The following is a 41,811-nucleotide window of genomic DNA, read 5'->3' as shown; positions in this document are numbered from 1 at the left end:
CCCCGCATGTCAGCGTCACCAGCCTAAGCCAAGGCTTGACTACCATTTTGCTCTCCTTTACTCCGTAATAATTGTTGTGCTTCGGTATCTGTGACCATAGCCCATGATTGCATCAGCCCATCCAGCGCGCCTGCCACGCCACAGCAGGCGCAGATGCGTTTGGGCCCCTCATGATTTACCGTTGCAGACAAAAGTACCCCTCGTAATTTTTTTAAAAATTTATTATGACCATAACTGTATCGCTGGTTTAGATATACGGGTAGCGCCAGTACCATGACTCTTTCTGGTACCACTGATACCACTTCAGCAGGAGCGATAAATCAATCCGGTAGGCGTGGGGGAATTTGAACATGGGAGGCACGCCCTGCTCAGGACGTTGGTTCCTGATTGAGCGGCTGGGTTTCAGGGAAAAACATCAAGTAGCGTAGACAGGGGTAAATATTGCCTACCTATTTCAAGACCGATAATCTCATACCGGACTATCGATATCGATGTAGCGGTGCGCGATACCGAATTTTTGGGATATATGCTCCCCCAGTGCCTGTACCCCATATCGCTCAGTGGCATGGTGTCCCGCCGAAATAAAAGCTACGCCGGATTCGCGCGCGGCGTGAACATTCCGCTCGGAAATTTCACCAGTGATGAACACATCCACGCCCAGGCTAACAGCTTCATCGAAATAATCCTGGGCGGCGCCGGTACACCATGCTACACGCCTTACCGTCTTCGCATCTTCGCCGATTACCAGAGGTGTGCGACACAGGACTCGTTCGATACCTGTGCGAAGGTCCTTCAGATTCGTCATATGTGAAGGAAGCGTTCCCTGCATAGCGATGTTTTGATCGCCAAAAGGGCTGGTTTCAGCAAAACCCATTTTCCGGGCCAATTGAACGTTATTGCCCAGTTCCGGGTGGGCGTCAAGCGGCAAATGATAGGAAAGCAGCCCGACCTTGTGTGCCATCAGCAATGCAATACGGCGATGTTTCATGCCGACAATGCATTGGTCCTCGCCTCGCCAGAAATAACCGTGATGTACGAGAACTGCATCAGCCCCTGCCGCTACCGCAGCTTGAAGGAAATCGAATGAGGCAGTGACGCCACTGATCAGCTGACGCACCGCACTTCGGCCTTCCACTTGCAGCCCATTTGGGCAATAATCGCGAAAGCGGGTGACGTCCAGAAGCTTGTTCAGATAGATTTCGAGCTCATTCAGTGGCATAAAAGTTCATCCCGTCTATACTCAGGTCATTGTAACCTCAAAAACCGTATCCAAAAAATGCACAAACTCTGGTTGATCTTCGCACAAACAACAACAATGGTTCTTGCAGCCTTGTTTGTGGTTTCCACCTTGCGGCCTGAACTGTTACCGTGGCGAACTCAGGGCGGCGTCATCGCAACCATAAAGGAAGCTGCTACCGATGGAGCAGCTCGCGCAGAGCCAAGGCCGGGCAGCTTTAGCGAGGCCGCGCAGAAGGCCATGCCATCGGTGGTAAATGTCTTTACCAGCAAAGAGGTAAAGATCTCTTCTCATCCACTGCTGCGGGATCCCATGTTCCGGCACTTCTTCGGCGATCGCTTCGAGTCACCGGAAAGCCGGCGTGCCTCAAGCCTTGGTTCCGGCGTAATCGTCAGTGCTGAAGGTTATATTCTTACCAATCACCATGTCATCGAAGCGGCCGATGAGATAGAAATTGCTCTGGCTGATGGCAGAAAGGCCAAAGCACGCGTCATTGGCTCCGATCCCGAGACCGATCTTGCGGTCGTAAGAGTGGATATGGAACAGCTACCGATAATGACCTTCGGGCATTCCGATAATGCCCGGGTCGGTGATATGGTACTTGCCATCGGAAATCCCTTCGGTGTGGGACAGACGGTGACCATGGGCATTATCAGCGCGCTGGGAAGAACACATCTGGGCATCAATACGTTTGAAAATTTCATCCAGACAGACGCTGCGATTAACCCTGGAAATTCCGGGGGTGCATTGGTAGACAGCTCCGGCAATCTGATTGGCATCAATACCGCCATTGTCTCGCGTACCGGCGGATCACTTGGCATCGGCTTTGCCATCACAGCCAGTGTAGCAAAGCAGGTCATGGAGCAGATTATTCAGACAGGGGACGTAACTCGCGGCTGGATCGGGGTGGAAGTGCAGGACTTGACACCGGAGCTGGCGGAATCGTTCAAGCGCCCGAATACCAACGGCGCCTTGATCGCTGGCGTACTCAAAGGTGGACCCGCCGATCGGGCCGGGGTAAAGCCGGGGGATATAATTGTGGAGGTAGAGGGAAGCCCCGTCATTGATTCATCCGGCATGCTTAACCTGATCGCGGCATTAGCACCGGGAGAAGCAGCGAATATCAAGGTAGTGCGCAATCAGACAGAAAAACCCATCAAGATCAATGTCGGTAAGCGTCCCAGGCCCACCATGCCCACCATGCCTCAGGACCAGTATGAAGATCCGGATGCACTGGAATAAATCAAGGAATCTCTGGACATCCCCTCATAGATCGCGCTGTGACAAATCGGGATGATCACATGACGCACGACGACGTCATTGTTTGCGAATCCAAATTGTATGCAACTGGTGCCGCAGTACCGGAGTAATTTCAGCCGTTCTTCTCTCCGGTTTCTGCCTTTTCCGGTTCATGCCCCGTATCTTTCCCATTCGCCGGCTGATAAACCGGCGCTGCCGCGGGTTCGCCGCCGAGCCCAGCCACCATTATTCCCAGTTCATAGAGCAAATAAAGCGGCACCGCCAGCATGAATTGGGAAACCACATCGGGAGGTGTGAATATGGCCCCTACGACGAACGCGCCAACGAGAACGTAGCTACGCACCGCCTTTAGTTTCTCGATTGAGACAATACCGGCTCGAACCAGTATTACAACAAATATGGGCACCTCAAACGTTATGCCAAAGGCGATGAACATGGTCAGGACAAAGTCGAGATACCGGCCAATATCGGTCATGACCGCCACGCCCTCTGGCGCGAAATGGGTGATAAACTCGAATACGAGCGGCAGTGCGGCAAAGTAAGCGAATGACATACCGCAGATGAATAGAAAGCTGCTGGCGAACACCAGGGGAAGTACCAGACGTTTTTCGTGGGAGTACAATCCTGGCGCGACAAATGCCCATACCTGATAGAGCGTGTGAGGCAAGGTAATGATAAACGCCGCCATCATGGCAACTTTCATGGGCACAAAAAAAGGCGTAATCACCTCAGTGGCGATCATCTGTCCCCCTTGCGGAAGTTTTTCGAGCAGAGGTTGTGCCAGCAAGGAGTAGAGTTCCCGCGCGTAAAAGGCACAGGGAAGAAAACCGAGCACCAGCACCCCGCATGCACGCATCAACCTGGCACGAAGCTCCACAAGATGGGAAATAAATGTTTCGTCGGTCGTCATATCGTGAAAGGGGGCCGGAAATCGAAAGACGTGGTTATACGTTCACTGGTTTGCATCAGCGAAGTATATGTTATCCGCACTGAATTAATCGCGGGGTACTTCTGCTCCGGTTGCGTTGGGACCGGCTTTTGATTTGACCGACGGCGTGATTGGCTGGATCGGTGGGACGAAAGAATCTGATGGCGAATCCAGGGGCGGAGCAGCTTCCCCCGCTGCCTCGGAAGAGGGCGCAGGAGGCACCGCTGTGGAAGATTTTGTTTCTCTGTTCAGTTCTTCCTGGAACTGGTTCATCTCTGTTCGTACCGTATTTTCGATGGAACGGCCAGTCCCCTCCACGGAAGTTTTCCAGTTCTTGAGTTCTTCCAGTTCCATTTCCCGCTGAATATCGTTCTTTACATCATTGACGTAACGCTGCGCTCGCCCGAACAGATGCCCTAGCGTGCGTGCCACCTTGGGCAGCCGCTCAGGCCCTATGACGACTAGCGCCACGGCTGCGATGACGAGAATTTCAGTGAAACTGATATCGAACATTTTTTGCGAGAATCATTAAGGAAGCGTAGTAAAGGTGAATGAGAGGCCATTCTTCATTTGGACGGGCTCCCCGCTATCAGCCCGAACTTTTCACTCTTTACTCGCCGGCCTCAAGATTTTGAATAGGTCTTGTCCTTGGCATCGGCTTCGATAATCCGGGCATCGGTTTGATGAGGCGCAGAAGATATCTCCTCTTCATCAGCACTTTTTACACCTTCCCGGAAGCCCTTCACCGCACCGCCCAGATCGCTGCCGATATTGCGCAGTTTCTTGGTGCCGAATACCAGAACAACAATCAACAGAACGACCAGCCAGTGCCAAATACTGAATGATCCCATTATTCTCTCCTTTATTTCGGATGAGGAATCATAGCCGGCAAGCGATCCCTTCCGCCTATGACATGAATATGCAAATGATAAACCTCTTGTCCCCCCACGCGACCGGTGTTGATAACGGTGCGAAAGCCGTCCATGCAGCCCTGCTCCCTCGCCAGCTTGGGTACGAGCACCATCATCTCACCCAATAAACTGCGGTGCTTGTCTTCGACCTCCGCCAGCGAGCCGATATGCAGCTTGGGTATCAACATGAAATGTACCTGCGCTGCGGGGTGAATATCGTGAAACGCGAAAACTTCAGTATCCTCGTATATTCTTTCACTGGGAATTTCTCCCCGTACGATTTTGCAAAAAACACAATTATCCATTTTTATCCTGCATTTCGTGCCGCCTTTTCATCGATTCCTGAGATTCCCTCGCGGCGCCGCAATTCATTCAGCACATCCTGCGGTCCCAGATCATGGTGAGCCAGTAATACCATGCAGTGAAACCATAAATCCGCGGTTTCGCGCACAACGTGCGATTTATCGCCGTCTTTCGCCGCCAGCAGCACCTCCGCCGACTCTTCCGCAATTTTTTTCAGTATCTTGTCCTGCCCTTCGTGCAGCAGTTTAGCCACGTAGGAAGTGGCGGGATCCGCATCTTTTCGGGCCTCGATAGTCTGAGCCACACGGTCAAGAATAGCCGGATCGATCATTTCCTGTAGATCTCTTCAGGGCTTTTGATTACCGGTGCAGCGACGGTCCATTGGCCGTCTTCCAGTTTGTTGAAAAAACAATTATGTCTGCCGGTATGACAAGCGATGCCGCCAACTTGTTCCACAGCCAACAACAGGACGTCGGCATCACAATCCAGCCGGATTTCCTTTACTTTCTGTACGTGCCCCGATTCCTCGCCTTTATGCCAGAGTTTCTTGCGGGAACGCGACCAGTAATGAGCCTCGCTGGTTTGTACGGTAAGCTTCAGTGCCGTGCGATTCATCCAGGCAACCATCAATACCTTATTGCTGGCGGCTTCTTGTGTCACGACCTGCACCAATCCATCTTCGGACCAGTTTATCTTGTTCAACCAAATATCGGACATAGATATATATGCTTGAGAATCGGATTATGAAATTTTATTAATTCTAGTACACTACAACCGTACTTCAATGCCGTGTTGCGCCATATACTCTTTGGCCTGGCGTACAGTGTATTCACCGAAGTGGAAAATACTTGCTGCCAACACGGCATCAGCATGGCCCTCTATGATTCCTTCCACCAGGTGGTGCAAATTGCCTACGCCGCCACTCGCGATCACCGGCACATCCACCGCATCCGATACCGCGCGAGTCAGCGCCAGGTCGAAACCGTTATGGGTACCATCTTTATCCATACTGGTAAGCAATATTTCGCCTGCACCCAGGGACTGCATTTTCTTCGCCCACTCGACCGCATTCAGGCCGGTAGTCTTGCGTCCTCCATGAGTAAATACTTCCCAGTCGTTACCCACCCGCTTGGCGTCTATCGCCACCACTATGCACTGGGAACCGTAACGGTCCGCGGCGTCAGCCACCAGTTTGGGATTCTCGACCGCTGACGTGTTGATGCTTACTTTATCCGCCCCCGCATTCAATAGTCGGCGCACGTCCTCTACCTTGCGAACGCCGCCACCGACAGTTAATGGAATGAACACCTGGGCAGCGACTTCTTCGATGATGTGCAGAATCAGGTCCCTGTTATCAGAACTGGCGGTGATGTCGAGAAAGGTCAGTTCATCCGCTCCCTGATCATCGTAGCGGCGCGATATTTCGACGGGATCACCTGCATCCCTAAGTCCGACAAAATTGACGCCCTTGACAACGCGTCCATTTGTGACGTCAAGACAGGGGATGATACGCTTGGCCAGACCCATGAGATGCCTTTATAAAACTTGCGAGTATCGGTTTTGCGGATTGCTTGCGTCGCTTTGCAACTCAAGCTGGCAACTCGATGGCAATGTATTCCCTTGGAACTTCGAATTTAATTTATATTGAGGTATCAACAAGAGTAGAGACGCTCTGCCGTAAAAGGAACACAGCTATAGAAAGGATGCCGCGAACCGGAAAACAGAGCTTGCCGTGATTTTACCTTTGAACGGAACGGATAATGGGTTCTCTTCATCAGGAGAGGGTGGTATCCCGGATGCCCATTTTCATACTCAGTTCATCCGCCAGCGCTTGTGCCAACCTGAAGTCCAGGGTGCCTTCGTAAATTGCGCGCCCCGTGATTGCGCCCGCAATACCTTCCGGCTCGATTTCGCACAGAGCTTTGACGTCGTCGAGATTGGTCACCCCGCCGCTTGCAATGACAGGGATAGTCAGCGCCCGTGCCAGTTCCATCGTCGCCTGGACATTGACGCCGCTTAACATACCGTCGCGCCCGATATCGGTATAGATAATTGCTTCGACCCCGTAATCCTCAAATTTTTTCGCGAGATCCACGACGTCGTGACCGGTAACTTTAGACCAGCCATTGACTGCCACCTTGCCGTCCTTCGCATCCAGTCCCACCATGATATGACCGGGGAAAGCGTTGCAGGCATCATGCAGGAATCCCGGGGTCTTTACCGCCGCGGTACCGATGATAATATAAGTAATGCCATCGTCGAGATAACGTTCGATGGTTTCGAGATCGCGTATGCCGCCGCCGAGTTGAGTCGGAATTTCATCACCGATGGCTTCAACAATGTCGCGAATGGCCGGCTCGTTCTTCGGCCTGCCGGCAAACGCGCCGTTGAGGTCCACCAAATGCAGCCGGCGCGCGCCCTGATCCAGCCAATGCCTGGCCATGGCGCCGGGTTCTTCCGAAAATACAGTAGCGTTTTCCATGACGCCTTGTTTCAGGCGTACGCAGTGACCGTCTTTCAAGTCTATCGCAGGAATGATCAGCATTTGAGTCGGGATTGAATTTGAATGAGAGGGGTTATAAGCTCGCCTGGAATTGCTTATCTGTTCTTGATGCAGGTTTCCATCGTACAAAGTTGCTCAGCAGCGTCAGCCCCGCCTCGTGGCTTTTTTCCGGATGAAACTGGACAGCAAAAATATTATCCTTTGCCACTGCGCAAGTAAACGGAGCAGGGTAAAGACTGAATGCTGCCACCTGTACCGGATTGGTGGTTTCCACATAATAGCTGTGCACGAAATAGAAGCGCGCATCGGCGGGAATGCCTTTCCACAGGGGATGATCGACGGTTTGATGAACTTCGTTCCAACCCATGTGGGGCACCTTGAGCCTCTGCCCATGAGTATTCGGAGTTCCACCGGTCTCACTGGCCTTATTGGTGTCCGCCATCGCCACGGGAGGAAAACGACGTACCTTGCCGGGCACAATGCCCAAGCCTTTTACATTGCCTTCCTCGCTACTGTCGAACAACATTTGCAGGCCGATGCAGATGCCGAGAAACGGCTTGTTCATTGCAGCATCCAGCACCGCTTCGCGCAATCCGCGCATATCCAGTTCGCGCAGGCAGTCCGGCATTGCCCCCTGGCCGGGAACCACAACGCGGTCAGCCTTCCGCACCACTTCGGGGTCGTCGGTGACAGCGATGGTGGCCGTGGGAGCGACATGCTCCAGCGCTTTAGACACGGAGCGCAAATTACCCATGCCGTAGTCAACAATTGCAATATCAGTCATACAGGGCAAATGAGGAGTGATAAAGCTTACAAGGAACCTTTGGTGGACGGAATTGTGCCATCTGCGCGGGGGTCGGTTTCCATTGCCATGCGCAGTGCGCGGCCAAACGCCTTGAATACCGTTTCCGCCTGGTGGTGGGCGTTGCGGCCGGAGAGGTTATCAATATGCAATGTCACCATGGCATGGTTGACAAACCCCTGGAAAAACTCGGGGATCAAATCAACATCAAACTCGCCAATCCGGGCACGTACAAACTCGACATTGAATTCCATGCCGGGACGGCCCGAAAGGTCTACCACCACTCGCGACAATGCTTCGTCCAACGGTACATAAGCGTGACCGTAGCGGCGCAAACCTTTTTTATCTCCGACTGCTTGCGTGAATGCCTGTCCAAATGTGATGCCGATATCCTCCACGGTATGATGGGCGTCGATATGCAGATCTCCCTTGGCCGCAATCTCCAGGTCAATCATGCCGTGACGCGCTACCTGGTCCAGCATGTGATCGAGAAATGGAACACCGGTGTCCAGTATTGCTTTTCCGGTTCCATCCAGATTGGCTTTGAGGCTGATCTGGGTTTCCAGAGTATTGCGGTTGACTTGAGCCTGACGCATGAGTGAAATAATTTAATCGTTCGGTTTCTTGAGCGAGGCTTGCAGCGCCTCTAAGAATTGCGCGTTTTCATCGGGAGTTCCCACCGTTACACGCAGGCAATTTGTCAGTAGCGGGTGTGAGCCGTCGAGATTCTTGATCAATACAGCGCGATTCTTGAGTTCCTGAAACACTGATCCAGCGTTATTTCCCTGGTTCACGCGGAATAAAATAAAGTTTGCATCCGTCGGAAAAACCTCAATCCCATCCAGCGTTGCCAGGTTTTCACTCATCGCCGCCCGTTCAATCTTGATCGCCGCAGCCTGTTGCAGCAGGACATCTCCATGCTGCAACACCTTTTCCGTGACAAGTTGAGTAATTATTCCTACATTATACGGCAAACGCAGTTTTTCCAGCTGTATCAGCCACTCTGGCCGTCCGGCCAGAAGCCCAAGCCTTAAACCGGCCAGCCCCGACTTGGAGAGGGTGCGCATCAATAACAGATTGGGGTGTTGCGCCAACTCGCCCATGAAGCTCGCACCGGCGAAGGCATGGTAAGCCTCATCCACAACTACAATACCGGGAGCAGCGTCAATAATACGTGAGATTCCGGCGGCGTCAAACAGGTTGCCAGTAGGGTTATTGGGGTAGGCAATGAAAATTACCGCTGGCTGGTGCCGCGCGATGGCATCGAGCGTTCCTGCCACATCAAGCGAGAAATCAGGGTTTAACGGCACACCCGCATAAGTCATCCCGGTGAAAGTCGCGATCATGCGAAACATGACAAACGCAGGCTCGACACTCATCAACACGGCGCCCGGTCTTGCGCAGGCCAACGCGATGATCTGTATGATCTCGTCCGAACCGTTGCCCAGCATGATATCCATGCCATCGGGGACCGCCAGCGCTTCGCGCAACGCGGCCTTGAGCGAAACAGCACTAGGATCAGGATATCGGTTAATCGGCGCATCCCCCGCCAGCCGCGCGATTTCATCTCGCACTCCGGCTGGCAGGGAATAAGGGTTCTCCATCGCATCCAGCTTCACCATACCCGTTGCAGGTGGCACGTGATAGGCGGAGAGTGCAAGAATCTCCGGGCGGATGATTTGGTCGGGCGGTCTGCGCATCTTGGCGTTTTATACGGTTTTATTTATGATTCGTTCGGCATCGGTAGCCAACATGGTATCTTTACTCATCGAAAAGATACGATTCTCTTACGTCGCCAATTTTTTCTTGTATCGATATTCCGCCGACATCGCATGGGCCTGTAAACCTTCTCCATAAGCCAGGATGGAAGCAATTGCACCCAGTTTTGCCGAACCCTGCTCCGACACTTGAATAATACTGCTGCGTTTCTGGAAATCGTACACGCCCAACGGTGATGAAAAGCGTGCGGTACGGGACGTGGGCAGGACGTGGTTCGGGCCGGCACAGTAATCGCCAAGTGCTTCGCAAGTATGTCGTCCCAGAAAGATGGCGCCGGCATGCCTGATTTTCTCCATCCATTTTTCCGGCTGCTCAACCGATAATTCAAGATGTTCCGGGGCGATACGATTAGCGATGGCGCAGGCTTCATCCAGGTCGCATACCTGGATCAGGGCGCCGCGGCTTTCGAGCGAAGCCTGTATTACAGTCTTGCGCGGCATGGTTTCCAGCTGGCGGTCAATACTTGCCGCCACCGCGCCAATGAAATGGGGGTCGGGAGAAAGCAGAATTGCCTGCGCCATCTCATCGTGCTCGGCTTGCGAAAATAAATCCATCGCGATCCAGTCGGGATTTGTCTTGCCATCGCAAATCACCAGAATCTCCGAAGGTCCTGCCAGCATATCGATACCCACGATTCCGAATACACTGCGCTTGGCGGCTGTCACATATGCGTTGCCGGGGCCGACAATCTTGTCCACCTGCGGCACAGCCTCGGTACCGTAGGCCAGCGCTGCAACCGCCTGGGCGCCGCCGATGGTAAAGACTCGGTCAACCTCGCAAATCGCTGCGGCAGCGAGCACCAGATCGTTTGTCTCACCGCCGGAAGCCGGTGTGACCATGATGAGTTCACTCACGCCCGCCACCTTGGCAGGAATGGCATTCATCAGCACCGATGAAGGATAGGATGCCTTGCCGCCGGGAACATATAAGCCGACACGATCCAGCGGCGTTATTTTCTGGCCGAGCAGCGTGCCGTCGGGCTCCGTATAGCTCCAGGATTGCACTTGTTGTTTTTCATGGTAGACGCGCACCCGTTGAGCCGCCTGCTCCAGGGCGTCGCGCTGATCCGCGGGCAGCTTCCGCAGAGCTTGCTGCAAGCGATCCTGGGGTAATTCAAGCTCCGCCGCGGAGGCTGCATTCAGATGATCGAAACGGCGCGTATATTCCAGCAGGGCTTCATCACCCCGCTTCTTTATATTGGCAAGAATGTCCGCGACAGTTGCGTCCAGTTTCGCATCCTGGGCGTTTTCAAAGGCCAGCAGTTTCGATAGCGCTTCATCGAAGCTGGCATCGGTTGAAGACAGCCGTTTAATTTGTATCATGAGAAGAAGTTCGGTTTTCGTTGGCTTGCAGTTTGCGACATTATTCCTGATTCATTATTTATTTCGCGATGGAGGCAGAGAAAGCTTCCAGCATCGGCTGAATTGTATGCCGCTTCAACTTCAGTGCTGCCTGGTTGATGACCAACCGTGCCGAAATGGGCATGATCTCTTCGACCGCCTTGAGATTATTGGCCTTCAGCGTATTGCCGCTGGATACCAGGTCCACAATTGCATCCGCCAATCCGACCAGTGGCGCCAATTCCATGGAACCGTAGAGCTTGATGAGATCCACATGCATGCCTTTGCCTGCAAAGTGTTCACGCGCCGTCTGTAAATATTTGGTCGCGACGCGTACCCTTGCTCCCTGGCGAACAGCGGATTCGTAATCGAAATCATCGCGTACCGCCACCATCATGCGGCAGCGAGCGATATTCAGGTCCAGCGGCTGATAAAGCCCCGCACCGCCATGTTCCAGCAATACGTCTTTTCCGGCGATACCCATATCCGCGGCGCCGTATTGCACATAGGTCGGCACATCCGATGCCCGGACGATGATAAGCCGCACGTTATCGCAATTGGTGGCAAGGATCAGTTTGCGCGATGTTTCCGGATCATCCAGCGCGACAATACCTGCCGCTTTCAACAACGGTGCGGTATCGTCAAAAATGCGGCCCTTGGAAAGGGCGATGGTGATGCTCATCATGGAGAATTCTTGAAAACTGCATTTTACTCCAAACAAGCTGTGGAGATTTGCTGGACAACACTGAAAAGACGAATGATGATGCTGTCGTTCCAATGTAAAAAATGGATCGCACGAGTTCCTGTTCCGCAGGACCGTTTTATGCGGAGAAAAAGTAGGGGAGGAAAAAGTCGGCAGCTACAAACCGCTTGGGTGGCAAGTTGCGGATAAAATTTTTCGGCTGTTCTGGTTGTGCCCGGGTATTACAAGAAATAAGAGAAAGAGCAGTCCTCCGTAGATCGCAAGGTGTAGCCGAAGCGCAAGAATTCGTGCAATTCAATACGCGAATACATGGTCTGTTTTTATAACGATACCAAGCTTCGCTCGAATTTGGAATATCTGTCAGTCGCCGTCTACGAACCGAAAATGCAGACAATGCCACCTATCTCGGTATCTGAAATTATTTGACCACTACCGTATTGTTCTTTAAGACTTTTTCAGTGGCAATAACCTCTTGCAAATTTATTTTGGTGAAAAACACCTTGACTCAAAATTGGCTAAGTGTGGCAACGAACAGTAGCAGTTCTTTCTATAAGGTATTTTCCAAAAGCGTTACGGACACTGTACGCACATTAACGAAAGGAGTAAATACATGACTACCATCGAGACGGAGCCTGCTGCCCGGCCAGAATTCTGTTATCAATATGCGGCGAAATTTATTTGTACTGCCAATATTCCGGGGACATCACAAACTACAAGCTCATTTTTGCCGGGCAGTTATCAAACTGCGATCAATATTCATAACCCTCACGAAAAAGAAGTCAAGCTGCGGTTGAAAATTGCACTTGCCGGGGGTTTCAACAGCAAATGGATTACTGAAACTTTGAAAGGCGATCAGGTGATCAAAATCGACTGTGCTGATGCGAGACCAAAATTTGATCTGCAAGTCATTCACGGCTTTGAAGGCTTTCTAGTGATCGAGAGCGCGCTCAGCATTGACGTAACTGCCGTTTATACCGCAGGAAAGGATGAAGTTGCCAGCATCGACGTCGAGCAGATCAACGAGCGCAAACTGGGCTGACGTATATCGCGCGGCACGACAACTGAAGCTCCTATAGGCCGTTCGAGCACCAGTTAGTGCGCCACATTAAAGATCGGACTAATTCTCCGGCCGCGTCGCGCCATGATCGTAGATCCTCGTGGTCGCGATATTGGCGTACCCAGTTACTTCCTGCACCTTGGCAATAGCCGACTCGTTATCCAGCACAGCGCACTGGTTGCGGTTGTCGCTGCATCAGGTGCGGCTCCCTGTCTCGCCTGGGATGTCGAACTCGTTGAGGACTTCAGTATATCTTGGTATAGGCTGAGCTTGGCGTAATGCGGTCTGGGCGTGCCGTGCACATTGTTCTTGAACTGCCGGAACAATGGTGCCTCAGCATCCTGTCCATATCCCGCGGTTGTCGAGAATTAAACTCTTACAGTAATTATTGCTCCAGGTAAAAGTAGGAAGCGAAAGTAAGGGAGCAGGGACGGCACAAATTCAGGCCTGACAACCTTATATATGAATCGCGCGTTTATCCACCCCCAGCGCCGCCTCATGCAATACTTCCGAAAGCGAGGGATGGGCGTGAACGATGCGGGCGATGTCTTCACTGCTGGACGCAAACTCCATCGCCACTACCGCTTCGGCGATCATTTCGGAAACGTAGGGGCCAATCATGTGGATACCCAGAATTCGGTCGGTTTCCGCGTCCGCCAGTACTTTGACGAAGCCACCCGTCTCTCCGAGCGCGCGTGCGCGGCCGTTAGCCATGAAAGGAAACTGTCCCGCTTTATATTGAACCCCTGCCGCTTTCAACTCCCGCTCGTTTTTGCCCACCCAGGCAATTTCCGGCGAGGTGTAGATTACCCATGGGATTGTGTCCAGATTTACGTGTCCCTTATGCCCAGCAATGGTTTCGGCAACCGCGACGCCTTCCTCGGAAGCCTTATGCGCAAGCATAGGTCCGCGCACTACGTCTCCTACAGCATATACATCAGGCAGATTAGTGCGGCAATTGCTGTCCACTTCAATGTAACCGCGATCATCCAATTTCAGCCCGACATTTTCTACTCCCAGTCCAGCCGTATTCGGAACACGGCCAACCGCGATAATCAGTTTATCCACTTCCAGTTTTTGCGCACTCTCCCCGGTATTCCCGGTACCCTCGGCGTCGGTATACTCAACCGTGATACTTTTTTTGTTGGTTTTGATCCCGCTTATTTTGATACCGGTTTGTATGATCAGACCAGATTCTCTGGTGAAGATTTTTCGCGCTTCTTTTGCCACTTGCTCATCGGCCGCCAAAAGAAAGCCGGGCAGTGCTTCAAGAATGGTGACTTCTGAACCGAGTCTCCGCCACAGACTGCCCATTTCCAGGCCGATCACGCCTGCGCCAATCACACCCAGCCGCTTTGGCGCTTCTGTCATCGCCAGTGCGCCGGTATTGTCCAGTATTCGCTCATTGTCCACAGGGGCAAACGGCAGCGTGCGCGGTGTTGAGCCCGTGGCGATGATGATGTGTTTTGCCTCGACGGTGTCGGTCTCGTCCCCGTTCTTCACCTCGATTTGCCAGACATCATGGCTGCCGCTCTCGTCTTTGCTGGCCTTGAGCAAAGTTCCACATCCATGCATCGACGCGACTTTATTTTTTTTGAGCAGCATGGCGACGCCACCGGTGAAGCCCGCGACGATTTTGTCCTTGCGCGACATCATTACCGGGATGTCCACTGACAGACCTTCCACTTTGATTCCATGAGCAGAGAATTTATGCGCGGCACGTTCGTAATTCTCGGACGATTCAAGGAGCGCCTTTGAGGGAATGCAGCCGACATTCAGGCAGGTTCCGCCGAGGCTGGGTTTGCCCTGTGGATTTTTCCATTCATCTATACAAACGGTAGTGAGCCCTAATTGGGCGCAACGGATTGCCGCCACGTAGCCGCCGGGGCCCGCGCCGATTACCGCGACATCAAAAGATTTCGACATATTTTTCACTCATGCAAAAACAGGGAAACAGACATAAGCAAATCTGTTTCCCGAGACCGCGATTTACGCTTATTGGCTTCAGGCTTCCAGCAACGGACTCATCGGATATTCCAGTGCCTCTTTCATTGCCACTAAAGAAAGCACCGCTTCCCGCCCGTCCACAATCCGGTGATCGTAAGAAAGCGCGAGGTAACACATGGGTCGGATCACCACTTGCCCATTTTCGGCCACTGGGCGCTCTTTCGTGGCATGAATGCCGAGAATCGCGCTTTGCGGCGGATTGATAATGGGGGTTGAAAGCATCGAACCGAACACACCGCCATTGGTGATCGAGAAGGTGCCCCCGGTCAACTCTTCAATGGTTAGTTTGCCGTCCAGAGCGCGTTTGCCGAAATCAGCAATCTGCCTTTCAATTTCCGCCTGAGACAGAGAGTCTGCGTCCCGAATAATCGGAACCACCAATCCGCGCGGGCTGCTTACGGCGATGCCTATGTCGTAATAACCATGGTAGACGATATCGTTTCCATCAACCGATGCGTTGACAATGGGGAATTTTTTCAGCGCTGCGACTGCCGCCTTGACAAAAAAAGACATAATGCCGAGCTTGACGCCATGCTCTTTCTCGAATTTTTCCTTGTAGCGGGCACGCAGATCCATGACCGCCTGCATGTTGACTTCGTTGAAAGTGGTGAGTATCGCGGCGGTGGATTGCGATTGTACGAGCCGCTCGGCGATGCGCGCCCGCAACCGCGACATGGGCACCCGCTGTTCGGTGCGATTGCCCGCATGCGCAGGCGCGGCTGCTGTGGAAACGGGCCGGGCTGCCGGAGAGACCGGGGGGGATGGCTGGACAGAAGAAGCCCGTTTCTTTTCCACCTGGGCCGCTACATCCTCCTTGGTAATGCGACCGTCCCGTCCACTGCCTTTGATGGAACTGATTTCCTCTGCCGTGAGATTTGCCTGTGCCGCCATATTCTGTGCCGCGGGCATCATCGGGGCTTCCGTGGTGGCTGAGGGTGGCGCCGAGACGGATTCTGCACCCGATGGGGCGGCGGTCGGCGCTGCGACCGCTTTGGTATCAGCTGGAGCTGCTTTGCCCCCCGCTGGCACGGCTTCGGCCTCAGCCGAAGCGACTTCAGCCTCCGCTGGGGCAGCTTCGGTGTCTATGGTGGCGATGGTTTCGCCGCCTGCCACTGTCGCCCCATCCCCCTTGATGATTTTTGTCAGCACTCCTGTAGCGGGCGCCGGCAATTCGAGCACGACTTTATCGGTTTCAACATCGATCAGATTTTGATCACGATCAACCTGTTCGCCCTCTTTTTTATGCCAGGAAAGTAGAGTGGCTTCCGCTACCGATTCGGATAGCACGGGAACTTTGACATCGACGAGCATAATCCTTCCCCTTTGTCTTAAATTTCTTCGCGAAACGCCGCTACTATCAGCTCGTTCTGCTGAAAGTTGTGTTTTGCCAGATACCCTACCGCCGGAGACGCCGACGAGGGGCGGAATGCGCAGCCTAAAACCTGATCGGGACGCTTGTGCCGCATCAGATAGTGCTGGATGCGATGCCATGCCCCCTGATTGCCGGGCTCTTCCTGACACCAGAGTATATCTTTGGCTTGGGGATAGCGCTCGACTTCAATCTGGAAATCATCATGGGGAAAGGGATACAATTGCTCGACACGGATAATCGCCACGTCCTTGATTTCATGCTTCCGACGATAGGCCAGCAGGTCATAATATACCCTCCCGCTGCACGCAATCATGCGCCGTACATTTGCGGAATCAAGCTTTTCCACTTCGGGAATGACGTTCTGAAAACCGCCATTAGCGAGATCTTCGAGGCTCGACACCGATTCCTTGTGCCGCAGCAGACTTTTCGGGCTCATGATGATCAAAGGCTTGCGCAGCGGCCGGATCATTTGGCGCCGAAGCAGATGAAACATCTGTGCGGGCGTGGATGGAACACAAACCTGGATATTGTATTCCGCACATAACTGCAGATAGCGTTCCGGACGTGCCGAGGAGTGTTCAGGCCCCTGGCCTTCATAGCCATGCGGAAGCATCATCACCAGACCGCACAGCCGGCCCCATTTGGCTTCCCCCGACGCGATAAACTGGTCTATCACCACCTGGGCACCATTGGCGAAATCGCCAAACTGCGCCTCCCAAACAACCAGTTCATTCGGTTCCGCGGTAGCATAGCCGTATTCGAAGCCGAGTACGGCTTCTTCCGACAATACTGAATCGATTATCACGAAATCAGCCTGTGCCGGTGCGATGTGCCGCAGCGGAACATATGTGCCTTCGTTCCATCGCTCCCGGTTCTGATCATGCAGTACAGCATGGCGATGAAAAAAAGTCCCTCGTCCCGAATCCTGTCCCGAGACGCGCACCGCATAGCCGTCCTTCAGAAGCGCCGCATACGCAAGATTTTCAGCCATTCCCCAATCAAGCGGTAGTTTTCCCTCGCCCATCGAGCGGCGGTCGGCGATGATCTTTTCCACCCGGGCGTGCAGTTTGAATTTTTCCGGAATATCCGTCAGTCGCTGGGCCAGTTTCTTCAATTCTGTTATCGGCAGCCCGGTCTGCACCTTTGCATCCCACTTGTTATCCTCCAGAAAGGGAGTCCAGTCCACGGCATTCGGTGATTTATAACCATAAATTATGGTTTTATTGGGGTTGCGGCCCGCGTCCATGTCGTCACGATAGGCCTTCATCATCTGCTCAGCCTGGCCGGCACTGATAACACCTTCGCTTTCCAGTTTATCGGCATAGCGTTTGCGCGTACCGGGATGGCGGGCAATAATCTTGTACATCAATGGCTGAGTCACCATTGGTTCGTCCTGTTCATTATGGCCAAGGGTGCGGAAGCAAACCATATCCACGACGACATCCTTATGAAACTTCATCCGGAAGTCCAGCGCGATTTCAGTCACCATGACGACTGCTTCGGGATCGTCACCATTGACGTGGAAAATAGGCGCCTCAATCATTTTCGACACGTCGGTGCAATAAAGTGTGGAACGTGCATCGCGTGGATCAGACGTTGTGAACCCGATCTGGTTATTGATGATGATATGCACCGTACCGCCGGTTCCATATCCACGCGTCTGCGACAGATTCAGGGTCTCCATTACCACGCCCTGGGCGGAGTATGCGGCGTCGCCATGCAGCAGCACAGGTAATACCAGGTCGCCTTCCCTGTCCTTAAGGCGGTGCTGACGGGCGCGTACGGAACCTTGAACCACCGGATCTACAATTTCCAGATGCGACGGATTGAACGCCAGCGAGAGTCCCATTATCCCGCCAGTTGTGGAGACAGCGGAGGAAAAGCCCTGATGGTATTTGACATCGCCTTCAGTCAGTTCGTGCACATGCTTGCCTTCAAATTCCTGGAACAGGTCGGCCGGTACCTTGCCCAAGGTGTTGACCAGCACGTTAAGCCGTCCGCGATGCGCCATGCCGATAACCATCTGCTGCACGCCCATCCGGCCGGCGCGCTGCAGCAGATTGTCCAATAACGGGATCAGGCTTTCGCCGCCTTCGCCGGAGAAGCGTTTCTGCCCCACATAGCGTGTATGCAGATATTTTTCCAGACCCTCCGCCGCGTTGAGGCGCTCCAGAATATGACGTTTATATTCGGCGGGATAATTTGGCTGCGCGCGCGATCCTTCGATACGGCCTTGTATCCAGCGTTTTTGCTCGGTATCGGTAATGTACATGTACTCGACCCCGATACTGCCGCAATACGTTTGCCGCAGTGTCTGTAAAATATCCCCGAGCGATGCACGAGGCGGGCCGATCAAGGAACCGGTTCCGAAAACCGTGTTCATGTCCGCCTCGGTCAAGCCGTAAAATGCGGGATCGAGTTCGGAAACGTGCGGTTTCTCCTGGTGTTTCAGAGGGTCGAGATCAGCATGGCGCACGCCGAGAAAACGGTATGCATTTATCATCTGCAGCACAGATACCTGCTTGCGTTCTGTCGTCAGAATGCGCTCGCCCTGAACTGCTTCCTGAGCTGCTACCTGGCCAGCGCGGCGCGGGTGTTCCTTCGCCAGCCGGATGAACGACTCGATCACCGGCCCATGCGGAACATCACGAGCAGCCCGTCCAGCCGGTCCCGTCCCCTGGTTTGCCCGTTGCAGTTTATCGAAATAGTTGTGCCATTCCGATGGAACGGATTCCGGATTCTGGAGGTATTGTTCGTAAAGCCCTTCAACGAAGGGCGCATTCGCGCCGAACAGTAGAGAATTCTCGAACAATTGCTTCATCATGGCCAAAGACCTCGACGTTTGGCAAAGCGGATTATTTTCGCGATGCAATCGGAACCACATCCCGGGTAACGGCGCCCGTATAAAGCTGGCGCGGCCGTCCGATCTTGTAGTCGGGGTCGGCGATCATTTCACTCCATTGCGCAATCCAGCCTACAGTGCGGGCGGTGGTGAATATGGCAGTGAACATGGAGACCGGGATGCCCAGTGCGCGCTGCACGATGCCGGAATAAAAATCGACATTGGGATAAAGTTTCCGGGAAATGAAATATTCATCTTCCAGTGCGATTTTCTCCAGCTTAAGCGCAAGCTTGAACAAGGGATCATCGTGCAGCCCCAGTTCATCCAGCACTTCGTGGCAGGTTTCGCGCATCAATGTTGCGCGGGGGTCGAAATTTTTGTATACGCGGTGGCCGAATCCCACCAACCTGAAAGGATCGTCCTTGTCTTTTGCGCGGGCGATATACTCGCCGATGCGCGAATCGTCGCCGATTTCCTCCAGCATATTGAGACAGGCTTCATTCGCTCCGCCATGCGCCGGGCCCCATAGGCAGGCAATACCCGCGGAAATGCAGGCAAACGGGTTTGCGCCGCTGGATCCGGCGAGCCGCACAGTGGAAGTGGAGGCATTCTGCTCGTGATCGGCATGCAGAATCAGGATGCGGTCCAGGGCCCGCGCCAATACCCGGTTCGATTGATATTCCTCGGCGGGCGTGGCGAACATCATATGCATGAAGTTTTCTGTGTAGTTAAGGTTGTTGCGCGGATAAATGAAAGGCTGGCCGATGTTGTATTTATAGGTCATGGCGGTAATCGTCGGTAATTTCGCTATCAGCCGGAAGGCGGACAGCTCACGGTGCCCGGCGTCGGAAATATCCATCGCATCGTGATAAAACGCCGACAACGCGCCGACCACACCGACCATTACCGCCATGGGATGGGCATCGCGGCGAAAGCCGGTATAAAAACGGGCGAGTTGCTCGTGCACCATCGTATGTTCCTTGATGGTATTGTCGAACGACTGTTTTTGAGCACTATTAGGCAGTTCTCCATTCATCAGCAAATAACAGACTTCCATGAAATCGCAATGCTTTGCCAATTGTTCAATCGGATAACCTCGATAAAGCAGAACGCCCTCGTCGCCGTCGATAAAAGTTATCGCGGAACTGCTGCTGGCAGTGGAGAGGAAGCCGGGATCATAGGTAAACACACCGCCTCTGGCGTGCAACTTGCGAAAATCCACCACATCCGGCCCCATGCTGCCGGACAGGATCGGAAATTCCAGCGGTTCGCTGCCATTACCCAGATCGAGAGTCGCGCTACGTTTGTGTTCCATGTTGTTCCCCATTGTTTTCATTTCCGGTAAAAGCTGCGATACGTTTAAACTTTTTGTAGCAGACGCAGTACAGGTTGCAGGTTTCCGTTCCCTGTTTCTTTCAGGTTAATCATATCCCATAAGTCATTATCGGGAAGGTCCAGCAGGGTTTCGAATTGCTCGAGCTCCGCTTCGTCGAGTTTAGCGTAATACTCGTCCATAAACCTTTGCAGCACAATATCCAGTTCCAGCAGACCACGCCGGCAGCGCCAGCGGGCACGCTCCAGTTTTTTCATACGGTTCTTTTCACCATCATGTCCTTGATCCGGCCGATGGCCCTGGTTGGATTCAAATCCTTGGGGCACACATCCACGCAGTTCATGATGGAATGGCAGCGGAACAGGCGATACGGATCTTCCAGATAATCCAGCCGTTCGGCAGTTGCCTGGTCGCGGCTATCCGCGAGAAAGCGGTATGCCTGCAACAGTCCGGCAGGACCCACGAATTTATCGGGATTCCACCAGAATGAAGGACACGCTGTAGAGCAGCATGCGCAGAGTATGCATTCATACAGTCCATCCAGCTGCGCCCTTTCCTCAGGCGATTGCAGTCGCTCGGTTTCGGGCGGGGGGTCGTTGTTGATGAGGTAAGGCTTGATTGAGTGATATTGCTTGAAAAATTGCGTCATATCCACGATCAGGTCGCGTATCACCGGCAGTCCCGGCAAAGGGCGCAGTTCCACCGGCTCTTTCAATCCGGCAACCGGGGTGATGCAAGCCAGTCCGTTGCGTCCGTTGATGTTCATTCCGTCCGATCCGCAAACCCCTTCGCGGCAGGATCGCCGCAGACTCAAGCTGTCATCCACTGTCTTGATTCGTACCAGCGCATCCAGCAGCATTCTGTCTGCCGGCTCCAGTACAACGTCGTAATCCTGCATGTAAGGCTTCTCATCCTTGTCCGGATCGAAGCGGTAGATCGAGAATCTCATGGCCGATTCCTTGATTTATGAATTAGCGGATTAGTAATTGGTTACGAAGAACACTAGATTCCATCAGCATAATAAGTCCGACATAATCGAAACATCATTTCTCCGGAATTCTTGAAAATCTGCAACTTAATTCGAGCCCTCGATGGATTCATGAATTCGTGGATATCAGCGATTCACCACTTTCATCAATCGTCGCTTCAGGTACTACCGGCTCCGCATTCCATATCTGGGAGGCATACTGCTTGATGGTACGATCACTGGAAAATTTGCCCATATTGGCAACGTTCAGGATCGCCTTGCGTACCCATTGCTCCTGATCCTGGTATGCGAGTTCAACTTTTTTCTGACAGGCGACATAGGATGCATAATCCGCCAGCAGCAGATATTCGTCGCCATATTGTAAAAGCGAATCCACAATTGGTTTAAATCGATCCAGCTCATCCGGCGAGAAAAAACCCGAACCGATCATATCGAGCACAGCCTGCAATTCCGCGTTAGCATGGTAGAAATCCCGGGGTTGATAGCCGCTTGCTTTCATTTTGGCGACCTCCGCCGCCGAGAGGCCGAATATGAAAATGTTATCCTCTCCAACTTCGTCGCGGATTTCAATGTTGGCGCCATCAGCAGTGCCGATCGTCAGCGCTCCATTCAATGCCAATTTCATGTTTCCCGTTCCCGATGCCTCCGTGCCCGCGGTGGAAATCTGTTCCGAGAGATCCGCGGCCGGGATCATTTCTTCCGCAGTCGAAACGTCGTAATTGGGTATGAACACCACTTTCAAACGGTGGGCCACCTTTGGGTCATTATTCACTATGTCGGCAATATCGTTAATAAGCTTGATGATGAGCTTGGCCATGGCATAACCTGGCGCCGCCTTGCCTCCGAAAATTACGGTGCGCGGCATGTGATCCATGTCTGGCCTATGGCGAATGCGATTGTACAGCGTCACCACATGCAGCACGTTTAGCAACTGCCGTTTGTATTCGTGAATACGTTTGATCTGAACGTCGAACAGCGAATCCGCGTTAATATCAATGTTGAGCTTTTGTTTCACCATCGCAACAAAATGCTCCTTGTCCACACGCTTCGCAGCAGCGAACTCGCTGCGGAAGGTTGTGTCCTCAACCAACGGTACCAAGCGCTTCAACTGACCCAGGTCCTTCACCCAACCGGAGCCGATGCGCGAAGAAATGAGTTCGGCCAAACGCCGATTGGCCTGGTTCAGCCAGCGCCGAGGGGTGATGCCATTGGTTATATTGATGATCTTGTCGGGATAAAAGCGGTCGAAGTCCGAAAATATGGTCTGCTTCATCAGTTCGGTATGAATTTGCGCTACTCCGTTTACCTTGTGGCTGCCAATAATCGCCAGGTGCGCCATGCGGATTCGCCTTCCGCCCGACTCGTCGATGATGGACATGCGCCGCAAAATTCCGGTATCTCCTGGGTATCGGTGCATTACGTCTTTCAAAAACCGATGGTTGATTTCATAAATGATCTGTAAATGGCGAGGCAACACATTTTCGAACAGGGCAACCGGCCATGTTTCGAGCGCCTCGGGCATCAGGGTGTGATTGGTATAGGCGAAAGTGCGGGTAGTGATAGTCCACGCTTCCTCCCACCCCAGATGATGCAAATCCACGAGCACACGCATCAATTCGGGGATGGCAATTGCCGGATGCGTATCGTTCAACTGGATCGCGACTTTATCGGGCAGGGAATCGAAGTTGTCCTGATGCTTGCGATACCGGCGCAGGATGTCATGTAATGAAGCACACACGAAGAAGTATTGCTGCTTCAGCCGCAACTCGCGTCCCATTGCCGTAGTGTCATCAGGGTAGAGCACCTTGGACAGATTTTCCGAGGCGTTCTTATCCTCCACCGCCTTGACGTAATTACCCTCGTTGAAATAGCGCAATTCGAAATCACGCGTCGCCTTGGCTGCCCATAAGCGCATGTTGTTGGCCGTGTGGGTATCATAGCCCGGGACAGGGGTGTCAAAAGCCATGGCCATCACATCATCGGTATCGATCCAGTGATAGCGCATCGCACCCTGCTCCGCGTATTGAACCACGCGGCCATGAAATTTAACGTGGTGCAGCACCTCCGGACGGGGGAATTCCCAGGGGTTGCCATAACGCAGCCAGTTATCCGGGTGCTCGACTTGTCTCCCATCCTCGATGCGCTGAGCAAACATGCCGTACTCATAACGGATGCCGTAGCCGTAGCCGGGGAGGTCGAGCGTGGCCATGGAGTCGAGAAAGCAGGCCGCCAACCGGCCCAGTCCGCCATTTCCCAATGCCGCATCTGGCTCTATTTCACGCACATCGTCCAGATTGATCCCCAATTCGTCTAGTGCCTCACGGAACTGCCTGTCGAAACCGAGGTTGTGCACACCATTCATCAGTGCCCGCCCCATTAGAAATTCCAGCGAAAAGTAGTAAACCCGTTTTACGTCATGAGCGTAATAGCTGCGCATGGTTTCCATCCAGCGGTCGATCAGGCGGTTGCGCACGAGATACGCCGCAGCGAAGAACCTGTCGCGATCCGTGGCGGTAATGGGTCCTTTGCCCACCGAATAGGTCAAACAGTTGGCGAGAGACTGTTTGATCGACTCGATATCGAACCCGCCTTTTTCATGCTCAAAAATAGATTTCTTTACAGAATCAGTCATGATTTATCCAATTAAATGACGATAATCATTAACGGCGTCTTGTATCACTATTCACGCAGGAAAAAATGGCGTGTGCAGATCACTGCGACTTCAAATCGACGCCCTCCGGGATACAGCAGGGTGACGCTAGAGCTGATCGTCGCTATCGCAGACGACGGGTGCCGTCCTGGGCCCGCAACCAGGCTAACTGCCGGCTGGCAGTCATTAATAAAACCGATTCTCGTTAATACGTTCTCGCCTTGGGTGGGAACGACTCAACCGTCAACGGTTTCAACCGGACCGGCTTATAATCCAGCCGCTGGCCTTCCCTGAAATACAGCGTGTGTTTGAGCCACTTGTCGTCATCCCGGTCGGGAAAATCATCGCGGGCGTGGGCGCCCCGGCTTTCGGTGCGTGCTTCAGCCGAAACCATTGTGGCGACCGCCACTTCCACCAGATTTTCGAGTTCCAGCGCTTCCACCCGGGCAGTATTGAATACTCTGCTCTTGTCCTTGATCTCAGTGCGCATAGCACGTTCTGCGACCTCGCCGATTTTTTCCACGCCCTGTTTGAGCATGTCCGGGAAACGGAAAACGCCACAATACGTCTGCATGGTCTTGCGTAGCAGGTCGCCCACTTGCGCTACGCTCTCGCCATCCTTCTGATCATTCAAACGGGAGAGCCGCGCCAGCGCTTTATCCGAGGCGTCGGCAGGCAGGTGTTTGTGATGCCGGTTCTTTTTCAAATCCTCGATCATCCGATTGCCGGCAGCCCGGCCGAACACGAGAATATCGAGCAGTGAATTGGTGCCCAGGCGGTTACCGCCGTGTACGGACACGCAAGCACACTCGCCCACGGCATAGAAGCCTTGCACCACTTCCTCAGGCCCGGTTTTATAGGGCGCCACCACCTGCCCGTAAAAATTGGTGGGAATGCCCCCCATCATGTAATGTGCAGTGGGCACTACCGGGATCGGATCATGGATCGGGTCTGCATGGGCAAACTTTATGGCGATTTCACGAATGCCCGGCAGCCGCGTCTTGATCACATCCGCGCCCAGGTGGTCGAGCTTCAGCAGCAGATAATCGGCATCCCTGCCACAGCCGCGTCCTTCCTTTATCTCCGTGGTCAGGGCCCGCGATACCACATCCCGGCTCGCCAGGTCCTTGGCATTCGGCGCATAGCGTTCCATAAAGCGCTCGCCATCCTTATTGAGCAGATAGCCGCCTTCGCCGCGCACGGCCTCGCTGATTAGTACGCCAACGCCATATACACCGGTAGGATGAAACTGCCAGAATTCCATGTCCTCCAGCGGAACCCCGGCACGAGCCGACATTGCGAGGCCATCGCCCGTATTGATGAATGCATTGGTGCTGGCGCTGAATATGCGCGCGCCGCCGCCGGTGGCGAACAGCGTTGCCCTTGCTTGCAGCGCCATGACTTCCCCAGTCTCAATGTCCAGCGCGGTCACGCCGCACACATCGCCTTCTTCATCACGGATCAGGTCCAGTCCCATCCATTCGACAAAAAACTGGGTGTTGGCCTGTACATTGCGCTGATACAGCGTATGCAGCATGGCGTGCCCGGTTCGGTCAGCCGCCGCGCATGAGCGCGTTGCCTGTGCGCCGCCGAAATTCTGCGATTGTCCGCCGAAGGGGCGCTGGTAAATCTTCCCATTTTCCAAACGGTCGAACGGCATGCCGTAATGCTCCAGTTCATACACCACTTCACTGGCCTGGCGGCACATGAATTCGATGGCGTCCTGATCTCCGAGATAATCAGAACCTTTCACCGTATCGTACATGTGCCAGTGCCAGTTATCCTCAGTGACGTTTCCGAGCGCGGCGGCAATTCCGCCCTGCGCAGCTACCGTGTGTGAGCGGGTTGGGAATACCTTGGACAATACTGCCACTTTAAGTCCGGCTTCCGACAACTGCAGCGCCGCGCGCATTCCCGCGCCGCCGGCACCGACGATTACCGCATCGAATTTTCTCCTGACTATTGCCACGCTATTTTCATGCTTAAACTCACAGATCGCATAATTAAGCTCACAGATTCCATAAGATTTCCACAGACCAGATCGTATAAAATAGCAGGGACAATATGACCAGTACCTGTAAAGTCAGACGAATACCGGTAGTGTGAATGTAATCCATCAGGATATTGCGCATGCCAACCCACGCATGCCAGAACAGGCTGACCAGAAACAGGAAAGAAGCAATGCGCACCCACTGGTTGCTGAACATCGCCTTCAGCGCATTGTCATCGTGGGGCGGCGAAATCAGGAGTGCCGCAACCAGGCACAGGATAAATATTACCATCACAACGGCGGTCACGCGTTGCGCCAGCCAATCGCGTAGACCGTAGTGCGCGCCGGTTGTCACGCGTTTTACCATATCGCCACACCGATCAACAACGTGAGAATGATTCCGGCCGCCAGTACGGCCTTGCTGGTTAAACGCGCTTGATGCAGGGCCCCGCCATAATGGAGATCCAGGGCGAGAAAACGAATGCCTGCAAGGAGATGATGAAGGAAGAACCAAAGCGATAATAATAATCCCGCTTTGAACAGCGGGTTGGCTAGAAGAGATTGCAATTGAGCATAGCCCTGCGGAGAATTCAATACCATATCCAGGGTGCAAAGAACGAGAGGGATGCCCGGAAAGAACAGCAGCGCGCCACTTACGCGATGGAGGAAGGAAACGACGGCAGGGAGCGGCTGCCTGATTTCCAGCAGATCAAGATACTTTGGGCGTGTTTTTTGCAAGTCTTATTCCCTGCGGTTGCATTCAGCGGCAGATTAAGTTTAGACCGTTATACTCAGCGATACAACCGAGGGGGCCAAAAGCACGCCCCTCTCGATCCGACAGGGTTCCCAGAGAACATTAGATGTCGGTAGTTTGACAGCCAAGGTGAATGTTTTTATAGTCGGGTTCATTTGTTCCTACCGACCGTGGCGCCGCAGGGTATGAAATGAAGGGCGGTGTTAAATAGAGTACGGGACATTCGCGCATGGATTGTTGCGAGCTGGCTTCGTTTCGTCCTTCTGGCTCGGCCTTAGATAAGCTATCGTGCGCATTGGAAGATAATTCAAACGAATTTTCTGTACCGATAATCTCCTTCAGGAGCCAAGATGAATACTCCCGTTCGCGTCGCGGTCACTGGCGCAGCTGGCCAAATCGGTTACAGTCTGGTATTTCGCATTGCCGCTGGCGACATGCTCGGCAAGGATCAACCCGTTATCCTGCAGTTGCTGGATATCCCTCAATCGGTGCCCTCGCTGAAAGGCGTGGTCATGGAACTGGAAGATTGCGCATTTCCCCTGTTGGCGGGTGTAACGGTTACCGACGATCCCAAAACTGCTTTTCGTGACGTAAGTATCGCCATGCTGGTTGGTGCCAGACCGCGGGGGAAGGGCATGGAGCGCAAGGATTTGCTGGAAGCGAACGGTGCGATATTTATCAGCCAGGGCAGGGTGCTGGATGAAGTCGCCCGTCGCGACGTGAAGATTCTGGTAGTGGGCAATCCCGCCAATACTAATGCTTACATTGCCATGAAAAATGCACCGGGCCTGAAGCCGAGTAATTTTTCGTCCATGATGCGGCTGGACCATAATCGCGCCTTGTCCCAGATTGCCGCGAAGCTTGGACACCCTGTTGCCGGCATCAGAAAAATGATTGTCTGGGGCAATCATTCCTCTAAACAATATCCTGATTTGAATCACGCCGAGGTCGATGGCGACAAAGTTGCTCGCCTCGTCAATGACCCTGCATGGATAGAAGACTATTTCATCCCTGCCGTGCAGAATCGCGGTACCGAAGTCATTGAGGCGCGCGGTCTGTCGAGCGCCGCAAGCGCCGCCAATGCTGCCATTGGCCATGTCCGCGACTGGGTTTTCGGCACGCCGGAAAACGATTGGGTATCGATGGGGGTCCCTTCAGATGGTAGCTATGGCATTCCGGAGGGGGTTATTTATGGTTTTCCCGCAACCTGCAAGGAGGGCGCCTACCATATTGTCCGTGGTCTGGAGGTCAGTCAATTCAGTAAAGCCAAAATGCAGGCTACCTACCAGGAGTTGGTGGATGAGCGGGATTCCGTGAAGCACTTGCTTGACGGCACCGCTGCATAAGTCCTCCGCTGTTCCTATGATCAATTCCGCTGGTTCCCGTTTTCGCGCCGCGCTTGCTGAAGAGAAGCCTTTGCAGGTGGCGGGCTGCATCAATGCGTATGCAGCGCGCTTGGCAGCCGGTGCCGGGTTCAAAGCTCTCTATCTTTCCGGCGGGGGTGTGGCGGCGGCATCGCTGGGTGTACCGGATCTTGCCATTTCGACGCTGAACGACGTGCTGACCGATGTGCGCCGCATCACGGACATTACCGATCTGCCGCTATTGGTGGATGCGGATACGGGTTTCGGCGGGGCTCTCAATGTCGCCCGCACGGTGAAATCAATGATTAAAGCGGGCGCAGCGGCGTTGCATATCGAAGATCAGGTTGAGGCCAAGCGTTGCGGCCAGCTCCCCGGCAAGATGATTGTCAGCAAGACGGAAATGATTGATCGCATCAAGGCTGCGGTAGACGCCAGAACCGATCCCGAGTTTGTCATCATGGCGCGCACTGACGCGCTGGCGGTCGAAGGGCTGCAATCCGCCATAGAGCGTGCATGCGCTTGTGTGGAAGCAGGCGCGGATATGATCTTTCCCGAAGCCGTGACTGAACTGGACATCTACCGCAGGTTCGAGGCTGCCGTGAGAGTACCCATCCTCGCTAATATCACCGAGTTTGGCGTAACCCCTCTTTATACGGTCGAGGAATTGGCCGGGGCGGACGTTTCCCTGGTGCTTTACCCGCTCTCCGCATTTCGCGCCATGAGTGCTGCCGCTCTGAATGTTTACCAAGCGATACGCAACGAAGGCTCCCAGAAAAGCGTGATCGTTACTATGCAGACTCGCGCCGAGCTATACGACTTTCTCGATTACCATGCATATGAGGAAAAACTGGACACCCTGTTTTCCAAATCCAGAAAACCTGAAAAATGAGTAAGACTACCGAAAGCTCTCCCTCCGTAGGCAAGAAATCCGTGGTTTTGTCGGGTGTGATGGCAGGCAATACCGCTATCTGCAGCGTCGGCAGAACAGGCAATGACCTGCATTATCGCGGCTACGACATTCTGGACATTGCCGATACCTGTGAATTCGAAGAAATTGCCTACCTGCTGGTGCATGAGAAGCTGCCCACCATCGACGAACTGGCAGCGTATAAAGAGAAACTCAAAAGTCTGCGCGATCTGCCTGCCAGGGTTAAAGCCATTCTCGAAGCGATTCCGGCAACTGCTCATCCGATGGATGTTATGCGAACCGGCGTTTCGGCATTGGGCACGGTATTGCCGGAGGCGGAGAAACATACCGTTGGAGGCGCGCGTGATCTGGCGGACCGTCTACTGGCCTGCCTCGGCTCCGTTTTGCTTTACTGGTACCACTACTCCCACAACAATAGTCGCATAGAACTGGCAGCTGAGGAGGATTCCATAGGCGGCCATTTCCTGCAGCTGCTGCATGGAAAGCCGCCGCCTCGGTCGTGGGTGAAGGCTATGCATACCTCGCTGGTGCTGTACGCCGAGCACGAATTCAACGCTTCCACTTTTGCCGCTCGCGTCATTGCCGGCACGGGGTCCGATTTCTACTCGGCAATTACCGGTGCTATTGGCGCATTGCGCGGTCCCAAACATGGGGGCGCCAATGAGGCTGCATTCGATATCCAGACGCGTTATAACAGCCCGGATGAGGCCGAGGCGGACATCCGCCGCCGCGTCGCCGATAAGGAAATCATCATCGGGTTCGGCCACCCCGTATATACCACAGGCGACCCGCGTAACAGGATCATTCGGGAGGTGGCGAGGACACTTTCAGTGGAAGCTCGCGATATGGAAATGTTCAGTATTGCGGAGAGATTGGAAACGGTAATGTGGGACATCAAGAAGATGTTTCCCAATCTCGACTGGTTCTCCGCGGTGGGCTATCACATGATGGGCGTGCCAACAGCCATGTTTACGCCGCTGTTTGCGATTGCACGCACTGCCGGATGGGCTGCGCACATTATTGAACAACGTTTGGACAACAAGATTATTCGACCTTCGGCGAATTACATCGGGCCGGAGGAACGAGAGTTTGTTCCGATTTCGGCACGGAGATAGTCGAACGATAGGAAGAAAAAAGGATCAGGCTGAGCTAACGCGACCTGATATTAGGTTCATCTTCGATACAAGCTAATCAATTTGCCGGCGCTCGTTTATATACCAGAGTTCGAACATATTGATGCGCATGACTTTTCTCTTTGTTATCGTCGCCTTGGTAGGCTGCACCCACTTTTCCCATACGAATGCACCTGTTGCTGGAAGAACTGCCAGTGCTGACATACCAATCGGGTATCGCTGCAAAAGTGGTCATACGATAAATGCGTCTTATTACTCCGGCACTACTGCTGTCGTACGGTATGAGGGCAGGACGCGCGAAATGACAATGGCCATTTCGGGCAGCGGTGTACGCTACATCGGGGGTGGGCTGGAATGGTGGACGAAGGGCGTGGGGCCGGGGTCACAAGGCATGCTCTTCCACCATAAGGATGACGGCGCTCCAGGAGATATACTCGAGAGGTGTGTTCAGGTGACGAGTACGCATGATAGATGAAGCCGCTGATTAACAGCTACAATTCCCTCAGGTATTTCTTCCCAAAAAGCTTGATGTCTCCTATTGCAGACAAATCTGCCCCTCCGCTCTTCATCATTCTCAATGCCGCATCCGGCCACAACAACACGTCTACCGTTTCTACCGTCATCGAGGAGGTGCTGACTCAGTATGGTAGACCCTACCAACTGATGGTGGTCGAAGACGCCGCACAGCTTGATTTCATTGCGCGTCAAACAGTTAAGCGAGCTTGTGGATGTGGGGGTGTCGTTGTGGTGGCGGGCGGCGATGGCAGCATCAACGCCGTGGCCCAGGCAACCCTCGGCACTCGTTGCCCTCTTGGCGTATTGCCTCAAGGTACGTTCAATTACTTCGGCCGCGAGCATGGAATATCCTCTGATACTGCCGAGGCCACCCGAGGGCTACTGACGGCTCGGGTCCAGGCAGTTCAAGTGGCTCTTGTCAATGATCGGCTATTCCTGGTGAATGCGAGCCTCGGGCTTTACCCGCAGTTGCTCGAAGACCGCGAGGCTTTCAAACAGCAATATGGACGCAATCGCCTGGTTGCGTTTGCGTCGGGACTGATAACCTTGCTGCGACACCACCGTCAACTGCTCATCAGCCTGGAAATCCGCGGCAAGGTTCACGATATTCGCACACCCACCCTATTTGTGGGCAACAACCGGTTGCAGTTGGAGCAGATCGGCATCCCGCTGGAAAAAGCGATCGAGAATGATGAACTCGCAGCAATTACGTTGCGGCCACTCGGTATGATGGCGATGTTGTGGCTACTGGTTCGTGGGGTGTTCGGAAAGTTGGGCGAAGCACAAAATGTTATCAGCTTTGGCTTCAAGCGCATGACGGTAAGGCCTTCTCGCCACCTCAAGCGCCGCGTGAAAATCGCGACAGACGGCGAGATTGTCTGGATGGAGACGCCGCTCGAATTTCGCGTTTCTCCGCACCCACTGTATTTGCTCAAGCCCGGCACTATGCCTGAGCCAGAAACTTCGGATACAGGTTCAGATGCATGAAAGCGCTTATTCACATTTCCGACCCGCATTTCGGCACAGAGCAGCCGCCAGTAGTTGAAGCGTTAGTGCGCCTTGTGCATGACGAGGCGCCCGAACTGGCCGTGTTATCCGGCGATATCACGCAAAGGGCGCGCCGGAGACAGTTCCGCTCTGCGAAAACCTTCACCGACCGGCTCGAGGTCCCATCATTAATCGTGATTCCAGGCAATCACGATATTCCTCTGTTTAATTTTGTGGCGCGGTTCCTCAACCCTTATGGAAACTACCGTCGCGAATTCGGCAGCAACCTCGAACCGATGTTCGAGTCGGACAGATTGCTTGTCATTGCGCTCAACACCACTCGCCGCTATCGCCATACGGACGGTGAAGTGTCAAAAGCGCAAATCCGCCGTGTGACCGATCGCCTAAAAATAGCGGCTGCGGACCAATTACGCATTGTTGTAACTCATCAACCCGTATGCGTGACACAGGTAAAGGATGAAGCCAATCTTCTGCACGGTTGTGAGGCGGCGGTGCGGCAATGGGCCACCGCGGGCGCTGACATGATTCTGGGCGGTCACATTCACCTGCCTTATGTGTGTGCTTTACATGAACGCGATGCTAGCCTCATGCGGCCGGTTTGGGCGGTACAAGCCGGTACGGCAGTGTCGCGGCGCGTGCGCCTCGGCGGAAACAATTCGATCAACCTGATTCGCTACGAGGTCTTGCAACGGCGCCAGTGTACTGTTGAACGTTGGGACTACCTCGCGTCGGCAAAAAACTTTGTGAGGGTAGCAATCAATCCCCTGGAGCTTGATGCTTCAGGTGGTGGCGGTTGAATCAGCCATTTATTATAGAGCCAGGTATCAAATAGAACAGTAGGGAAGACCTTCTTCCCGCTTTCGCGGGAAAGACCATGCTCCGGGGTGAACGGCTGGCTCTATAATACGTAACCATGTCATCCCACATCTCCAATATTCGCCCCCAACCCGATCAAGTGCTGGGGGATATCGCGGATTACGTTGTTAACCACGATATTGAAAGTGCCCTCGCTTACGACACTGCGCGCAACTGTCTGATGGATTCCCTGGGCTGTGCAATGGAAGCGCTTACTTACCCGGCTTGCACCAAGCTGCTGGGGCCGCTCATTCCTGGCTCTACGGTGCCGGATGGGGCAAAAATTCCCGGTACCCGGTTCCAGCTCGATCCGGTGCAGGCGGCGTTCAATATCGGTACGATGATCCGCTGGCTTGATTTCAACGATACCTGGCTGGCCGCAGAATGGGGGCATCCTTCGGACAATCTGGGCGGCATACTTGCGGTGGCCGATTGGTGCGCGCGTAATGCTGTCATTGGGGGAGCGAAATCATTCACGGTGCGTGACGTACTGACAGCCATGATAAAGGCGCATGAAATTCAGGGCTGCCTCGCATTGGAAAACAGTTTCAACAAGGTTGGGCTGGATCATGTCGTGCTGGTGAAAGTGGCGTCCGTCGCAGTTGTGACGCATTTGCTTGGCGGAAGCCGCGACCAGCTCGTCGATGCCCTTTCGCAGGCCTGGGTGGACGGGCAATCATTGCGTACTTATCGCCACGCGCCCAATACCGGCTCGCGCAAATCCTGGGCAGCGGGAGATGCCACCAGCCGCGCGGTATGGCTCGCGCTGATCACGCTTAAAGGAGAAACGGGTTATCCTTCGGCGCTCACCGCAAAAACCTGGGGATTCTACGACGTTCTGTTCAAGGGACAGCCGTTCCGGTTTCAGAGACCGATTCAGCAATGGGATTCGTACGTGATGGAAAACGTATTGTTCAAGATTTCCTTTCCCGCCGAATTCCATTCCCAAACCGCGGCGGAATGCGCGATGCAACTGCATTCCGGGGTAAAGGAGCGGATCAGTGATATCAGCAAAATTACCATTCGCACGCATGAGGCCGCCATTCGCATCATCGACAAAAAGGGACCGCTTAACAGCCCCGCCGATCGAGATCATTGCATTCAATACATCGTTGCGGTGCCGCTTATTTTTGGACGGCTCACCGCTGCCGATTATGAAGACGCCATTGCCGCCGATCCACGCATCGACGAGCTTCGCGAGAAGATTACATGTATCGAGGATCCCCAATTCACAAAGGCTTATTACGATCCGCAGAAGCGCTCCATCGCCAACGGAGTCACTGTGGAATTCAAGGACGGCGGAAAACTGGATGAAGCCGTGGTGGAATATCCCATCGGGCACAGGTTCCGCCGCAAGGAAGGCATTCCACTACTGGAAGAAAAGTTCAGAATCAGCCTCGCCCGCCGGTTTACGCCGGCGCAACAGAACGCAATCATTGACCTCTGCCTCGACCAGGCGAAGCTGGAAGCAACGCCGGTAAGTGAGTTTGTTGATTTGTTCGTGGTTTAAGACCGTTTTTTCTCCAAAATATGAAACACGATATCATTCAGGCTCATGCTCGATTTCGGCCAGATTTCTACAATCTTCGGACGGGGCAGGGCTGATATCCAGCAATATTTTAAGAGTGGTAAGTCGCAACCTCCACGACTCGTTTGTCGCTGGGTCAATCGATAACCCTCCTACCAGTTGTTCAATGCCGTCAACCTTTGCGGAGTCGCAGCTGGACAAAAAACGGCGCAACTCCTCGCTACTGCCAATGCCAGTGCGCCGGACGAAATCGGGATAATCTTCCCGCAAGTGAGTCGCGAGCCAGGCCTGGTCTATCCATTGCTTCAACTGATCGTAGCTGAAGCAGGTACGCACGGCCAGATCTACAGCATCGGCATTGCTAAGATTTTCGATGTTATCGAAACCCTCCCGTTCCAGTCTCAACTCATGGGAATAGCTCATCCCGGCCAGCATGGAAAGTGGAAGCGCGCGGTAACTGCTTTCGGGAACAATATTCCTCATTATCTTGAGTGCAATACGCTCAATCACCAGTGATGCCCGTTTTGGGTAGAAGCCAAAGAAAAAGGAAACAACGGGAAGGAGACTTAGACCTGCCGGTATTGTTGACCCTGTTTCGCTGGAGTTGTCATCTGAATTTACCTTTGCATCCTCATCAGCTATTGAAGCCGCAGTGTCCGATGAAGACTCGGCAGTGGCCAAAGATTCAGCGGAATCATTTTCACGTGCAGCAGCTGCGGAAGAAGCGGCAGATGCGGGTGTGAGCTCCCCAGGGAGGATAAAGTCGAAAGCGAAGGAGAGCACCAGTGCCAGTATGCTCGCCACGATCATGCGGATGGCGCCGTCGACGAAAGTGAGAGAAGTCAGGTCCATCGTGAAGTAAGCGCGGACAACCGAGCCGACGAAATAGACGTAGGCGCCCAGAAAGCCGAATTGGAAAGCAATCTGGTTCCGGATGAAATGGGAATAATATGCCTCGGGATTTTTTTCGTATAGTTCGGCGAACGGGCCCATCGTCAGCATATTTGCGCCAAGGCTGAAGTCGGCTCCCACCCCGTCCGGTGATGAAACCGGTTTGAACAGCAGCAGGATAGAAACGCCGAGCATCACGACAGTCGTAGTCAACCAGACACTGCCGCGATACGTGCCAAAGGAAGCGCGCCGCCCCATTCTCCTGCGGATTTCGCCGCGTCGCTCAGGCGGGACTTCATGCTGCAGCCGGCGTTCCTTTCGGTTCGCCATGGTTAATGTATAGCTCAGCGCAAGGGATGGCACGACCAGCACCACCAGCAATGCCATGACAAGATTATATTGAAAGAACACCGGGTCAAACCAGTGCGCAACCGCCCGGAAGTCGTTGTACTCGGTTCCATCCGGGCGCAAAGGGGGACCAAACGCCGACTCCAGCCCAAGGCTGATAATAAGGAGTGAGGGCAGCAGAAATATCAGCCAGTCATACCATGGCATGCGCCATTGCTTACCATCGTTCTGATCCATTGCCACTCCTTCTCAACCTGTTTTGCTCTCTGCCGCAGTCATAGCCTCGGCAGCGATCCGAGTCCAGAAACGGAGGTGATTGAAAGGCCGCGCTGCTTGAGAATCCGGCAAGCTCAGACTCCATCCCAGAAGTTCCAGGTGGTCCGCGTGGACGGCGCCACGAAATTCTCCCCAGGGAGTGGAGCTGACCGGCACCATTCCGTCATTGTCTTCCCGGAAGACATGCCCATAGGGGCGAAGCCAGAATGGCAGCTCATCAGCGGAACGAAAACTCCCGTAGGAGGAATAATCGACGTCTTCGCGGTCTGGAATCTGCATCCCTGCCAGTGCTTCGGGGGTCAATTCGCGCAGCCCCGGGTTCCCGATGTGTCGAATACAGGCTGGAATCGGGCCTTCGGCTTCGAGAAACCATCGTGCGAGCGGCGAGCCACGATGTGGTGTGGAAACAGTAAGGAGGCTTTTTACGCGCCGGTCCGGATCAAGGTAGGTGATCAGATACCTTGCGTCCAGTCCTCCCATGCTATGACCAATCAAAGCAAAGGCACGGGAGTCGCTGCTGAAAAGCTTCCGAGCCAGCGCCTCGGCACGCTCGGCTATACAGCCGGCGGGAGGCACCTCGGGTATGAGAGGAACGATATGTATTCGTCGCAGGGCCTCTTTCACCCCGCGAAAATACTCAATAGGTCCCCGGTGCGAGAAACCAAGAAAACCATGCAGCAGGGCCAGCGCGGGTGGAGGCATAAACAATGCTCTATTAAAGTATCCGCCAGACGCATTCACCCTTGCGCCAATATAGCTGCGGCATATCGCATCCCGTTGGAGAGGGCTGGCACAGCGGATCGTTAGCCATCTATTTCATATTAGCTGGTTTTTTGGCGCCTCGCAGAGTGAGGGTGCTAGTAACTGTAGCCGATGAGACGAGTGGATGAGACGAAAGGCCGCTTTCACCGAAGGTTTTCGATGATAAACTTGGAGTCATGCATACTTGCGACCGGCTAAGCGGGGGAGCGGGGCTTGATAAACGGCGCTCGATAAGCGCGGTAATTGGGTATATCCTTAGGTGAGTTATTTTCCATGCAAAAAGTGAAGAATACTGTTTAAGCGAAATATTATTAAACGGTACTTGAAGTAAGCCGATCCGCACGCGATGTTAATCCCGTGAAATTGAAGTTCAAATGAAAATGGCTTATGACATAAATGGCAAGATAGCGCTTGTCACGGGCGCGAATCGGGGAATAGGCCGAGCGATAGTCGATGCGTTTCTGCATCACGGAGCAACAAAAGTTTACGCGGCCGTGCGCAACCTGGATTCTGCCGATCCCCTGATCGAGCACTATGGCGATATGGTGGAACCTGTCCAATTGGATTTGGCCAAGCCGGAGACTATCGTCGCAATGGCGGTCAGAACCGACGACGCCCAGGTGATAGTCAACAATGCAGCAGTCTATAAGGCCGCCACTCCATTGGACAGCGACGCAATAGATGCGCTTGAGCTTGCAATGAAGATCAATGTGTTTGGCCTTGTCCGCATGGCGCAAGCATTTGCCCCTGTCCTCAGGGAGAACGGGGGAGGAGCGTTCGTCCAACTCAACTCTATTGCATCACTGAAGTGCTCTTCGAATTTTGCGACGCACTCCGCTTCCAAGGCGGCCACTTATTCCATCACACAGGCACTGCGTGAATTGCTGGGCCAGCAGGGCACAGCGGTGCTCAGCGTACATCCGGGTCTCATTGCGACTGACATGGCGAGTACTGCTGGCCTGGCCGGCACTGCGGAACCTCCCTCGGTTGTTGCAGAGGGTATCGTCGCCGCGCTGAAATCGGGGGATTTCCACCTTTTTCCCGACACAATGGCTCAACGTGTCGGACGTGCTTACGAGAGCTTTTCCAAAAGTGTAATCGAAGCCGATATTGAAGAATATAAAACGGACAAACGTTAATTATTACTGATGTGAAAATTTAAGCGGCCCGAGGTGGTATTGCATCCTCATGTGGCGCTCCTTTGCCTGATTCGTTCGACTGGGGAGTGGATTTCGGCAAACCTCGGCTTACTGGATTCGGCATTTTTCAAGGAGTACATCCATGACTCACAACCTGTTCAATACATTGAAGGAACTTCCCCTTTCCACGAACAGGAACGCAAAGTTTTATTCTTTGCCTGCCCTTGAAGCGTCGGGCGTGGGCAGGATTTCGCGGCTGCCGGTCTCCATTCGTATTGTGCTGGAATCGATCCTGCGCAGTTGCGATGGCAAGAAAGTCACCGAGACACATGTAAAGCGACTGGCGAACTGGCAACCCAACGCCGCGAGGACGGATGAGATTCCCTTTGTGGTTTCGCGGATTGTATTGCAGGATTTCACCGGCGTACCACTCCTGGTCGATCTGGCTGCGATGCGCGGTGTGGCAAAAAAAATGGGCAGGGATCCCAAGCTCGTTGAACCACTCGTCCCGGTTGATCTGGTGGTTGATCACTCGGTACAGGTCGATCACTACGGTAACGACCAGGCGCTTAATCTCAACATGGAAATCGAATTTCGCCGTAACAATGAGCGTTATCAGTTTATAAAATGGGGAATGCAGGCATTTGACACGTTCAAGGTAGTGCCCCCCGGAATCGGCATTGTGCATCAGGTCAATCTGGAATATCTCGCCCGAGGGGTATACGAGAAAGATGGTGTGTTGTATCCGGATACGCTGGTTGGCACCGACTCGCATACCACGATGATCAATGGCATCGGCGTAGTGGGCTGGGGCGTTGGGGGTATCGAGGCGGAGGCTGGAATGCTGGGGCAGCCGGTTTACTTTCTGACTCCCGATGTTGTCGGCGTAAATCTGACGGGCCGGTTGCGTGATGGCGTTACCGCCACGGATCTGGTGCTGACTGTCACCGAGATGCTGCGTAAAGCCAGCGTGGTGGGCAGCTTCGTGGAATTTTTCGGTGAAGGTACAGCATCGCTAACGGTGCCCGACCGCGCCACTATCGCCAACATGTCGCCCGAATATGGAGCCACCATCGGTTTCTTCCCCGTTGATGACGCCACCATCGAGTATTTTAAGGAAACGGGCCGAACCGACGAGGAAGTCGCTGCGTTTCAATCCTACTTCAAAGCCCAGGAACTTTACGGCATTCCGCGCAAGGGCGACATTGATTACTCACGTGAATTGGAGCTTGATCTGGGCACTGTCTCCTCCTCACTGGCGGGGCCAAGGCGTCCCCAGGACCGCATCGAGATAGATAACATCAAGTCCAGGTTTACCGAACTCTTCGCCACGCCCGTTACGCAAAGCGGTTACGGTAGAGATGCCGCGAATCTCAACCTTCGCTATCCGGTGCGCAGTTGCGACGAACGCCACGACGGCAGGAGCGTCCCTGCCGGCTCAAGCCAGCAGACGGCTGCCCCTAAGGTTGCTCATGCGGCTGCCGTAAGGCCGGGCACCGAAAGGCATATTACGGAGATGGTCAACAATCGCCCGATAATTGACGGAGTCGAAGCGCCCGCGTGCATACCCAACGGTCCAATCGATCTGGGTCACGGCGATGTGGTAATTGCTGCCATTACATCCTGCACAAATACCTCCAACCCGAGCGTGTTGCTCGCTGCGGGACTGCTGGCAAAGAAGGCGGTAGAAAAAGGGCTGTCTGTGAAACGGCATATCAAGACTTCGCTCGCACCCGGTTCGCGTGTGGTCACGGAATATCTTAATGCTACCGGCTTGCTGGGCTACCTGGAAAAACTCGGCTTCAACCTTGCGGGCTACGGCTGTACTACTTGTATCGGGAATTCGGGACCGCTATCCGAGCCCATCGAGGAAGCGATAGTGGCCAACGATCTGGTTTGCGCGGCCGTACTCTCCGGCAATCGCAATTTTGAAGCAAGAATTCACCCCAGCATTCGCGCGAATTTCCTTGCATCTCCACCGCTTGTGGTGGCATATGCCATTGCAGGAACCATGCTTAAGGATTTGACGACCGAGCCAGTGGGTATCGGGGAGGATGGTAAACCCGTCCGGCTTGCAGAAATCTGGCCGAGCGAGGAAGAGATTCACGGACTGATGAAATACGCCGCGAACGCGGAAACATTCCGGCGGCTCTACAGCAATCTGACCAAGGATCATCCGTTGTGGAACGACGTGTCATCGGTTTCGGGTAAGGTATATGACTGGCCAAAGTCCACCTATATCGCCGAGCCACCGTTCTTCCAGGACTTTTCCATGGAGCCTGCGCCGCCCGGCGGAATACGCAATGCGCGCGTTCTCGGCATATTCGGCGACTCCGTGACTACCGATCACATCAGTCCCGCCGGTTCCATCAAGGATACATCGCCTGCTGGAAAATACCTGCTGGCGAACGGGGTGTCCAAACCGGATTTCAATAGTTACGGAGCGCGCCGCGGCAACCATGATGTAATGATGCGCGGTACCTTCGCCAATGTGCGAATCAAGAATCTGATGATACCCGGCAGCGAAGGCGGCATCACCGTGCATCAGCCAGATGGCAAGCAAATGAGCATTTATGACGCCGCCATGCAATATATCGCAGATGGCATACCGACGGTTGTATTCGGGGGAGAAGAGTACGGCGCTGGATCAAGCCGTGACTGGGCTGCGAAAGGAACACAATTACTTGGAGTCAAGGCAGTAATTGCCAGGAGCTTCGAACGCATACACCGCAGCAACCTGGTTGGCATGGGTGTATTGCCGCTGCAATTCAAAGGTAACGACAGCACGGAATCACTGGAAATTCACGGCGATGAACAGTTTGACCTCCTGGGCCTGGACGACATTCGCCCTCAGCAGGATGTGACACTTGTCATACGCAGGGGAGACGGTTCAAGCAGTCAGATCGATTTGCGATGCAGGATTGATACTGCCATTGAGGTAGACTATTACCTGGACGGCGGTATATTGCCTTACGTCCTAAGAGAACTCATGACAGGATGAATGAAGAGAATTGCATTTTGGGTGGCATGCGACAAGCCGGACTATTCAGTTCAAACCAGGGTTGGGGAGGGATCTGGTTTTCGCTGAGTAGTCCGGGGCTCTCCTCAGTTTACAGACCACAACTCTTCGTCGGCATTCAGCTTAGCGGGGCTCTGAGCAGGATGGGAAGCGGAGTAATTCGATAGTAGGCGGTCGTACTCGTTATTCACTACCGCATAACATTCACAAACGGAATTTTCGAGTTCTTCACGGTCCATTACGGTGATATGTCCACGGCTGTACTGGATCGCTCCGATCATTTGCAGTTTAAGAGCAGCCTGAGTCACACTTTCCCTGCGCACACCCAACATTATCGCAATCTGCTCGTGTGTCATTTGCAAGTCATGGCCTGCCAATCGATCCAGGCTCATTAAAAGGAAACGGCCTAGCTGCTGCTCTATATTATGGTGCCGGTTGCATACCGCGTTCTGTGCAGTTTGAGTCATTAGCGCTTGAGTGAAGCGCAACACCAGATGCTGTAATTTTCCGCGGGAATCGAATTCTTTTTTCAGCGTGCTTGTTTTTATACGATAACCATCCCCCGCGCTTTGCACCACTACTCCTGTTGGCGTGCTGCCGCTGCCTAACAGGGACGAGATGCCGGTGAGCCCCTCGTTACCTATTATTGAAAGCTGAACCGATGCGCCGTTCTCCACGCCGTATAAAGGCGCAACAGTACTGGTAGTGGGAAAATATGCGTGGGTAATGGAGGAACCAGGTTCATGGATTATCTGTCCCAACGGCAATGATATAAACTCAAGGTATGCGAATAGCCGCCCATAATCTTCCGCGGGAAGTGCGGCAAGAATTTTGTTTTGCTTCGGACTGTGCTGTGGAAACATAATGAGGTATCTCCTTTATGTTGGGGCTATGCTGCAAAAGTATACCGTTCGCTCATGACGTTATTACTACAGATCCGCGAAGTGGCGCTATCTGGACGCGCCTTATGCTTTTGTGTTTCATGACTGCCGCATCCGGTCAGAGTGGTCATCTCGTTTTCAGCAGACTGAAACTGAATAGCCAGCACTTGAAATACTATAAGCATTAATCATGCCACTATTTAGTAATACGTTTATAAACAGTCACCTGGCCAGGATTCTGGCAGAGAAATGGGATTTAACCCTTGTTATCTTGTTGCTACCCGGCAACATAATAGGGATACTTGGATATAAGCCCTTGATAATTAGTCGTTTTTGTGTGTCGTCAGATGGAGACGAGAATAAGAGCAGTATAATCAATAAGTTATAGGAGTAGAGAAAAACAC

Annotated in this window: 39 protein-coding genes; 11 read left to right on the top strand and 28 right to left on the bottom strand. The window is 53.6% G+C overall.

Annotation, left to right across the window (positions count from 1 at the left end):
- Positions 1-23: 23 nt before the first annotated feature.
- Together BMX66_RS15360 and BMX66_RS09885 are read right to left on the bottom strand one after the other, a co-directional pair.
- The gene (locus BMX66_RS15360; protein ID WP_143058220.1) at positions 24-275 is read right to left on the bottom strand and encodes a hypothetical protein; all 252 of its coding nucleotides are present in this window, start codon (positions 273-275) and stop codon (positions 24-26) included.
- A 194-nt stretch (positions 276-469) separates the two neighbouring features.
- On the bottom strand, positions 470-1,219 hold the full coding sequence (locus BMX66_RS09885; RefSeq protein WP_090881653.1) for a Nif3-like dinuclear metal center hexameric protein: 750 nt from the start codon (positions 1,217-1,219) through the stop codon (positions 470-472).
- A gap of 57 nt (positions 1,220-1,276) precedes the next feature.
- Here BMX66_RS09885 and BMX66_RS09880 point away from each other — a divergent pair, with 57 nt between their 5' ends.
- Entirely contained in the window at positions 1,277-2,479 is a 1,203-nt protein-coding gene (locus tag BMX66_RS09880) for a Do family serine endopeptidase (protein ID WP_090881651.1), read from the top strand.
- A 130-nt stretch (positions 2,480-2,609) separates the two neighbouring features.
- Here the strand turns inward: BMX66_RS09880 and tatC are convergent, their stop codons facing one another.
- From tatC to hisG, 13 genes are all read right to left on the bottom strand, one after another.
- The gene (gene tatC / locus BMX66_RS09875; RefSeq protein WP_090881649.1) at positions 2,610-3,407 is read right to left on the bottom strand and encodes a twin-arginine translocase subunit TatC; all 798 of its coding nucleotides are present in this window, start codon (positions 3,405-3,407) and stop codon (positions 2,610-2,612) included.
- A gap of 84 nt (positions 3,408-3,491) precedes the next feature.
- The gene (tatB, locus tag BMX66_RS09870) at positions 3,492-3,938 is read right to left on the bottom strand and encodes a Sec-independent protein translocase protein TatB (RefSeq protein WP_090881647.1); all 447 of its coding nucleotides are present in this window, start codon (positions 3,936-3,938) and stop codon (positions 3,492-3,494) included.
- A 110-nt stretch (positions 3,939-4,048) separates the two neighbouring features.
- Positions 4,049-4,276 (bottom strand): Sec-independent protein translocase subunit TatA, encoded by a 228-nt coding sequence (gene tatA / locus BMX66_RS09865; RefSeq protein ID WP_090881645.1) that lies wholly within the window; start codon positions 4,274-4,276, stop codon positions 4,049-4,051.
- 11 nt (positions 4,277-4,287) lie between these two features.
- The gene (locus BMX66_RS09860; RefSeq protein WP_090881643.1) at positions 4,288-4,641 is read right to left on the bottom strand and encodes a histidine triad nucleotide-binding protein; all 354 of its coding nucleotides are present in this window, start codon (positions 4,639-4,641) and stop codon (positions 4,288-4,290) included.
- Positions 4,642-4,643: 2 nt separating this feature from the next.
- Positions 4,644-4,970 (bottom strand): phosphoribosyl-ATP diphosphatase, encoded by a 327-nt coding sequence (locus BMX66_RS09855; protein ID WP_090881641.1) that lies wholly within the window; start codon positions 4,968-4,970, stop codon positions 4,644-4,646.
- The gene (gene hisI / locus BMX66_RS09850) at positions 4,967-5,356 is read right to left on the bottom strand and encodes a phosphoribosyl-AMP cyclohydrolase (RefSeq protein WP_090881639.1); all 390 of its coding nucleotides are present in this window, start codon (positions 5,354-5,356) and stop codon (positions 4,967-4,969) included. Before hisI ends, BMX66_RS09855 begins: the two co-directional genes overlap by 4 nt.
- A 51-nt stretch (positions 5,357-5,407) precedes the next feature.
- A complete protein-coding gene (gene hisF, locus BMX66_RS09845) occupies positions 5,408-6,166 on the bottom strand; it encodes an imidazole glycerol phosphate synthase subunit HisF (protein WP_090881637.1) in 759 nt (252 codons plus the stop codon).
- Positions 6,167-6,413: 247 nt separating this feature from the next.
- Complete coding sequence (gene hisA / locus BMX66_RS09840; RefSeq protein ID WP_090881635.1) at positions 6,414-7,184, bottom strand: 1-(5-phosphoribosyl)-5-[(5-phosphoribosylamino)methylideneamino]imidazole-4-carboxamide isomerase; 771 nt, start codon at positions 7,182-7,184, stop codon at positions 6,414-6,416.
- A gap of 31 nt (positions 7,185-7,215) precedes the next feature.
- Positions 7,216-7,926: an imidazole glycerol phosphate synthase subunit HisH gene (gene hisH, locus BMX66_RS09835; protein WP_090881633.1), complete on the bottom strand. Its 711-nt coding sequence runs from the start codon at positions 7,924-7,926 to the stop codon at positions 7,216-7,218.
- A gap of 26 nt (positions 7,927-7,952) precedes the next feature.
- Complete coding sequence (gene hisB / locus BMX66_RS09830; protein WP_090881631.1) at positions 7,953-8,540, bottom strand: imidazoleglycerol-phosphate dehydratase HisB; 588 nt, start codon at positions 8,538-8,540, stop codon at positions 7,953-7,955.
- Between the two features lie 12 nt (positions 8,541-8,552).
- Positions 8,553-9,644 carry a histidinol-phosphate transaminase gene (gene hisC / locus BMX66_RS09825; RefSeq protein WP_090881629.1) on the bottom strand — a complete coding sequence of 364 codons (1,092 nt, stop codon included), beginning with the start codon at positions 9,642-9,644 and terminating at the stop codon, positions 8,553-8,555.
- A gap of 87 nt (positions 9,645-9,731) precedes the next feature.
- The gene (gene hisD / locus BMX66_RS09820) at positions 9,732-11,045 is read right to left on the bottom strand and encodes a histidinol dehydrogenase (RefSeq protein ID WP_177168771.1); all 1,314 of its coding nucleotides are present in this window, start codon (positions 11,043-11,045) and stop codon (positions 9,732-9,734) included.
- 58 nt (positions 11,046-11,103) lie between these two features.
- Positions 11,104-11,748, bottom strand: a complete 645-nt coding sequence (hisG, locus tag BMX66_RS09815) for an ATP phosphoribosyltransferase (RefSeq protein WP_090881627.1) — start codon at positions 11,746-11,748, stop codon at positions 11,104-11,106.
- Positions 11,749-12,376: 628 nt separating this feature from the next.
- Between hisG and BMX66_RS09810 the strand changes: the two genes are divergently transcribed.
- Complete coding sequence (locus BMX66_RS09810; RefSeq protein ID WP_090881625.1) at positions 12,377-12,805, top strand: hypothetical protein; 429 nt, start codon at positions 12,377-12,379, stop codon at positions 12,803-12,805.
- A 474-nt stretch (positions 12,806-13,279) separates the two neighbouring features.
- Here BMX66_RS09810 and lpdA read toward each other — a convergent pair whose 3' ends face one another.
- The 10 genes from lpdA to sdhC all read right to left on the bottom strand — a co-directional run bounded on the left by lpdA (position 13,280) and on the right by sdhC (position 26,743).
- On the bottom strand, positions 13,280-14,749 hold the full coding sequence (gene lpdA / locus BMX66_RS09805; protein ID WP_090881623.1) for a dihydrolipoyl dehydrogenase: 1,470 nt from the start codon (positions 14,747-14,749) through the stop codon (positions 13,280-13,282).
- Between the two features lie 78 nt (positions 14,750-14,827).
- Positions 14,828-16,141, bottom strand: a complete 1,314-nt coding sequence (gene odhB / locus BMX66_RS09800) for a 2-oxoglutarate dehydrogenase complex dihydrolipoyllysine-residue succinyltransferase (protein WP_090881622.1) — start codon at positions 16,139-16,141, stop codon at positions 14,828-14,830.
- 17 nt (positions 16,142-16,158) lie between these two features.
- Complete coding sequence (locus tag BMX66_RS09795) at positions 16,159-19,026, bottom strand: 2-oxoglutarate dehydrogenase E1 component (protein WP_090881620.1); 2,868 nt, start codon at positions 19,024-19,026, stop codon at positions 16,159-16,161.
- 31 nt (positions 19,027-19,057) lie between these two features.
- Positions 19,058-20,359 (bottom strand): citrate synthase, encoded by a 1,302-nt coding sequence (gene gltA / locus BMX66_RS09790; RefSeq protein ID WP_090881713.1) that lies wholly within the window; start codon positions 20,357-20,359, stop codon positions 19,058-19,060.
- Positions 20,360-20,403: 44 nt separating this feature from the next.
- On the bottom strand, positions 20,404-20,634 hold the full coding sequence (locus tag BMX66_RS09785; protein WP_090881617.1) for an FAD assembly factor SdhE: 231 nt from the start codon (positions 20,632-20,634) through the stop codon (positions 20,404-20,406).
- A complete protein-coding gene (locus tag BMX66_RS09780) occupies positions 20,631-21,326 on the bottom strand; it encodes a succinate dehydrogenase iron-sulfur subunit (protein ID WP_090881615.1) in 696 nt (231 codons plus the stop codon). Before BMX66_RS09780 ends, BMX66_RS09785 begins: the two co-directional genes overlap by 4 nt.
- Positions 21,327-21,474: 148 nt before the next feature.
- A complete protein-coding gene (locus tag BMX66_RS09775; RefSeq protein WP_090881613.1) occupies positions 21,475-23,997 on the bottom strand; it encodes a glycogen/starch/alpha-glucan phosphorylase in 2,523 nt (840 codons plus the stop codon).
- Positions 23,998-24,220: 223 nt separating this feature from the next.
- Complete coding sequence (sdhA, locus tag BMX66_RS09770) at positions 24,221-25,984, bottom strand: succinate dehydrogenase flavoprotein subunit (protein ID WP_090881611.1); 1,764 nt, start codon at positions 25,982-25,984, stop codon at positions 24,221-24,223.
- 40 nt (positions 25,985-26,024) lie between these two features.
- Complete coding sequence (gene sdhD / locus BMX66_RS09765; RefSeq protein WP_090881609.1) at positions 26,025-26,372, bottom strand: succinate dehydrogenase, hydrophobic membrane anchor protein; 348 nt, start codon at positions 26,370-26,372, stop codon at positions 26,025-26,027.
- Entirely contained in the window at positions 26,366-26,743 is a 378-nt protein-coding gene (gene sdhC, locus BMX66_RS09760; RefSeq protein ID WP_090881607.1) for a succinate dehydrogenase, cytochrome b556 subunit, read from the bottom strand. The genes sdhD and sdhC overlap by 7 nt, the downstream gene beginning before the upstream one ends.
- 366 nt (positions 26,744-27,109) lie before the next feature.
- On the opposite strand from sdhC, the gene BMX66_RS09755 reads away from it, so the two are divergent.
- The 7 genes from BMX66_RS09755 to BMX66_RS09725 all read left to right on the top strand — a co-directional run bounded on the left by BMX66_RS09755 (position 27,110) and on the right by BMX66_RS09725 (position 34,073).
- Positions 27,110-28,105, top strand: coding sequence for a malate dehydrogenase (locus tag BMX66_RS09755; protein WP_090881605.1), 996 nt, complete (start codon positions 27,110-27,112; stop codon positions 28,103-28,105).
- 16 nt (positions 28,106-28,121) lie between these two features.
- Positions 28,122-29,012, top strand: a complete 891-nt coding sequence (gene prpB / locus BMX66_RS09750; RefSeq protein ID WP_090881603.1) for a methylisocitrate lyase — start codon at positions 28,122-28,124, stop codon at positions 29,010-29,012.
- Positions 29,009-30,166, top strand: coding sequence for a bifunctional 2-methylcitrate synthase/citrate synthase (prpC, locus tag BMX66_RS09745; protein WP_090881601.1), 1,158 nt, complete (start codon positions 29,009-29,011; stop codon positions 30,164-30,166). The genes prpB and prpC overlap by 4 nt, the downstream gene beginning before the upstream one ends.
- 121 nt (positions 30,167-30,287) lie before the next feature.
- Positions 30,288-30,659: an MliC family protein gene (locus BMX66_RS09740; protein ID WP_090881599.1), complete on the top strand. Its 372-nt coding sequence runs from the start codon at positions 30,288-30,290 to the stop codon at positions 30,657-30,659.
- A gap of 53 nt (positions 30,660-30,712) precedes the next feature.
- Positions 30,713-31,687: a diacylglycerol/lipid kinase family protein gene (locus BMX66_RS09735; protein WP_090881711.1), complete on the top strand. Its 975-nt coding sequence runs from the start codon at positions 30,713-30,715 to the stop codon at positions 31,685-31,687.
- Positions 31,684-32,505: a metallophosphoesterase family protein gene (locus BMX66_RS09730; RefSeq protein WP_090881597.1), complete on the top strand. Its 822-nt coding sequence runs from the start codon at positions 31,684-31,686 to the stop codon at positions 32,503-32,505. Before BMX66_RS09735 ends, BMX66_RS09730 begins: the two co-directional genes overlap by 4 nt.
- Before the next feature lie 116 nt (positions 32,506-32,621).
- On the top strand, positions 32,622-34,073 hold the full coding sequence (locus BMX66_RS09725) for a bifunctional 2-methylcitrate dehydratase/aconitate hydratase (protein WP_090881595.1): 1,452 nt from the start codon (positions 32,622-32,624) through the stop codon (positions 34,071-34,073).
- Between the two features lie 33 nt (positions 34,074-34,106).
- Here the strand turns inward: BMX66_RS09725 and BMX66_RS09720 are convergent, their stop codons facing one another.
- A complete protein-coding gene (locus BMX66_RS09720) occupies positions 34,107-35,567 on the bottom strand; it encodes a hypothetical protein (protein ID WP_090881593.1) in 1,461 nt (486 codons plus the stop codon).
- A gap of 12 nt (positions 35,568-35,579) precedes the next feature.
- Positions 35,580-36,308 carry an esterase/lipase family protein gene (locus BMX66_RS09715; RefSeq protein ID WP_090881591.1) on the bottom strand — a complete coding sequence of 243 codons (729 nt, stop codon included), beginning with the start codon at positions 36,306-36,308 and terminating at the stop codon, positions 35,580-35,582.
- 434 nt (positions 36,309-36,742) lie between these two features.
- On the opposite strand from BMX66_RS09715, the gene BMX66_RS09710 reads away from it, so the two are divergent.
- Together BMX66_RS09710 and BMX66_RS09705 are read left to right on the top strand one after the other, a co-directional pair.
- Positions 36,743-37,507, top strand: coding sequence for an SDR family oxidoreductase (locus BMX66_RS09710; RefSeq protein WP_199679305.1), 765 nt, complete (start codon positions 36,743-36,745; stop codon positions 37,505-37,507).
- 142 nt (positions 37,508-37,649) lie between these two features.
- Positions 37,650-40,508 carry an aconitate hydratase gene (locus tag BMX66_RS09705; protein WP_090881589.1) on the top strand — a complete coding sequence of 953 codons (2,859 nt, stop codon included), beginning with the start codon at positions 37,650-37,652 and terminating at the stop codon, positions 40,506-40,508.
- A gap of 104 nt (positions 40,509-40,612) precedes the next feature.
- Here BMX66_RS09705 and BMX66_RS09700 read toward each other — a convergent pair whose 3' ends face one another.
- Positions 40,613-41,389 (bottom strand): Crp/Fnr family transcriptional regulator, encoded by a 777-nt coding sequence (locus tag BMX66_RS09700; RefSeq protein WP_090881587.1) that lies wholly within the window; start codon positions 41,387-41,389, stop codon positions 40,613-40,615.
- Positions 41,390-41,811: the final 422 nt, after the last annotated feature.

The sequence above is a fragment of the Nitrosovibrio sp. Nv6 genome (assembly GCF_900110495.1).
In the GTDB taxonomy this organism is placed as follows: Bacteria; Pseudomonadota; Gammaproteobacteria; order Burkholderiales; family Nitrosomonadaceae; genus Nitrosospira.
This window is presented reverse-complemented; position numbering and strand designations above follow the sequence as displayed.

Excerpts from the sequence above, each read along its gene's own strand:
- gltA (WP_090881713.1), bottom strand. The coding sequence starts at position 20,359 with ATGGAACACAAACGTAGCGCGACTCTCGATCTGGGTAATGGCAGCGAA.
- BMX66_RS09725 (WP_090881595.1), top strand. The coding sequence starts at position 32,622 with ATGTCATCCCACATCTCCAATATTCGCCCCCAACCCGATCAAGTGCTG.
- prpB (WP_090881603.1), top strand. The coding sequence starts at position 28,122 with ATGATCAATTCCGCTGGTTCCCGTTTTCGCGCCGCGCTTGCTGAAGAG.
- hisH (WP_090881633.1), bottom strand. The coding sequence starts at position 7,926 with ATGACTGATATTGCAATTGTTGACTACGGCATGGGTAATTTGCGCTCC.
- BMX66_RS09775 (WP_090881613.1), bottom strand. The coding sequence starts at position 23,997 with ATGACTGATTCTGTAAAGAAATCTATTTTTGAGCATGAAAAAGGCGGG.
- odhB (WP_090881622.1), bottom strand. The coding sequence starts at position 16,141 with ATGCTCGTCGATGTCAAAGTTCCCGTGCTATCCGAATCGGTAGCGGAA.
- BMX66_RS09710 (WP_199679305.1), top strand. The coding sequence starts at position 36,743 with ATGAAAATGGCTTATGACATAAATGGCAAGATAGCGCTTGTCACGGGC.
- prpC (WP_090881601.1), top strand. The coding sequence starts at position 29,009 with ATGAGTAAGACTACCGAAAGCTCTCCCTCCGTAGGCAAGAAATCCGTG.
- BMX66_RS09855 (WP_090881641.1), bottom strand. The coding sequence starts at position 4,970 with ATGATCGATCCGGCTATTCTTGACCGTGTGGCTCAGACTATCGAGGCC.
- tatB (WP_090881647.1), bottom strand. The coding sequence starts at position 3,938 with ATGTTCGATATCAGTTTCACTGAAATTCTCGTCATCGCAGCCGTGGCG.
- hisF (WP_090881637.1), bottom strand. The coding sequence starts at position 6,166 with ATGGGTCTGGCCAAGCGTATCATCCCCTGTCTTGACGTCACAAATGGA.
- BMX66_RS09720 (WP_090881593.1), bottom strand. The coding sequence starts at position 35,567 with ATGGATCAGAACGATGGTAAGCAATGGCGCATGCCATGGTATGACTGG.
- BMX66_RS09740 (WP_090881599.1), top strand. The coding sequence starts at position 30,288 with ATGCGCATGACTTTTCTCTTTGTTATCGTCGCCTTGGTAGGCTGCACC.
- hisG (WP_090881627.1), bottom strand. The coding sequence starts at position 11,748 with ATGATGAGCATCACCATCGCCCTTTCCAAGGGCCGCATTTTTGACGAT.
- hisC (WP_090881629.1), bottom strand. The coding sequence starts at position 9,644 with ATGCGCAGACCGCCCGACCAAATCATCCGCCCGGAGATTCTTGCACTC.
- BMX66_RS09700 (WP_090881587.1), bottom strand. The coding sequence starts at position 41,389 with ATGTTTCCACAGCACAGTCCGAAGCAAAACAAAATTCTTGCCGCACTT.
- BMX66_RS09795 (WP_090881620.1), bottom strand. The coding sequence starts at position 19,026 with ATGATGAAGCAATTGTTCGAGAATTCTCTACTGTTCGGCGCGAATGCG.
- tatC (WP_090881649.1), bottom strand. The coding sequence starts at position 3,407 with ATGACGACCGACGAAACATTTATTTCCCATCTTGTGGAGCTTCGTGCC.
- lpdA (WP_090881623.1), bottom strand. The coding sequence starts at position 14,749 with ATGTCGAAATCTTTTGATGTCGCGGTAATCGGCGCGGGCCCCGGCGGC.
- tatA (WP_090881645.1), bottom strand. The coding sequence starts at position 4,276 with ATGGGATCATTCAGTATTTGGCACTGGCTGGTCGTTCTGTTGATTGTT.
- BMX66_RS09785 (WP_090881617.1), bottom strand. The coding sequence starts at position 20,634 with ATGAAAAAACTGGAGCGTGCCCGCTGGCGCTGCCGGCGTGGTCTGCTG.
- BMX66_RS15360 (WP_143058220.1), bottom strand. The coding sequence starts at position 275 with ATGGTACTGGCGCTACCCGTATATCTAAACCAGCGATACAGTTATGGT.
- hisI (WP_090881639.1), bottom strand. The coding sequence starts at position 5,356 with ATGTCCGATATTTGGTTGAACAAGATAAACTGGTCCGAAGATGGATTG.
- BMX66_RS09880 (WP_090881651.1), top strand. The coding sequence starts at position 1,277 with ATGCACAAACTCTGGTTGATCTTCGCACAAACAACAACAATGGTTCTT.
- BMX66_RS09780 (WP_090881615.1), bottom strand. The coding sequence starts at position 21,326 with ATGAGATTCTCGATCTACCGCTTCGATCCGGACAAGGATGAGAAGCCT.
- BMX66_RS09735 (WP_090881711.1), top strand. The coding sequence starts at position 30,713 with ATGTCTCCTATTGCAGACAAATCTGCCCCTCCGCTCTTCATCATTCTC.
- BMX66_RS09755 (WP_090881605.1), top strand. The coding sequence starts at position 27,110 with ATGAATACTCCCGTTCGCGTCGCGGTCACTGGCGCAGCTGGCCAAATC.
- BMX66_RS09730 (WP_090881597.1), top strand. The coding sequence starts at position 31,684 with ATGAAAGCGCTTATTCACATTTCCGACCCGCATTTCGGCACAGAGCAG.
- sdhD (WP_090881609.1), bottom strand. The coding sequence starts at position 26,372 with ATGGTAAAACGCGTGACAACCGGCGCGCACTACGGTCTACGCGATTGG.
- hisB (WP_090881631.1), bottom strand. The coding sequence starts at position 8,540 with ATGCGTCAGGCTCAAGTCAACCGCAATACTCTGGAAACCCAGATCAGC.
- BMX66_RS09810 (WP_090881625.1), top strand. The coding sequence starts at position 12,377 with ATGACTACCATCGAGACGGAGCCTGCTGCCCGGCCAGAATTCTGTTAT.
- BMX66_RS09860 (WP_090881643.1), bottom strand. The coding sequence starts at position 4,641 with ATGGATAATTGTGTTTTTTGCAAAATCGTACGGGGAGAAATTCCCAGT.
- BMX66_RS09715 (WP_090881591.1), bottom strand. The coding sequence starts at position 36,308 with ATGCCTCCACCCGCGCTGGCCCTGCTGCATGGTTTTCTTGGTTTCTCG.
- hisD (WP_177168771.1), bottom strand. The coding sequence starts at position 11,045 with ATGATACAAATTAAACGGCTGTCTTCAACCGATGCCAGCTTCGATGAA.
- BMX66_RS09705 (WP_090881589.1), top strand. The coding sequence starts at position 37,650 with ATGACTCACAACCTGTTCAATACATTGAAGGAACTTCCCCTTTCCACG.
- BMX66_RS09885 (WP_090881653.1), bottom strand. The coding sequence starts at position 1,219 with ATGCCACTGAATGAGCTCGAAATCTATCTGAACAAGCTTCTGGACGTC.
- hisA (WP_090881635.1), bottom strand. The coding sequence starts at position 7,184 with ATGCTGATCATTCCTGCGATAGACTTGAAAGACGGTCACTGCGTACGC.